General features: G+C 69.5%; 53 protein-coding genes and 2 pseudogenes (2 of these 55 only partly in view). 33 read left to right on the top strand and 22 right to left on the bottom strand.

From position 1 onward, the window contains the following. The 3 genes from ACIBJH_RS13740 to ACIBJH_RS13730 form a co-directional block, all read right to left on the bottom strand. Positions 1-771, bottom strand: partial view of a hypothetical protein gene (locus ACIBJH_RS13740; protein WP_399117046.1) — the 5' portion only. 339 nt of this gene lie to the left of the window's left edge; the window shows 771 of its 1110 coding nt (coding positions 1-771); its start codon is at positions 769-771; its stop codon lies off the left edge, out of view. A 12-nt stretch (positions 772-783) separates the two neighbouring features. Then, positions 784-2142, bottom strand: coding sequence for an FAD-dependent oxidoreductase (locus ACIBJH_RS13735; RefSeq protein ID WP_399117045.1), 1359 nt, complete (start codon positions 2140-2142; stop codon positions 784-786). Positions 2143-2588: 446 nt separating this feature from the next. Next, positions 2589-2912: a hypothetical protein gene (locus ACIBJH_RS13730; protein WP_399117044.1), complete on the bottom strand. Its 324-nt coding sequence runs from the start codon at positions 2910-2912 to the stop codon at positions 2589-2591. Positions 2913-3240: 328 nt separating this feature from the next. Between ACIBJH_RS13730 and ACIBJH_RS13725 the strand changes: the two genes are divergently transcribed. The 10 genes from ACIBJH_RS13725 to ACIBJH_RS13680 all read left to right on the top strand — a co-directional run bounded on the left by ACIBJH_RS13725 (position 3241) and on the right by ACIBJH_RS13680 (position 13455). Then, complete coding sequence (locus ACIBJH_RS13725; RefSeq protein ID WP_399117043.1) at positions 3241-3750, top strand: PhzA/PhzB family protein; 510 nt, start codon at positions 3241-3243, stop codon at positions 3748-3750. A 47-nt stretch (positions 3751-3797) separates the two neighbouring features. Continuing rightward, positions 3798-4964 (top strand): 3-deoxy-7-phosphoheptulonate synthase, encoded by a 1167-nt coding sequence (locus ACIBJH_RS13720; protein WP_399117042.1) that lies wholly within the window; start codon positions 3798-3800, stop codon positions 4962-4964. A gap of 23 nt (positions 4965-4987) precedes the next feature. Then, complete coding sequence (locus ACIBJH_RS13715) at positions 4988-5611, top strand: isochorismatase family protein (protein ID WP_399117041.1); 624 nt, start codon at positions 4988-4990, stop codon at positions 5609-5611. Then, positions 5608-7473, top strand: coding sequence for an anthranilate synthase family protein (locus tag ACIBJH_RS13710; RefSeq protein WP_399117040.1), 1866 nt, complete (start codon positions 5608-5610; stop codon positions 7471-7473). The genes ACIBJH_RS13715 and ACIBJH_RS13710 overlap by 4 nt, the downstream gene beginning before the upstream one ends. Next, on the top strand, positions 7470-7823 hold the full coding sequence (locus ACIBJH_RS13705) for a hypothetical protein (protein ID WP_399117039.1): 354 nt from the start codon (positions 7470-7472) through the stop codon (positions 7821-7823). Before ACIBJH_RS13710 ends, ACIBJH_RS13705 begins: the two co-directional genes overlap by 4 nt. Beyond that, a complete protein-coding gene (locus ACIBJH_RS13700; protein ID WP_399117038.1) occupies positions 7820-8656 on the top strand; it encodes a PhzF family phenazine biosynthesis protein in 837 nt (278 codons plus the stop codon). The genes ACIBJH_RS13705 and ACIBJH_RS13700 overlap by 4 nt, the downstream gene beginning before the upstream one ends. A gap of 14 nt (positions 8657-8670) precedes the next feature. Continuing rightward, on the top strand, positions 8671-9318 hold the full coding sequence (gene phzG, locus ACIBJH_RS13695) for a phenazine biosynthesis FMN-dependent oxidase PhzG (protein ID WP_399117037.1): 648 nt from the start codon (positions 8671-8673) through the stop codon (positions 9316-9318). Positions 9319-9428: 110 nt separating this feature from the next. Then, the gene (locus ACIBJH_RS13690) at positions 9429-10529 is read left to right on the top strand and encodes a phenazine antibiotic biosynthesis protein (RefSeq protein ID WP_399117036.1); all 1101 of its coding nucleotides are present in this window, start codon (positions 9429-9431) and stop codon (positions 10527-10529) included. After that, positions 10529-11956 (top strand): aldehyde dehydrogenase family protein, encoded by a 1428-nt coding sequence (locus tag ACIBJH_RS13685; RefSeq protein ID WP_399117035.1) that lies wholly within the window; start codon positions 10529-10531, stop codon positions 11954-11956. The genes ACIBJH_RS13690 and ACIBJH_RS13685 overlap by 1 nt, the downstream gene beginning before the upstream one ends. After that, positions 11941-13455 (top strand): GMC family oxidoreductase, encoded by a 1515-nt coding sequence (locus tag ACIBJH_RS13680; protein WP_399117034.1) that lies wholly within the window; start codon positions 11941-11943, stop codon positions 13453-13455. Before ACIBJH_RS13685 ends, ACIBJH_RS13680 begins: the two co-directional genes overlap by 16 nt. Before the next feature lie 65 nt (positions 13456-13520). Here ACIBJH_RS13680 and ACIBJH_RS13675 read toward each other — a convergent pair whose 3' ends face one another. Continuing rightward, the gene (locus ACIBJH_RS13675; protein WP_399117033.1) at positions 13521-14543 is read right to left on the bottom strand and encodes an Lrp/AsnC family transcriptional regulator; all 1023 of its coding nucleotides are present in this window, start codon (positions 14541-14543) and stop codon (positions 13521-13523) included. A gap of 631 nt (positions 14544-15174) precedes the next feature. Here ACIBJH_RS13675 and ACIBJH_RS13670 point away from each other — a divergent pair. After that, positions 15175-16335, top strand: a complete 1161-nt coding sequence (locus ACIBJH_RS13670) for a M20/M25/M40 family metallo-hydrolase (protein ID WP_399117032.1) — start codon at positions 15175-15177, stop codon at positions 16333-16335. Positions 16336-16349: 14 nt separating this feature from the next. On the opposite strand, the gene ACIBJH_RS13665 is transcribed toward ACIBJH_RS13670, so the two are convergent. Further along, complete coding sequence (locus tag ACIBJH_RS13665) at positions 16350-17081, bottom strand: TetR/AcrR family transcriptional regulator (protein ID WP_399117031.1); 732 nt, start codon at positions 17079-17081, stop codon at positions 16350-16352. A gap of 173 nt (positions 17082-17254) precedes the next feature. On the opposite strand from ACIBJH_RS13665, the gene ACIBJH_RS13660 reads away from it, so the two are divergent. The 6 genes from ACIBJH_RS13660 to ACIBJH_RS13635 are packed head-to-tail and all read left to right on the top strand — an operon-like array spanning position 17255 to position 24736. Next, positions 17255-18967, top strand: coding sequence for an ABC transporter substrate-binding protein (locus ACIBJH_RS13660; protein WP_399117030.1), 1713 nt, complete (start codon positions 17255-17257; stop codon positions 18965-18967). Between the two features lie 31 nt (positions 18968-18998). Next, complete coding sequence (locus ACIBJH_RS13655; RefSeq protein WP_399117029.1) at positions 18999-19967, top strand: ABC transporter permease; 969 nt, start codon at positions 18999-19001, stop codon at positions 19965-19967. After that, positions 19964-20863, top strand: a complete 900-nt coding sequence (locus ACIBJH_RS13650; RefSeq protein WP_399117028.1) for an ABC transporter permease — start codon at positions 19964-19966, stop codon at positions 20861-20863. Before ACIBJH_RS13655 ends, ACIBJH_RS13650 begins: the two co-directional genes overlap by 4 nt. Continuing rightward, complete coding sequence (locus ACIBJH_RS13645; protein WP_399117027.1) at positions 20863-21876, top strand: ABC transporter ATP-binding protein; 1014 nt, start codon at positions 20863-20865, stop codon at positions 21874-21876. Before ACIBJH_RS13650 ends, ACIBJH_RS13645 begins: the two co-directional genes overlap by 1 nt. Further along, entirely contained in the window at positions 21873-22886 is a 1014-nt protein-coding gene (locus tag ACIBJH_RS13640) for an ABC transporter ATP-binding protein (RefSeq protein WP_399117026.1), read from the top strand. The genes ACIBJH_RS13645 and ACIBJH_RS13640 overlap by 4 nt, the downstream gene beginning before the upstream one ends. Continuing rightward, on the top strand, positions 22883-24736 hold the full coding sequence (locus tag ACIBJH_RS13635) for an alpha/beta hydrolase family protein (RefSeq protein WP_399117025.1): 1854 nt from the start codon (positions 22883-22885) through the stop codon (positions 24734-24736). The genes ACIBJH_RS13640 and ACIBJH_RS13635 overlap by 4 nt, the downstream gene beginning before the upstream one ends. Here the strand turns inward: ACIBJH_RS13635 and ACIBJH_RS13630 are convergent. Then, positions 24721-25623: an alpha/beta fold hydrolase gene (locus tag ACIBJH_RS13630; RefSeq protein WP_399117024.1), complete on the bottom strand. Its 903-nt coding sequence runs from the start codon at positions 25621-25623 to the stop codon at positions 24721-24723. The genes ACIBJH_RS13635 and ACIBJH_RS13630 overlap by 16 nt on opposite strands. A gap of 106 nt (positions 25624-25729) precedes the next feature. Here ACIBJH_RS13630 and ACIBJH_RS13625 point away from each other — a divergent pair, with 106 nt between their 5' ends. The 6 genes from ACIBJH_RS13625 (at position 25730) to ACIBJH_RS13600 (ending at position 29952) form a co-directional block, all read left to right on the top strand. Continuing rightward, positions 25730-26650 carry a LysR family transcriptional regulator gene (locus tag ACIBJH_RS13625; RefSeq protein ID WP_399117023.1) on the top strand — a complete coding sequence of 307 codons (921 nt, stop codon included), beginning with the start codon at positions 25730-25732 and terminating at the stop codon, positions 26648-26650. Between the two features lie 79 nt (positions 26651-26729). Then, positions 26730-27785 (top strand): tartrate dehydrogenase, encoded by a 1056-nt coding sequence (locus tag ACIBJH_RS13620; protein WP_399117366.1) that lies wholly within the window; start codon positions 26730-26732, stop codon positions 27783-27785. Positions 27786-27876: 91 nt separating this feature from the next. After that, the gene (locus ACIBJH_RS13615) at positions 27877-28212 is read left to right on the top strand and encodes a hypothetical protein (protein ID WP_399117022.1); all 336 of its coding nucleotides are present in this window, start codon (positions 27877-27879) and stop codon (positions 28210-28212) included. Positions 28213-28264: 52 nt separating this feature from the next. After that, a complete protein-coding gene (locus ACIBJH_RS13610) occupies positions 28265-28750 on the top strand; it encodes a hypothetical protein (protein WP_399117021.1) in 486 nt (161 codons plus the stop codon). Further along, positions 28639-29706, top strand: coding sequence for an ABC transporter substrate-binding protein (locus ACIBJH_RS13605; RefSeq protein WP_399117365.1), 1068 nt, complete (start codon positions 28639-28641; stop codon positions 29704-29706). Before ACIBJH_RS13610 ends, ACIBJH_RS13605 begins: the two co-directional genes overlap by 112 nt. Before the next feature lie 21 nt (positions 29707-29727). Further along, positions 29728-29952, top strand: coding sequence for a hypothetical protein (locus ACIBJH_RS13600; protein ID WP_399117020.1), 225 nt, complete (start codon positions 29728-29730; stop codon positions 29950-29952). Here ACIBJH_RS13600 and ACIBJH_RS13595 read toward each other — a convergent pair. The 7 genes from ACIBJH_RS13595 to ACIBJH_RS13565 form a co-directional block, all read right to left on the bottom strand. Further along, positions 29949-30662, bottom strand: coding sequence for a hypothetical protein (locus ACIBJH_RS13595; RefSeq protein WP_399117019.1), 714 nt, complete (start codon positions 30660-30662; stop codon positions 29949-29951). The two genes, ACIBJH_RS13600 and ACIBJH_RS13595, sit on opposite strands and share 4 nt — an antisense overlap. Before the next feature lie 86 nt (positions 30663-30748). Beyond that, complete coding sequence (locus ACIBJH_RS13590; protein ID WP_399117018.1) at positions 30749-34840, bottom strand: SGNH/GDSL hydrolase family protein; 4092 nt, start codon at positions 34838-34840, stop codon at positions 30749-30751. Between the two features lie 244 nt (positions 34841-35084). Beyond that, entirely contained in the window at positions 35085-35606 is a 522-nt protein-coding gene (locus ACIBJH_RS13585; protein ID WP_399117017.1) for a hypothetical protein, read from the bottom strand. A 31-nt stretch (positions 35607-35637) separates the two neighbouring features. Further along, positions 35638-36069, bottom strand: coding sequence for a hypothetical protein (locus tag ACIBJH_RS13580; RefSeq protein ID WP_399117016.1), 432 nt, complete (start codon positions 36067-36069; stop codon positions 35638-35640). Between the two features lie 89 nt (positions 36070-36158). Continuing rightward, positions 36159-37064: a hypothetical protein gene (locus ACIBJH_RS13575; protein WP_399117015.1), complete on the bottom strand. Its 906-nt coding sequence runs from the start codon at positions 37062-37064 to the stop codon at positions 36159-36161. A gap of 23 nt (positions 37065-37087) precedes the next feature. After that, the gene (locus ACIBJH_RS13570) at positions 37088-37564 is read right to left on the bottom strand and encodes a hypothetical protein (RefSeq protein ID WP_399117014.1); all 477 of its coding nucleotides are present in this window, start codon (positions 37562-37564) and stop codon (positions 37088-37090) included. 124 nt (positions 37565-37688) lie between these two features. Continuing rightward, positions 37689-37946, bottom strand: a complete 258-nt coding sequence (locus tag ACIBJH_RS13565) for a response regulator transcription factor (protein WP_399117013.1) — start codon at positions 37944-37946, stop codon at positions 37689-37691. Positions 37947-38268: 322 nt separating this feature from the next. Between ACIBJH_RS13565 and ACIBJH_RS13560 the strand changes: the two are divergent. Then, positions 38269-38447: pseudogene (locus tag ACIBJH_RS13560) on the top strand (IS1380 family transposase); the annotation flags it as partial. 197 nt (positions 38448-38644) lie between these two features. Here ACIBJH_RS13560 and ACIBJH_RS13555 read toward each other — a convergent pair. Together ACIBJH_RS13555 and fabG are read right to left on the bottom strand one after the other, a co-directional pair. Next, positions 38645-38968: a hypothetical protein gene (locus ACIBJH_RS13555; RefSeq protein WP_399117012.1), complete on the bottom strand. Its 324-nt coding sequence runs from the start codon at positions 38966-38968 to the stop codon at positions 38645-38647. Between the two features lie 86 nt (positions 38969-39054). After that, the gene (fabG, locus tag ACIBJH_RS13550) at positions 39055-39759 is read right to left on the bottom strand and encodes a 3-oxoacyl-ACP reductase FabG (RefSeq protein WP_399117011.1); all 705 of its coding nucleotides are present in this window, start codon (positions 39757-39759) and stop codon (positions 39055-39057) included. Between the two features lie 252 nt (positions 39760-40011). On the opposite strand from fabG, the gene ACIBJH_RS13545 reads away from it, so the two are divergent. Then, complete coding sequence (locus ACIBJH_RS13545; RefSeq protein ID WP_399117010.1) at positions 40012-41190, top strand: cytochrome P450; 1179 nt, start codon at positions 40012-40014, stop codon at positions 41188-41190. A gap of 7 nt (positions 41191-41197) precedes the next feature. Here ACIBJH_RS13545 and ACIBJH_RS13540 read toward each other — a convergent pair whose 3' ends face one another. Beyond that, positions 41198-41845, bottom strand: a complete 648-nt coding sequence (locus ACIBJH_RS13540) for a LysE family translocator (RefSeq protein ID WP_399117009.1) — start codon at positions 41843-41845, stop codon at positions 41198-41200. 135 nt (positions 41846-41980) lie between these two features. Here ACIBJH_RS13540 and ACIBJH_RS13535 point away from each other — a divergent pair, with 135 nt between their 5' ends. From ACIBJH_RS13535 to ACIBJH_RS13520, 4 genes are all read left to right on the top strand, one after another. Continuing rightward, the gene (locus tag ACIBJH_RS13535) at positions 41981-43330 is read left to right on the top strand and encodes a PLP-dependent aminotransferase family protein (RefSeq protein WP_399117008.1); all 1350 of its coding nucleotides are present in this window, start codon (positions 41981-41983) and stop codon (positions 43328-43330) included. Between the two features lie 29 nt (positions 43331-43359). Beyond that, positions 43360-44295 (top strand): LysR family transcriptional regulator, encoded by a 936-nt coding sequence (locus ACIBJH_RS13530; protein WP_399117007.1) that lies wholly within the window; start codon positions 43360-43362, stop codon positions 44293-44295. 150 nt (positions 44296-44445) lie between these two features. Next, positions 44446-46494 (top strand): DUF4157 domain-containing protein, encoded by a 2049-nt coding sequence (locus ACIBJH_RS13525; protein WP_399117006.1) that lies wholly within the window; start codon positions 44446-44448, stop codon positions 46492-46494. A gap of 141 nt (positions 46495-46635) precedes the next feature. Beyond that, positions 46636-47778 (top strand): N(5)-(carboxyethyl)ornithine synthase, encoded by a 1143-nt coding sequence (locus tag ACIBJH_RS13520; protein WP_399117005.1) that lies wholly within the window; start codon positions 46636-46638, stop codon positions 47776-47778. Here ACIBJH_RS13520 and ACIBJH_RS13515 read toward each other — a convergent pair. Continuing rightward, on the bottom strand, positions 47775-48062 hold the full coding sequence (locus tag ACIBJH_RS13515; RefSeq protein WP_019074500.1) for a hypothetical protein: 288 nt from the start codon (positions 48060-48062) through the stop codon (positions 47775-47777). The two genes, ACIBJH_RS13520 and ACIBJH_RS13515, sit on opposite strands and share 4 nt — an antisense overlap. A gap of 232 nt (positions 48063-48294) precedes the next feature. Between ACIBJH_RS13515 and ACIBJH_RS13510 the strand changes: the two genes are divergently transcribed. Beyond that, a complete protein-coding gene (locus ACIBJH_RS13510) occupies positions 48295-49185 on the top strand; it encodes an aminoglycoside phosphotransferase family protein (protein ID WP_399117004.1) in 891 nt (296 codons plus the stop codon). On the opposite strand, the gene ACIBJH_RS13505 is transcribed toward ACIBJH_RS13510, so the two are convergent. Beyond that, the gene (locus ACIBJH_RS13505; RefSeq protein ID WP_399117003.1) at positions 49182-50168 is read right to left on the bottom strand and encodes an LLM class flavin-dependent oxidoreductase; all 987 of its coding nucleotides are present in this window, start codon (positions 50166-50168) and stop codon (positions 49182-49184) included. The two genes, ACIBJH_RS13510 and ACIBJH_RS13505, sit on opposite strands and share 4 nt — an antisense overlap. Before the next feature lie 176 nt (positions 50169-50344). Here ACIBJH_RS13505 and ACIBJH_RS13500 point away from each other — a divergent pair, with 176 nt between their 5' ends. Then, a complete protein-coding gene (locus tag ACIBJH_RS13500) occupies positions 50345-51385 on the top strand; it encodes a phosphatidylinositol-specific phospholipase C domain-containing protein (protein WP_399117002.1) in 1041 nt (346 codons plus the stop codon). A gap of 36 nt (positions 51386-51421) precedes the next feature. After that, positions 51422-51979: a glycoside hydrolase family 25 protein gene (locus ACIBJH_RS13495; protein WP_399117001.1), complete on the top strand. Its 558-nt coding sequence runs from the start codon at positions 51422-51424 to the stop codon at positions 51977-51979. 612 nt (positions 51980-52591) lie between these two features. On the opposite strand, the pseudogene ACIBJH_RS13490 reads toward ACIBJH_RS13495, so the two are convergent. Next, a pseudogene (locus ACIBJH_RS13490) lies at positions 52592-53134 on the bottom strand (GNAT family N-acetyltransferase); the annotation flags it as partial. 176 nt (positions 53135-53310) lie between these two features. Here ACIBJH_RS13490 and ACIBJH_RS13485 point away from each other — a divergent pair. Beyond that, entirely contained in the window at positions 53311-53871 is a 561-nt protein-coding gene (locus ACIBJH_RS13485; RefSeq protein ID WP_399117000.1) for a hypothetical protein, read from the top strand. Here ACIBJH_RS13485 and ACIBJH_RS13480 read toward each other — a convergent pair. The 3 genes from ACIBJH_RS13480 to ACIBJH_RS13470 form a co-directional block, all read right to left on the bottom strand. Beyond that, positions 53855-54931, bottom strand: coding sequence for an acyltransferase family protein (locus ACIBJH_RS13480; protein ID WP_399116999.1), 1077 nt, complete (start codon positions 54929-54931; stop codon positions 53855-53857). The genes ACIBJH_RS13485 and ACIBJH_RS13480 overlap by 17 nt on opposite strands. Positions 54932-55208: 277 nt before the next feature. Beyond that, entirely contained in the window at positions 55209-55421 is a 213-nt protein-coding gene (locus ACIBJH_RS13475) for an EF-hand domain-containing protein (protein ID WP_200715263.1), read from the bottom strand. Positions 55422-55469: 48 nt separating this feature from the next. Beyond that, on the bottom strand, positions 55470-56280 hold the 3' portion of the coding sequence (locus ACIBJH_RS13470; protein WP_399116998.1) for a MerR family transcriptional regulator. 107 nt of this gene lie beyond the right edge of the window; 811 of the gene's 918 nt are visible here — the last part of the coding sequence; the start codon falls outside the window, past its right edge; the stop codon is at positions 55470-55472.

Here is a 56280-nt window from a genome sequence, read left to right as displayed (position 1 = left end):
GTCTATCTCGCGCTGCTCCTCGGCGCGATAGTAGTCACGGATCTGGATTCCCGTGCTCTGCTCGATGACGCTTCGCGGCACCGTCAGAAACCGAAGTGTGTTGCCGAGGGGCAGCTTCGGCGAGTAAAGGCTGTTCTTGAGGACGAACATGTTCGCGCTGTCGCGGCCGAGGAAATCCGCCCTCATCCTCTCCATGAAGGGGCCGATCTTGACCGGCGGCTCAGAGCCTTCGGTGAAGGTGACGGGGAGTTCCTTGCTCGCGCCGGAGGGCGAGGTCTGGGCGGGCGGCAAGAAGGCTGCCAGCTCGTCGGCCCGGATCCCCAGCTCTTCGAGGCCTTCGGCGATCCGGAAGCCGTCCTGCCGGGTCTTCAGGGTCCTCATCAGGGCCTGGTGGAATCGGAAAACCTTGTATCCGTCCTGCAGCGGAAACGGTATGCACGTGAAGATGCCCTGCAGCTGCGGGTCGGAGCGGTATGTGACGGAAGCGAGCAGAAAGCTGTCGTAGAAGCTTTCGTACTTTTCCGCGAGGAGTGCCTGGAAGGACGAGAGGGGGAAATCCTCAGGAGTGTCGAAGGTCAGCTCCACCAGGTGGCACTTGGAGAAGAGCGGATTCCCCCGGAAGAAGTGCGTCATGGCCTTCTCGAACTCGGGGAGATCGAAGGCCCGGTCGACCTTGTACGTCGAGAGCGCCGGGAAGAACTGTGACGCATCGATGAACGGGAACGTGGTCAGGGAGAGCCGAAGGACTTTGTCGGCTATGGAGAGGGGCATTTTTTACCTCCGTTAACTGGTGTGTGCCGGGAAGCGCCGCCGGCGATTTTCCGTGAAAACGCGCCACATGATGCCCGGGGTGCACAGTGCTGTCGGCGGTTCGAGCAAGTACTGGACCTTCAGGAATTTCTCGGTCACGACCATGTCCGTCTCGGCCGCGGCGAGCACCTTGTCCATGTAGGAGTTGATGAGCCGCACGGGAAGCGGCCTCGGGCCTTCGATCTGAGGCAGGGCCAGGTCACTGCCGGTCGCCATCTTCCAGGCGACGCCGATGGGTTTGGCGGCCTTGCGGAAGAATCGTCGCCCGACCTGATCCAGGTCACCGCTCAGCGAGTCACGCAGCGCCATCGCCTGGAGCGAGGCCACCGTCATTCCCTGGGCGTAGATGGGGTTGAAGCTGGATATCGCGTCGCCCACCACCAGCAGCCTGCGCGGGAACCGGGTCAGCTTCTCGTAGCGACGGCGCACGCTCGCCGGGAACCGGTGCGCGGAAATCTCACTGAGCGGCTCGGCGTCGCGGATCGCCGCGAAGACGTGCTCGGGAACCAACGGCCTGGCGAACTCCACCCACCCGGCCGGGTCGGTCGGCGGATGGTGGTCGCGGTATCCGATCAGCGTCAGGACCCAGCGGCCGTCCTCTTCCTCCAGGAACTCCGCGCCCTTGGGGCTCCCCGGCGCGTGCCCGATGATCACGACCTTCTCACGGCCCATCGAGCCGGGGGCCGGCCGCAGATACCGGCTGGTGTACATGATGTCGACGTCGATACGCTCCTCAAGCGGCGGCTCGTATCCCATCTCGACCAGCCACTTGGTGGTCCGTCCGGACCGGCCGGTCGCGTCCACGACCAGGTCGGCGGGGATCACGTCCTCGGAGCCGCTGCCCACGTACCTGACCCGCACACCGGTGACAGCGTCATTGTCCGAGGTGGTTTCGAGGCCGGTGACCTGGCACTCGTCGATGAGCTTGATCTTCGCGAGATCCCCGATCCGGGCGCGCAGCCGGCTCTCCAGATGCGGCCGGCTCGGCTGGTAGGTGCGGGACAGATCGGCGTACTCGCCGTCCATGCACAACAGGTGCCCGCCCAACCTCATCCGCAGCTCGGCGGGTCCGTCGATGACGGGCGCGCCACCGGCGACGAAGTCGTCGAGTATCCCGGGGAACAGCTCCTCGAAGATCTTCGCGCCCTTGGAGAGCAGTCCATGAGCGTGGCGGCCCTGCGGCACACCGCGCCGCTGGGTCCGCTGCCCCTCCGGCAACTGGTCACGCTCCACCACGGTTACCCGGTCGAATGCCTCGGAGAGCACCCGGGCGGCAAGCAGACCCGAAATACTCGCTCCCAGCACCACCGCATGTTCACCGATACGCTTCACTGGAATTCCCCCTTCTGATTGGGCAAGTGTCTTGTGTGGGGTATGTCACGCAAGATATGGGTGATCGCGGCCAATGCCCGGGCGATAGCTTCCCGAATCCTTGAATACCGAAATAAACGAGATGCGGTGCGCATCGCGAACCTAAGCGCCCCATAGGTTTGGCCACCGCACGTGGCGCCGTATTGGCTTGTTCGTTCCATCGAGCGCGGCTCGCGTGGCCAAAATTCACGTCGGCTGCGAGGGTCCGACGCGCGGCGGCGGCCAGGCCGACGGCACGTGTTCGGGTACCGGTGCCGGGCCTGAGCCCCGGGCCGCCGGTAGTGGTGGTCGCGGGCATCCCTCGTACAGGGGACAGGAGTGCGGGCCGCTCACCTCGACGGGAGATGACGGGCAGGACTCGACGCCGAGTCGGTTCGCGTTGGACGTGCCGACCGTCGTCGCCCTTGTCACCGACCGGGAAGGGACTCGCGCCGCTCGCGTGGCCGCCCCGGTCGGCCGGCCGCGGGCGGGATGCCGTCGGCGAGGGCGAGTGGCCGGGTGATGTCGGGGACGTCTCCGCCGGTCGTGATCACTCTCAGCGGCGTGCCGCCGCCGGCGCGGATCAGGTGGTGCTCGCTGCCCGGCCTGCCGCGATCGGCCGGCGACGGATCAACCCCGGCACCCCATCTTTTCGCCCGCAGGTAAGAGGAGTCCACGCAGGCTCGCGTCCAGTCGATCCGCCGGGCCGCGTTCAACTCCGCGAGCAGGATCCGGTGGACCTGGTCGAACACTCCCGCTTCCGTCCACCGGCCCACCGGCCCACCGGCCCACCGCCACAAGATCGTGTTACGGCTACTCGGGCGGAGTCGGGCTCGCCATGGAGCAGATCCGTCAGACAGTGATACCGGCTGGAATTTTTCGGTCAGACAGCGGTTACCAGCTTCCCCAACCAGCCGAGGCGTGAACAAGATTTCGTCTACCCGCCGAGCGCGGGACGGGGGCTCACCAGAAATCTCTTGGACCACTGCATGACTGCGCTCTTTCGGCGTCGTCAGGCTAGTTTTGTCTGCCCTTGTGCGCGCGGCGATCCCGCTTTACTTCGGAACTGGAGGAAGAGCAATGGTCGACATCACCGGAACCGCTGAAACCACCGATACGTCGTCGAGGTCCCGCGAAGACGCGGAACTGCGAGCGAGCAACCGCGCGATCGTGCAGCAGTACATGAATACCCGCGGGGAGGATCGCCTGCGCAGGCACCTTCTGTTCACCGAGGACGGCACCGGTGGTCTCTGGACGACCGAAACCGGGCAGCCGATCGTCATAACAGGCCGGGACCGGCTGGGTGACCACGGCCAATGGTCGCTCAAGTGCTTCCCCGACTGGGTCTGGACGAATGTCGAGATCTTCGACACGCAGGACCCCAACCAGTTCTGGGTCGAATGCGACGGCGAGGGAACGATCCGCTTCCCCGATTATCCCGACGGCCACTACCGCAATCACTTCCTGCACTCCTTCCTGTTCGAGAACGGGAAGATCAAGCGCCAGCGCGAGTTCATGAACCCCTGCCAGCAGTTCAGGGCTCTGGGCATCGCCGTCCCTCAGGTCAAGCGGGCCGACATACCGACCTGAACGCCTTTCGCCGGGCGTCTTCTTTTCAATCAATGGAGAAGGTCGTTATGGGAAACATCCTTGCCGACATCGATACGGCCCAGTCGCGCCATCAGCCCGAATGGGACAGTCCCGCACAGGTCGAACTCGTACGGGCGATGCTGTCGTCCGTCACCCCGCTGGTGACCGCGGCGCAGGTGGAGAACCTCCGCTCCCGGCTGGCCCGCGTCGCCACCGGCGAGATGCAGGTGCTGCAGGCCGGGGACTGTGCGGAGGACCCGGCCGAGTGCACCGCCGGGCACATTCAGGGCAAGACCGGACTCGTCGATCTGCTCGCCCAGAACCTGGAGACCGCCACCAGCAAGCAGACACTGCGGGTCGGGCGAATCGCGGGGCAGTTCTGCAAGCCCCGCTCCAGCCGGGTCGAGAAACTCGGCGACGACGAACTGCCGTCCTTCTTCGGGCACATGATCAACGGGCCGGAGCCCACTCACGAGAGCAGGCGTCCCGATCCGCTGCGCATGCTCACGGGCTACATGGCGGCGCGGGAGATCACGACGCGGCTCGGGTGGGTCGGGTCGGCGCCTCGGCCTGCCGGGCCCGTTGTCTGGACCAGCCATGAAGCGCTGCTCCTGGACTATGAGATCTCGATGCTCAGAGAGCTCGACGGCGGTCGGCACCTGCTCGGCTCCACCCACTGGCCGTGGATCGGCGAGCGGACCCGACAGGTCGACGGCCCGCACGTCGCACTGCTCGCCCAGGTGGCCAACCCGGTCGCCTGCAAGGTCGGTCCGTCCATGACCGTCGGCGAGATCGTCGAGCTGTGCGACCGGTTGGACCCGGAGCGGGAACCGGGCCGGCTCTCACTCATCGTGCGCATGGGCGCCGACCTCGTCGCCGACCGGCTGCCGCGGCTCGTCGAGGCGGTGCGGTCGGCCGGGCACCCGGTGGTCTGGCTCAGCGACCCGATGCACGGGAACACCGATTGCGCGGCCGACGGCACCAAATACCGGCTCGTGGAAACCGTCGCCCGGGAAGTCCGCGGCTTCCGGCGGGTCCTGGACCTGGCGGGGGTTCCGGCCGGGGGGCTGCACCTTGAGGCGACCCCCGACGACGTGACCGAGTGCGTGCTGGACCCGGCCGAGCTGGGTTCGGGCCCCGTCACCAGCCTGTGCGACCCGCGGCTCAACATCCCCCAGGCCATCAAGGTGGTCTCGGCGTGGTCCGAGTACTGAGATTCGTAGAGAGGGAGTCTTTGATGACGGGAATACCGCCGATCGCGCCTTACGGACTGCCGCTGAGGGATGCGCTGCCGGAGAACACCGTGCGCTGGACCGTCGACCCTGACCGGGCGGTGCTCCTCATCCACGACATGCAGAGCTATTTCCTCAAGCCCTTCGAGGACGGCATGCGCGGCGAGTTGGTGGCCAACATCGCCGGCCTCAAGAAGCGCTGCGGAGCGCTGGGGGTGCCGGTGGCCTACACCGCCCAGCCCGGCGGGATGACGGACCTGCAGCGTGGGCTCCTGAAGGACTTCTGGGGCCCCGGCATGCGCACCGACGAGACCGAACGCGCGGTCGTTCCCGAACTCCAACCCGACGCGGACGACTGGATGAGCACGAAGTGGCGCTACAGCGCGTTCTTCGGCTCGGAGTTGCTGCAGCGCATGCGCACGGTGGGGCGTGACCAGTTGATCATCTGCGGTGTCTACGCGCATATCGGTGTGCTGTCGACCGCTTTGGACGCGTTCTCGAACGACATCCAGCCCTTCCTGGTCGCCGACGCGCTCGGCGACTTCTCCGAAGAGCGCCACACCATGACCCTCGCATACGCGGCACGGTGCTGCGCCATGGTGGTCCGCGCCGAGGACGTGCTGTCATGAGCGCCCTGCTGGAGCAGGTTCTCGCGCTGGAACTGCCCGCCTTCGCGATCATCCACCGTCCCGAAAGCGGCTCCCCCGGCAGGCTGGACGTCCTGACCGGCCGGGTGAGCGAGTTCAAGTCGCTGGACGACATCCCGTTGGCCGACGACTCCGGTCCGGGTCCCGCGCTCGACACGCTGGTGCTCGTCCCCTACCGGCAGCTGGCCGACCGCGGCTTCGCCGCGCGGGACGACGCCACGCCCCTGCTCGCGATGAGCCTCACCGCTCGCGACACGGTGCCGGTCGCCGAGGCGCTCGCCCAATTCCCGCAGGTCCCCACGGAATTGACCGACGGTCACTTCGACGTGGACGACGCCGCCTATGCGCGGATGGTGCGTCGGATCGTCGCCGAGGAGATCGGCACCGGCGAGGGCGCCAACTTCGTGATGAAGCGCTCGTTCGTCGCGGACATCGGCGACTACTCCCTGAGCAGCGCCCTGTCGTTCTTCCGGCGGCTGTTGGAGCGCGAGGAGAGGGCCTACTGGACCTTCATCATCCACACCGGCCGCAACACCCTCGTCGGTGCGACGCCGGAGCGCCATGTCTCGCTCGCCGGCGGCACGGCCGTCATGAACCCGATCAGCGGCACGTACCGGTATCCGTCCGGCGGCCCCACCTTGCAGGGGGTCATGGAGTTCCTCGCCGACACCAAGGAGACCGACGAGCTCTACATGGTCCTCGACGAGGAACTGAAGATGATGGCCCGGCTGTGCGACGACGGGGGGCGCGTGCACGGGCCGTACCTGAAGGAAATGGCGCGGCTGGCGCACACCGAATACCTCATCGAAGGCAGGACCGGCCGCGATGTGCGCGAGGTCCTGCACGAGACGATGTTCGCCCCGACCGTCACCGGGAGCCCGCTGGAGAGCGCCGCCAAGGTCATCGCGCGCTACGAGCCGAAAGGACGCGCCTACTACAGCGGGGTCGCCGCGCTGCTCGGACGGGACGCGGCCGGGCAGCAGACACTCGACTCGGCGATCCTGATCCGGACGGCCGACATCGATCCCGGCGGCCGGATGAACATTTCCGTGGGGGCCACCCTGGTGCGCCACTCCGACCCGATGGCCGAGGTCTCCGAGACCCACAGCAAGCTGGCGACCCTGCTCAACGCGCTGAAATCCGAGCACTCGTCCGGCTACGCGGCCGCCCCGGAGGTCCGCGCCGCCCTTGATCGCCGTAACGAGGGGATCGCGGGCTTCTGGTTCCGGGACAAGGACGACCGGCCGTCGGCCGGGGCCCTGCCGGCCGGCATGACGGCACTGGTCGTGGACGCGGAGGACACCTTCACCGCGATGCTCGACCAGCAGTTGCGGTCGCTGGGGTTGTCCGTGGAGGTCCGCCGCTTCGACGAGCCGTACGACGTGGCGGCCCACGATCTGACGGTCTTCGGTCCTGGTCCGGGAGATCCGCGGATGACCTCCCACCCCAAGATCGCCAAGCTGCGGCAGTCGATCGACACCGCGCTGGCGAGTGGCCGACCGATGCTCGCCGTGTGCCTGAGCCATCAGGTCCTCAGCACGAGGCTCGGCCTCGACCTGCACCGCCGCGAGGTGCCCAACCAGGGTGTACAGCGGGAGATCGAGCTGTTCGGCGTGCGCGAACGGGTGGGCTTCTACAACACGTTCGCCGCGCACAGCGCGGTGTGCAGGCGAACCGTCGAAGGGATCGGGGTGGTCGAGGTGAGCCGGGACCGGGAGACCGGCGAGGTGAACGCGCTGCGCGGGCCGGGTTTCGCCTCGGTTCAGTTCCACGCCGAGTCGGTGCTCACCGTCGACGGCCCGCGCATCATCCGAGAGGCGATACAGGGGGTGCTCGGCCGATGAGGGTGACTGTCGTCTGGTGGGACCTGGCCAGGTCCCACCAGACCGTCGAATCCCTGGAGAAGGATCTTCGTGACGGCTCGGTCGAGCCGTGGCGCGAGGTCGAGGGACTGCGCCTGAAGCTGTGGATCGCCGACCGTGAACGCGGCCGTTGGGGCGCGGTCATGTGGTGGGATCCGGACGTTCCGGCAGATCGGCCCCTGCCCCCCAACCGGGCGGCCGAGCTGATCGGCTACGCGCCCGACCACCGCGCGAGCTTCGAGGTCGCGGCGGTGGCCGAGGGGATCGACCCGCTCGGCCTCGCCTTCTCCGCCGGGTCCCCGATGTCAGCACGAGCCGGGGAGCGCCGATGATGCACCGATACACAGTCGTGGACGCATTCGCCAGCGAGCCGCTGCTGGGCAACCCGGTCGCCGTCTTCTTCGACAGCGAGGATCTGACCGGTGGGACGATGCAGCGCATCGCCAGGGAGATGAACCTCTCCGAGGTCACCTTCGTGCTGCCGGCCGAGCAGGGCGGCGACGCACGGATCAGGATCTTCACCCCGGTGAACGAACTGCCGTTCGCCGGGCACCCGATGCTCGGCACGGCCTTCGCGCTCGGCCGGACCTGGAGCCGCGACCGGCTGCGGCTGGAGACCGCGATGGGTGTCATCCCGTTCGAGCTGGGCACCCGCGACGGCGCCGCGTGGGTCCGGATGGAACAGCCGGTTCCCCATTGGAAGCCCTACGATCTCGCGACGGACCTCCTGGCCGCACTCGGGGTGGCGTCGTCGACGGCCCCGGTCGAGATCTACCGCAACGGGCCGCGGCACGTGTTCGTGGGGTTGAGCGATGTCGAGGCGCTCTCGGCTCTCCACCCGGATCACCGCGCCCTCTCGCGCTTCCCCGACATGGCCGCGAACTGCTTCGCCGAGGCGGACGGGGGTTGGCGGACGCGGATGTTCTCCCCCGCATACGGCGTGGTCGAGGACGCGGCGACCGGTTCCGCCGCCGGGCCGCTCGCGATCCACCTGGCCAGGCACGGCTTCGCCGAATACGGGCAGGAGATCACAATCACCCAGGGCGTGGAAATGGGACGGGCGTCGGTCATGAGGGCGACCGCCGAGGGGGTCGGCGAATCAATTCACTCGGTTCATGTCGGCGGGCACGCCGTCGTGGTCGCCGAGGGAACAATCAATGTCTAGCGGGGGAGCCTTTCATGGACGCAAGTGAATTCGAGTCCCTCAGCGGAAAGGTCGACCTCCCTTTCCCCGAGTACGACGAGCCGCCGTCGGAACCTCTCCACCTGGTACGGAGCTGGATTTCCGAGGCACGGGAAGTCGGAGTCCGCGAGCCCACCGCGCTGGCGCTGGCCACCGCGGACTCCCACGGCCGCGCCTCCAACCGGGTGGTCGCCATCACCGAGGTCACCGACCTCGGCCTGGTGTTCACCAGCCACAGCTGCAGCCAGAAGGGACGCGAACTCGCCGCTACGGGATGGGCGTCGGGCCTGCTGTACTGGAGGGAGACCGGTCAGCAGATCATTCTCTCCGGTCCCGTCGTGCTCCTGTCCGACGCCGAGTCGGACGCCCTGTGGTCCGCGCGGGCGATTCCGTTGCACGCCATGTCGACGGTCACCCGGCAGAGTGAGCCACTGGAGGACCTGGCGGATGTCGAGGCCCTGCGCGCCAGGGCACGCGGCCTGGAACTGACCGGGGAGCCCCAGCCCCGGCCGGAGTTCTTCGTCGGCTACCGGCTGCGGCCCGCCGTCGTCGAATTCTGGAGCGCGAGCTCGGACCGGCTGCACCGCAGACTGCGCTACGACCGCGACTCGCTTGAGTGGCGTACGAGCCGGCTGCAGCCGTAGTCCCCGGAGCTTTCGACAAATCCTTCTTCCGGCACTCACCGCCTTTCACCGCTCGGGCGGCATCGCCGTAATGCCCGAATACACCTGACCCTTTCCATGGGGGAGAGACAATGCCTTTTACCGCAGAAGAGATCCTGGATCTTCCGTTCGACGTCCAGCCCGATCCGGACGAATTCATCCGCGCCGCCATGGAGTGGCACTTCAATCCCGAGACCGGCTGCAGGTTCTGGCTGGACCGGGCCGCCACGCTCGGCTTCGATCCGCGAGCCGATGTGAAGTCGTACGAGGACCTCCGGCTCTTCCCGAACCTGGCCGCGGAGCTTCGTGACGTCCGTGGCGAGGACCTGATTCCCGGGGGATACGGAAATCGGCCCGACGTGATCGGGTTCTTCGAGAGCGGCGGCACCACCGGCGCCCCGAAGCGGGTCGTCCTGATGCGGGACTGGCTCGACCGCATGGTGAGCTGGAGCAACGCGAACCTGGACCGGCACGGTGTGCCGCGCGGCGGGAACTGGCTGGGAATCATCCCGACCGGGCCGCACGTCGTGGGAACCCTGTTCCGGCAGCACGCCGTGACGCACGGCCGCCACGGCTTCACGATCGACCTCGATCCGCGCTGGGTGAAACGGCTCATCGCCGAGGGCCAGTTCGGGCAGGTCGACGCCTACGGCCAACACCTCATCGACCAGGCCGCCGACGTCCTGCGGACACAGGACATCGGCCTGCTCACCATCACGCCCCCGCTGCTGGAACGGCTGGCCAGGGACGAGAAGCTGGTCGCCCTGGTGAACGAGCGGGTGAAGTGCATCAGGTGGGGAGGCACTCAGATGGACGCCGACTCCCGGCACCTCTTCAAGACCGAGGTGTTCCCCGAGGTCGCGCTGTGCGGCGAGTACGGAAGCACGATGATCATCGGGGTCGCGGGCGAGCGTGCCGGCATCTCCGCCGACGGGCCGTGTGTCTTCGACTCGTTCTCCCCCTACGTGACCTTCACGGTCGTCGATCCGAAGGGCCTCGATCCGGTGCCCTACGGAGAGCGGGGCCGGGTGCTGGTCAACCACGTCAGCAAGTCCTTCCTGCTGCCCAGCAACCTGGAACGTGACCTCGCCACCCGGATTCCACAGGTGAACGGCCTGGTCGGGGACTCGGTCGCCGACATCTCCACGGTCGCGGTCTTCGAGGACGAGGACGTCATCGAAGGGGTGTACTGATGATCGACCTGCCCGCACTCGGTGCGACGGGCGCCTACCGCGCCAGGAACACCCAGACGATCACCGACGTGGCAGGCACCGCCCTCGCGGAGCTGAGCCTCGTGCCGCCCTTGTACGTCAACCGCACCATGGCGGCGCTGCGCCGGAGCGGCATCATGCCGGCCGACGAACGGGCCGACGCGATGATCCGTGCGGCCACGCTCTTCGCGACCGGGACGATCGACGGCCTGACCGCCGAGGAGTACCAGCACGCTGTCAGCAGGGTCGGCGGCGTCCCGATCTCCTCCGTCGTCGCGGCGACCACGACGGTCGCCGAGCGGGTGGCGAAGGCTCATGCGAGCGTCCAGTACGCGCTCCCACGGGGGGCGGTCGACAACTGGCGCGATCCGCTGACGCGGACCGGGCGTTCGGTGTGGACGCGGCGCGGAGACGTGTTCGCCGTGCACGCCGCGGGCAACCACCCCGGCACCCACAGCATCTGGCCGGAGGCACTGGCGCTGGGCTACCGCGTCGCGGTCCGCCCGTCGAGCCGCGATCCCTTCACCCCGCACCGGCTCGTGTCGGCGCTGCGGAGCGCGGGATTCGCCGACGACCAGGTGGTGCTCCTGCCCACCGACCACGCCGGTGCCGACGCCATTCTGCGCGGCGCCGACCTGGGGATGGTGTACGGCGGCGAGGAGGTGACCCGCAAGTACGGCGAGGCCGCGACGGTGCTGCCGCAGGGGCCGGGCCGGTCGAAGATCCTCATCACGGCCGACGTGGACTGGCGCGACCACCTGGACGTGATCGTCGCCTCCGTGAGCGGCCACGGCGGGACCGGATGCGTGAACACGACAGCCGTCTTCGTCGAGGGCGACCCGGCTCCACTCGCCGAGGCGGTCGCCGCGCGATTGTCCGCCGCGACCCCCTTGCCGCCCGAGGACGACAAGGCCGTACTGCCCGTGCAGCCGGTCGCGGTCGCCAGGGCGATCGAGACGTACCTGCTGAAGAAGGCGGCGGGCGCCCGGCCCTGGCTCGGCGGCGACGGCGTCGTGGGCGAACTCGGGGACGGGAGCGCCGCGTTGCTGCCGGCCGTCTTCCAACTCGACGATCCGGCCGCTCCGCAGGCGGGTGTGGAACTGCCGTTCCCCTGTGTGTGGATCGCGCCGTGGACACCCGAGGCCGGTACGGACCCGCTGAAGAACACGCTCGTACTCAACGCGATGACCCACGACGCCCGGCTCGTCGACCGCCTGCTCGACGAACCGACCATCAGCAACCTGTACCTGGGCAGCCTGCACACCTACTGGATGGATCCCTCGGTACCGCACGACGGCTACCTCGCCGACTTCCTCATGCGGAACAAGGGCGTCATCCGGAACGGACTCCCCGTGCCGGTCCCCCACTCCGACGAGATCGAAAGGGTCCTACCGTGTCCCACTCCGTAGCACCGGCCGACGTACTGATCGTCGGCGGCGGGTCGGCCGGCGCGGTGCTCGCCGCGCGCCTGAGCGAGAACCCCGCCCGGCGCGTCGTACTGCTCGAAGCCGGGCCGGACTACGGCCCCACCCGGTTCCCCGCCGCGCTGCTCGACGCCAACCGGATAGCCGATCTCGATCACGACTGGGGATACACCGCACGGGGCGGGCGGCTGAGCCCCGAGATCGCCGCTCTGCGCGGCAAGGTGATCGGCGGGAGTTCCGCCGTCAACGCCGGTGCCGCCCTCCGCGCCCGCGCCCGCGACTTCGCCCGCTGGGCCGAGAACGGGCTCGACGACTGGAGCTTCGCCGACGTCCTGCCGTACTTCCGCGCCCTGGAGAACACCCCCACCGGCCCGGACGAGTTTCACGGGCGGAGCGGGCCGATGCCCGTGCGCCAACTGGCCGACTCCGAGCTGACCCCCGCGCATCGTGCCTTCATCGACGCCGCGGTCGCCCGTGGCCACAAGCGGATCACCGACTTCAACGGCACCGAGCAGGACGGCGTCGGAGCCTTCGCGGTCAACGTCCTCGACGGGATCCGGCAGAACACCGCACTGGTCCACCTCACCCCTGAGGTGCGCGCTCGCCCGAATCTCACCGTGCGCGGTGACGTCACCGTCGACCGGATCCTGTTCCGCGGCGGCAGCGCGACCGGAGTGGTCACCGCCGACGGGGTCCTGCACGATGCCGACGAGGTGATCCTCTCCGCCGGGACCTACGGAAGCGCGGCGATCCTGCTGCGCTCCGGCATCGGCCCCGCCGGCGAGCTGGCGTCGCTCGGCATCGAGCCCCTCGCCGACCTGCCCGTCGGACAACATCTGCAGGACCACCCCTTCTGCCCCGCGGTCTACGCACTAGCCCCGGGGCGAGGGGAGATGGCTCCGGCCCTCGGCGCACTGCTGTGGACCGCCTCCAGCGAGGCCGCGGACGGTGAACTCGACCTGAACGTCGTCGCCGTGCATCCAGGCGGGGCTCCGTTCATGCCCGCCGGCGGCGTCATCGCCCTTTCCACGGCTCTCGTACTCCCCGAGGCGCAGGGCACGGTACGCCTAACCGGCCGCGATCCGCTGGCCCAGCCCCTGATCGACCACAACTACCTCGGCACCGAGCGCGACCGCCGGCGCATGCTCGAAGGCGTACGGATCGCCCGCGATCTGGCCCGTGACCCGGCCCTCGCGCCGTCGCTCGCCGGACTCCTGATGCCGCGGGAACTGCCCGACGACGCCGAGGAGTTGACGCGGGTGATCGAATCCGGCCTCTCCGTCTACGGCCACCCCACGTCCACCGCCCCCATGGGCGCCGCCGACTCGCCTCAGGCCGTCGTCGACTCCCGCGGAGCCGTGCACGGACTCGCCGCCCTGCGGGTCGTGGACGCCTCGATCATCCCGTACGTGCCCTCCAGCGTCACCAACCTCACCACGATCATGATCGCCGAACGCATCGCCGACCTCGTCTACAACCGGTGACAGCCATCGGCTACCGATGAACCCTGGCTGAACTCGGCGGAGTTCAGCCAGGCTCAGAACCCGCGTCAGGCCGAATCGCTGCGTCGGGGGCTGCTGTGCAGGAACGGACTGCAGGACTTGAGGGTCCTCTGGACAGGACTTGTCTCGATCATGCGGATGGAGTCCAGCGCGCTGAGACTGTCGGCCAGATAGTCATGCAGTTCGCTGGGACTCTTGCACAGGACCAGGGCCACCAGGTTGGTCGGGCCGGTGGTGGAGGCCAGGAAGGCCATTTCCTTGTGCTGGATCAGGGTGTTCGCCACCTGGTTCAGGTGCGCGGGGGCGACGGACATCCACAACAGGGCCTGTGTGGTGATGCCGTACACCTCCGCACTGATCTCGACGTCGAAGGTGAGCATGCCGCTGGCCTGCAAAGCGGCGAGTCGGCGCGTGATGGTCGAGGAGGACTGACCGGTCTCGGCGGCGAGATCCGTGTAGCTGATACGGCCGTTGTTCTGCAGCGCGGCCAGCAGGTGCCAGTCCGCCTGGGTCAGGGATGAGCGCACCTTGGGCTCGTCGGCGTCGTCCGCCGGGTCGAGTGCCCGGCGCAGTTGTTCCTGCTGCTCTTTGGTGAGAGCGCTGGTGTGGCCCTGCCATGCGGTGGGACCGCCGAGATAGTTGTGCAGCAGGCGGTGCGCCGACACCTCGGCGATATTGGCCACCCGGGGAATTTCGCGGAACAGCAGCGTATGGTGCGCCGCGGAATTCATGACGAAGCATATTTCAGTTCCCCCGGACACCAGTCGCACCCAGGTGGTGTCGTCCCGCCGAGCCAGGCTGTAGGCGACACTCTGGGCGGTGTTCGGGCTCGCCGTGAGCCGCAGAATCCACTTACCGGCCGACGCCTGCCGCGGGTTCGCCACCCCGACAACGCGAAGCGACAATTCGCTGCTCAACCGCCCGTAGCGACGGGCGACTGTTTGTGTGGAGACGCCCAGAACCTCGGCGATCCGACTGAATGGCGCCCGGCCGTCGATACGCAGGGCATGAATGATACAGTGGTCCAATTCATCTATTGTGGTGACCACTGGCTCGGAAAAATCGCCCACTGGCCGCCTAGGGCCATGGACGCTCAGCACGGTTTGCTCAGCAAGGTTTGCGGCACCAGTTTCCCCCGATAGCCTGGGACAGGACCTTGTCAATGGACTTGACTGTCGGCGACAGCGTTTTTCTTCACCGGAGCCCCGGCGAATTCCGTTCCACGGTGGTGGTCAGCCAGTTCTCGTGATCGGTCATGCTCTGCCGGGCCTGGCGCGCGGACATGGAGTCCGCAATCGTGGTCTGAGGGGTATGTGCGCGGTGTCACCGGCCTGCCGGCCTCGGACGCGAGACTCGGCGACCTGACATTCCGAGCGGTCCAGACCGAACGTTTCGGCAATCTCGCGCGCAGCCGCTGCCACTACACCAGCCCCCCGACCAGCTCCTGAACCACTACGGACCACAACCATCACCACGATATGGATATGGATTAAGAGGAGTTCGCCGGGTTCCTGACATTTTGCCAGGGTTTGGTCGGCAGAATCCACTAGGTCCAGTCTTCGGACGAGTGTACACAGGTTCTAGCTCCCCGTGGGTCCGGCGCGAGCATCTGCCGGTGACGGCAGCGGCCCGGTCGGGGGACTGGGCGCCTCCCGCCGCGAAAGATAGCAACGCATATTGACTATCTCCTAGACTAGAAGCATGGTGATGCTCCCTACCGTCATCGACCGGAAGGAAGCCGCCTTGTCCCTCAGTTCCGGCTCCACTCCCCCCGAGCGCTTCACCCGGCGTCTTGGGCAACTGGTGGACATCGAGACGCCGTCGGGTTGGGACCGAGGGCTGAACGATGTCCATGACCTGCTCGCGTCCTGGGCGGGCAGCGCGCTGGGGCGGCCCGAGCGGGTCGTCTCCGACGGGGTGCCGCATCTGTACTGGCGCGGCGCCGATCCCGCCGTACCGAAGAGCCGCCGGGTCCTGCTGCTCGGGCACGCCGACACGGTGTGGCCGCTCGGCACCCTGGCGGACAACCCGTTCGAAGTGTCAGGGGCGCGGGCGACCGGGCCCGGAGTCTTCGACATGAAGGCCGGGCTCGTGCTCGCGTTCGAGGCGCTCGCGCTGGCCGGCGATGTCCCGCACGTCAGCATGGTGGTGTCCGGTGACGAGGAGCGCGGGTCGATCACCTCGCGCGCGCTCGTCGAGGAGGCCGCGGCGGCCTGCGGCGCCGTTCTGGTGCTGGAGCCCAGTGAGGGCGGCGCCCTCAAGACCGCGCGCAAGGGCGTCGGGCAGTACCGCCTCGGTGTGAGCGGCCGGGCCGCGCACGCCGGACTCGAACCCCACAAGGGTGTCAACGCGCTGATCGAGCTGGCCCACCAGGTGCTGACGATCAGCGAGTTGGCCGACCGTGAGCGCGGGACCACCGTCACGCCCACGGTGGGCAGCGCCGGCACCACCACCAACACCGTTCCGGAGCGGGCGTTCGTCGAAGTCGACGTACGGGCCTGGGAGCGCGGCGAACTGGACCGCGTGGAACGGGAGTTGCGGGGCCTGCGCGCCCGCGAGCCCGGCGCCGAACTCGCGTTCCTGAGCAGCGTCAGCCGTGGTCCGCTGGAGCGCGGGATGTCCGTCGACCTGTTTCGCTCCGCCCGCGCGGTCGCCGAACGGCTGGGACTCGCCCCGGTCACCGAGACCAGCGTCGGCGGCGGCTCGGACGGGAACATCACGGCGAGTCTCGGGGTGCCCACGCTGGACGGCCTGGGCCCGGACGGCGGTGGGGCGCACGCCCGCCACGAGTGGGTGGACCTCGCCTCCGTCCCGGACCGCGCCGCCCTCGTCGCCGGTCTCCTCGCCGATCTGGGAGCCTGAGGGCCTGGTCCCGCCTACCCCTCCGTCGCCCTGTCCCGCACCCTGGCCTCCACGGAGTCCAGCAGCATGTCGATCGCGTTGTCGAAGATCTTGGGATCGCCGATCGCCGTCAGCGGGGCCGTCAGTCCGGCGATCCTCGGGTAGGTGTCCGCCGGAAGGCGGCGGTACTCCAGTTCCCAGGCCAGGGTGTCCCGGTCGCGGGAGTCGGCGTCGAGGGCCTGGAGCCCGGCCTCCATGGCGGAGAGGGAGCGGATGACGTTGCCGAAGACCCGGACGAACGTCACCGCCTCCTCGTCGTCGAGACCGGCCCGCTGCAGACAGCCGAGGGCGAACTCCACATTGGCGAACTCGGTCGGCCGACGGGTCGTACGCGCCGCCATCTGCCAGGCGAACACGGGATACCGCATGTAGTGCTCGTGGATGTACCGGGCGTGCGTCCGCAGGTCCTCGCGCCAGGAGTCGGTGGCCTTGAGCCGGCCGCCGTAGGAGCGGGCCCGAAGGTCGTCGATCAGCTCCAGGATCAGCTCGTCCTTGTCGCGGAAGTGCCGGTAGAGCGAGGTCGGGTGGGCGTGCAGCTCCTTGGCGAGGGCCTGGAAGGTGAAGGCCTCCAGTCCGTCCCGGGTGGCGACCTTCTCGGCCGCGTCCAGGATCACCCGCCGGCTGAGCGTGTCCCGCGCCAGCCGCCGCCGGCCTCCGGTCCCGCTCGCCTGGGCACTCTTGCCGTCGCCCGTGCGCGCACCACTCATGCTCGTCCCTTCCCTCGGCTTCCGGGCCGCCGTCGCGACCCTATCGCCTGCACCAAAACGTTATTCACAGACCTGGGCAATGCGAACGCATAGTTACTAGCCTATGTCCATTGCTAAGTCTTGCGCAGCTCCCTACGATGAGCCCACGGCTTCGCCACGGAAGGTTTCCAGCCATGCCTCAACCGCTCACAGCGACCGTTCAGAGCCGGTTCCCGGCCAGACTCCCGGCGGCCGGCGCACTCCTCGCCGCACTGGCGCTGACCGCCACCGCATGCACCTCCGGGGCCCCGACCCCACAGGCCGACACCGCCACGAACCTGCCGGTCAGGCAGGGTGGCAGCCTGGTCATCGGAGCCGAGCAGGAGCCCGACTGCGCCGACTGGATCGGCACCTGCGGCGCCTCCATCTGGGGCACGTACCTGATGCAGACCCAGACCGTCCCACAGGTCTTCAACGTCCGTCTCAAGGGCGGAAACTGGACACCGGTCGCCTCGAACCTGATGGCCTCCGAACCGACCACGAAGCTGGTCGGGAACCAGCAGCAGATCACCTACAGGCTCAACCCGAAGGCCGTCTGGTCCGACGGGAAACCGATCACCTCCGCCGACCTGAAGTACACCGCTCTCCAGGTCCGCGACGGCAAGGCGATCTTCGACAAGAGCGGCTACGACCGCATCACGTCGATCGACACCCCGGACGCCACCACCGCCGTCGTGACCCTCAAGTCCCCCTACGGCAACTGGAAGCAGCTCTTCGGCGCCGGCTACGGAGTACTGCCCTCTCATCTCCTCCAGGGCAAGGACCGTGACGCCGTCATGAAGGACGGCTACTCCTTCAGCGGCGGCCCCTGGAAGATCGCGTCCTGGAAGAAGGGCGTCTCCGTCACCCTCGTCCCCAACTCCCGCTACTGGGGCCCCAAACCGCACCTGGACAAGGTCACCTTCCAGTTCGCCTCGGACACCTCGGCGGCCATCCAGGCCTTCGCCGGCGGAACCTTCGACGCCCTCTACCCCACCCCGCAGCTCACCACCGTCGACCAGATCAAGACCCTGGGCAGCGCCGCCCACATGCAGGTGCAGTCACAGACCGGCAACCTCCAGGCCCTGTGGCTCAACAACGCGAAGTTCCCCTTCGACTCGGCCGCCGTCCGCAAGGCCTTCGCCTACTCGGTCGACCGCGCGGCCATCGTCAAGCGCCTGTTCGGCTCCTACGGCCTCACCACTCCCGCGCAGAGCTTCCTGTCGCCGCTGCTCTCCCGCTACGGCGCCGACGACTTCTCCGGCTACCAGCCCGACGCGGCCAAGGCGGCAGAGTTGATGAAGGCCGACGGGTGGACGAAGAACGGCAGCGGCTACTGGGCGAAGAACGGCAAGGAGGCCGCGTTCACCGTCACCTCCCTCGCCGGCAACCAGAGCCGTGAACTGACCGAACAGATCCTCCAGGCCCAGCTCGGCAAGGCCGGGTTCCGGGTGACGATCAAGAACTCCACGCCCGCGAACATCTTCGGCAAGCTCGCCCCCGCCGGCGACTTCCAGCTGGGCCTGTGGAACCTGACCGACTCCTTCCCCAACCCCACCCTGTCCGCCACGTTCAGCAGTACGGCCATCCCGAGCGCGGCCAACGACCAGTCCGGCATCAACTTCATGCGCATCCGCGTCGCGGGCCTGGACCCGGTCCTGGAGCGGGTGGACACGGAACTGGACGAGAGCGCCCGGGTCGCCGAGTCCCACAAGGCGGAGAAACTCATCGCCGACGACGTGCCCTCCCTGCCGCTGGCCGCCGTGCCGAACATCCTGGTCACCGGCGCGCGCGTCGGCGGGCCGCTCTCCATCAACCCGGTGGAGGGCCCCTGGTGGAACCTCGCGGAATGGGGCCTGACGAAATGACACGCCTCCGCCCACCCCGCAGGGGCCTGCCATGACCCGCTACGCCCTGCGCCGTCTGCTGGCCTCCGTGCCCGTGGTGTGCGTCGCCTCGTTCATCCTCTTCTGGGCGGTGCGGGCGGCCTTCGACCCGCTGGCGAAACTGCGCCAGTCGGTCGACCCCACGGCACTGCACCGGGAGACGGTCCGCCTCGGGCTCGACCGCAGCCTGCCCGAGCAGTACCTGCTGTGGGTCAAGGGCTTCGTCCAGGGCGACTGGGGCATCAGCACCCGTACCGGCGGTGCCGTGCTGCCGATGGTCGGCGACGCCCTCGGCACCACGCTCCAGCTGATCCTGTGGGGCGTCGCCCTCGCGGTCGTGCTGGCGCTGGCGATCGGCCTGTACTCGGCGGCCCGCCAGTACACCGTGGGCGACCACGTCCTGACCGGCCTGTCCTACCTCGGTGTCGCCATGCCGGCGTTCTGGTTCGGCCTGGTCCTCATCCAGCTGCTCGCGGTCTGGCCCAAGCAGCAGTTCGGCCTGCCGGATCCGCCGCTGTACTTCGTGGGCCTGCACTCGGTCGGCCACAGCGGGCTCGACCTCGACTACCTGCGCCATCTGGTGCTGCCCGTGATCACGCTCACCGTCGGGCTCGTCGCGTCCTGGTCCCGGTTCGGCCGCGCCACCCTCCTGGAGGCGCTGTCCAGCGACTACGTCCGCACCGCCCGCGCCAAGGGCGTCCCCCGCCACCGCATCCTGCTGCGGCACGCCCTGCGCAACGCGCTCGCGCCCTTCGTCACCGTCGTCGCCATGGACGCCGCCGCCCTGGTGGGCGGGCTCGTGGTGACCGAGCAGATCTTCTCGATCCCCGGCATGGGCAAGCTGTTCCTCGCCTCGCTGGAGACCGGGGACGTCTTCGTCCTGCTGCCCTGGATGCTCGTCGTGGCCGTCGCCGTCATCCTCTTCAACCTGCTGGCCGACCTGTCCTACGCCCTCCTCGATCCCCGGGTGGCCCTGCGATGACCCAGCCCACCACCACGCTCCTGGCTCCCCCGCCGCCCGTCGTCCCCGGCGACCCGGGCACCGCCCGTGTCGTCCTGTCCCGCTTCCTGCGCCATCGCCTCGCGGTCGCCTCGCTGGTCCTGTTGCTCCTGCTGGCGGTCTGCTGCTTCGGCGCCGGCTGGATCGCGCCCTACCCGCGCAACGCCCAGGACCTCCTCGCGGCCTCCCAACCACCGTCCGGCGCCCACTGGTTGGGCACCGATTCCCTGGGCCGCGACTACCTCAGCGAGATGCTCTACGCCGGTCAGCTCTCCCTGGCGATCGGCCTCGGCGTCGCCCTGCTGGCCACCCTGGTGGGCACGGCGGCCGGCGCGGTGGCCGGATATCTCGGCGGCTGGCCCGACGAGGTGATCATGCGGGTGGCCGACCTGTTCCTGATCGTGCCCCCGGTCGCCGTCCTCGCGGTGTCCCTGCAGGGCCTCGGCCCCTCGCCGCTGACCATCGTGGTGGTGCTGAGCAGCCTGGGCTGGACCCTGATCGCCCGGGTCGTCCGGTCCCGGGTGATCCAGCTGCGCCACCAGGAGTTCGTCGAGGCGGCCCGCGTCATCGGCGCCTCCGGCCCCAGGATCGTCGTACGACACCTGCTGCCCAATCTGACCGGCCTGATCGTGGTCAACGTGTCCCTGTCGGTGGCCACGGCGATCATCCTCGAATCCACCGTCAGCTTCCTCGGCTACGGCGTCCAGCCGCCCAAGTCGAGCTGGGGCAACATGCTCACCCAGGCCACCGGGCTGATCGGCACCTCACAGGCCTATCTCCTCTACGTCCCCGGTCTGGCGATCCTCGTCACCGTGCTCGCCGTGAACTTCCTCGGCGACGGGCTGCGCGACGCGCTCGACCCCCAAGGCAGGCAGTGATGAGACCCGTCACCGAAGACATCGGCGCTACGGCGGCCCCGCTGCTGTCGGTCCGCGGTCTGAGCGTCAGCTACCGCACCGACGCCGGTCCCGTGGCCGCCCTCGACCGGCTCTCCTTCGACCTGCACGCCGGGGAGACGCTGAGCATTGTCGGCGAATCGGGCTCCGGGAAGAGCGCCGCTTCCCTGGCGGTGATGGGACTGCTGCCGCGCAACGCCACGGCCTCGGGCTCGGTGCGGTTCCGCGGCCGGGAGCTGCTGTCCCTGTCCGACCGGGAGTTGAGGACCGTACGCGGCCGGCGCATCGCCATGGTCTTCCAGGACGCGCTGGCCGCGCTGAACCCGATGATGACGGTGGGCGCCCAGCTCGCCGAGGCGGTGAGCGTGCACGATCCGTCCGTGTCCCGTGCCGCCCTGCGGGAGCGGGCCGTCGACCTGCTCGACCTGGTGGGCATCCCCGACGCCCGGACCCGGGCGGGCCAGTACCCGCACGAGCTGTCGGGCGGTATGCGCCAGCGCGTGATGATCGCCACCGGTATCGCCAACGAACCGGACGTCCTCATCGCCGACGAGCCGACCACCGCGCTCGACGTGACCGTGCAGGCGCAGGTCCTCGACGTCCTGGCGCGCGTCCAGGAGCGTACGAAGTCCGCGATCCTGCTGATCACCCACGACCTGGGCGTGGTGGCGGGCCTCGCCGACCGCGTCCTGGTCCTGTACTGCGGGCGGAAGATGGAGGAGGCCCCGGTCGAGCCCCTCTTCTACCAGCCGGCCCACCCCTACACGCGCGGGCTGCTCGCCGCGCTGCCGAGGATCGACCGCAGCACCCGGCGACTCGCCCAGATCGCCGGCCAGTTGCCCTCGCCGAACGAGCGCCCTCCGGGCTGTCCCTTCCAGAACCGCTGCCCGCACGCCGACGAACGGTGCGCCGAGAGCCCCCCGCCGGTCCCGGTCGGCGAAGGGCACACGGCCGCCTGTGTGCGGGCGCACGAGATCGCGAGCGTGACGTCATGACCGCACCGGCACTGACCGTCGAGGGGCTGGTGGCCGAGTACACCACCGGCCGGCGCGGACGGCACGCGGGGACCGTGCGGGCCGTCTCCGGGGTCGACCTCGTCATCCCGCGCGGCACCACCCTGGGCCTGGTCGGCGAGACCGGCTGCGGCAAGAGCACCCTGGGCCGCTGTCTGGTCCGGCTGACCGACCCGGCAGCCGGGCGGATCATGCTGTTCGACACGGACGTGACGGCGGCCGGGCGACGGGAGTTGGCGGCCGTACGACGTCGGATCCAGTTCGTGTTCCAGGACCCGTACGCCTCCCTCAACCCGAAGCTCACCGTGCACGCGGCGCTTGCCGAGCCGCTGCGGATCCACGGGCTGCACCGGGGCCGGGAGAGCGAACGGGTGCGGGAACTCCTGGAGTTGGTGGGTCTGGACCCCGGGCACGCGCACCGGCATCCGCACCAGTTCTCCGGCGGTCAGCGGCAGCGCATCGGCGTCGCCCGCGCGCTCGCCGTGGAACCGGAGGTGCTGGTCCTCGACGAACCGGTCAGCGCGCTGGACGTCAGTGTGCAGGCCGGGGTGATCAACCTGCTGGAGGACCTTCAGCAGGAGCTGGGCCTGACCTATCTGTTCGTGGCGCACGACCTGTCCGTGGTCCGGCAGATCAGCGACCGGGTCGCGGTCATGTACCTCGGGCGGATCGTCGAACAGGGGCCCGTGGACGCGCTGTTCACCCGCCCACGCCACCCCTACACCCAGGCCCTGCTGTCCGCCGTACCCATCCCCGATCCGCGGCTCCAGCGGGCACGGCGGCGGATCGTCCTGGACGGCGATCTGCCCAGCCCGCTGGCCCCGCCGTCCGGCTGCCGGTTCCGTACCCGCTGCTGGAAGGCGCGGGACGTGTGCGCCGAGGTCGCGCCCGCCCTCGTGGAGCAGGGCGACGATCTGCTGACCGCCTGTCACTTCCCCGACGATCCGCCCCCGGCAGCCCCGGACCGACCCAAGGAGGTCACCACACCATGAGCAGCGACTGGCAGCGGTTCTTCACCGCCGAACGACCCCATGCCGTACGGCGGGGGCGCGGTCCGGGCGACCGGTCCCTGATCGTCGTGGAGAGCGAGGACGGTCCCCGGCTGTCGCTGTGGGAGGCCGGGAGCGGTACGGTCCGGCCGCTGGGCGAGGTGACCTCCGGCGACCTCGTGCAGGCCGTTCTCACCTCGGACGGCGAGCAGATCCTCGCGCTGCACGACGACAACGGCTCCGAGGTCGGCCATGTGCACGCGACGGGCCTGGACGACGACAACAGCCGCGATCTCACCCCCGATCTGCCGCCCTACATCCTGCGCGGCATCGACGTGGCGGGGCGGGCGGACCGGGCCGTGATCACGTGCGCGGCGGAGGACGGTTTCAGCCTGTGGCTGCTGAGCACGGACGGTTCCGCCGCCCCCGAGCTGCTGTTCCGGTCCCCGCACGAGGCGTGGAACGGCCTGGTCTCGACGGACGGCACCCGTGCCTCCGTAGACACCACCGACCACAACCCCGGCGTCCGCAGATTCGCGGTCACGGTCGTCGACACCGCCACGGGAGAGGTGCTGGACTGCCTCTCCGACGGTCCGGACGCACCCGTGCGCGGAGTGCGGTACTCCCCCGTCCCGGGCGACGACCGGATCCTGGTCGCCACCGAACGCACCGGCTTCGCCCGCCCCTGCGTCTGGCATCCCGTACGCGGCACCCGGATCGACATCGACGCCCCTCAACTCCAGGGCGACCTGGTCCCGTTGGACTGGTCCGACGACGCCACCCGGATCCTGGCCGTGCATGTGGACGCTGGGATCCACAGGGTGATGGAGGCCGACCTGGAGTCGGGCACGCTCCGGCCGCTCGACCATCCGCCGGGCGCGTACTTCGAGCCGGACGTGGCGAACGCGCACCTGCACCTGTGGGCCTCGCACTACGGTCCTGGCAGCACCGTGCGCCTCCTGCACCAGCGCTCCGACTCCCCGCTCCGCGTGCTGCACGCCACCGGCCCGGACTCCCCTGCCGTCCCCGTGCTCTTCCCTCAACTCGACCTGGAAGGCGTGCCGTTCACGTCGAACCTGGTCCGCTCGACGGACGGCACGTACGTCCAACTGTGGTGGGCCAGACCGCGCCGCACCACGGGTCCCGGCCCCCTGGTCCTCCACCTGCACGGCGGCCCCAACATGGTGTCGGTCGACAGCTACGACCCCGCCGCCCAGGCCTGGCTGGACAACGGCGTGGCCTACGCCTCCCTGAACTACCGGGGTTCGGTCACCTTCGGGCGCCGCTTCCGCGAGGGCTTCATGCCGGCGATCGGCGACCGCGAACTGGAGGACATCGAGGCGGCGGTGCGATGGCTGGTCGCGGAGGGCGTGGCCGACCCGGACAAGGTGTTCGTCACGGGCGCGTCCTACGGCGGTTTCCTGACGCTCCTGTCCATGGGACGGCTGCCCGGACTCTTCGCCGGCGGGCTGGCGCACGTACCGATGGCGGACTGGCTGACGGGGTACGAGGACATGAACCCGGCGCTGCGCGCGGCATGGTCGTCGTTCTTCGGCGCGAAGCCGGAGGACGGCCTGGACCGTTTCGTACGGGCGTCGCCGATCACGTATGTGGCCGATGTACTGGGGCCGGTCTGGATCAACCAGGCCACGCACGACACGCGCACCCCGCCCAAGCAGGTCCGCCGCTACGAGGAGGCGCTGCGCGCGGCCGGCGGGGACGTGGTCGTGGACTGGTACAGCGGCGGCCACGAGACGACCGGCCGAGTCAAAGCACTGGCCGAACAGTCCAGGATGCTCGGCCTCGTCCGGGCCGCCCTGGCCCAACAGCCTTGGAGTCAGGGCACGTTGTGAGCCGTGAGGAAGGACCGGAGGTGGTCGAGGGTCGCCTCCGGGGCCTCTTCCGGGACGTAGTGGTCGCAGGGGAGGGCGGCGCCGGTGATGTTGTCGGCGTAGTCGGACCAGACGGCCGGGACGTCGTAGTGGCGGCCTACGAAGCTGTGCTCGCCCCAGAGGGTGAGCAGTGGCTGGGTGAGCCGGCGGCCGGCCGTCGCGTCCTCCTCGTCGTGGACGAGGTCGATCGAGCCGGCCGCGCGGTAGTCCTCGCAGGAGGCGTGGATCGCGGCCGGGTCGGAGAAGCAGCGCACGTACTCGGCCTGGGCGTCCGGGTCGAAGGGGGTGCCGCCGTGGTGCCGGGCGCCCATGCGGGACCGGATCCAGAACTCGGGGTCGCCGCCGATCAGGTGCTCGGGGATGCCGTTGCCCGCGGTCAGGAAGAACCAGTGGTAGTAGCCGCGCCCGAAGTCGGCGTCGGCGTGCAGATAGGCGTGCCGGGTCGGCACGATGTCCAGGACCGCGAGGGCGGAGACCGCCCGCGGATGGTCGAGTGTCAGGCGGTGGGCGACCCGGCCGCCCCGGTCGTGGCCGACCACCGCGAACCGCTCGAAGCCCAGTTCCCGCATGACCAGCAGCTGGTCGCCCGCCATCGCCCGCTTGGCGTACGGGGTGTGCGCGGCGTCGGACGGCGGTTTGTCGCTGTCGCCGTAGCCGCGCAGGTCGGTGAGGACGACCGTGTGGGTCTCGGCCAGTCGCGGGGCGATGTGGTGCCAGATGGCGTGGGTCTGGGGGTAGCCGTGCAGCAGCAGGACCGGCGGCCCCTGCCCGGCCGTACGCACGTTGATACGGACGCCGTCCGCGTCGACGGTGTGCCGGGCGAACGAGGCGAGCAGCGGACTCTTCATGGTCCGATCCCAGCAGGGCCCGGGCGGCCCGTCCAAGACCCGTGGCCGACAATGCATATAGGCACGGCCTATCGGCGGACAGGAGCGGGCACGGGAAGGCGGCACCATGGACGTCCGGCAGCTGGAGTACTTCCTCGCAGTCGTCGACCACGGCGGCTTCAACCGTGCGGCGACCGCGCTCTACCTCTCCCAGCCCTCGCTCTCCCAGGCGATCCGGACCCTGGAACGGGACCTGGGCAGTGAGCTGTTCCACCGGATCGGCCGCCGGGTCGTCCTCACGGAGGCCGGTACGGCGCTCATCGAACCGGCCCGGACCGCCGTCCGCGGCCTCGAACTCGCCCGGGCCAGCGTGGAGTCGGTGCACGGGCTGCGCACCGGCCGGGTGGAGATCGCGGCCATGCCGTCCCAGGCCGTCGCCCCGCTCACCGGGATGATCAGCCGTTTCCACCGGGCCCATCCGGAGGTGTCGGTTACCGTACGGGCCGCGTTCACGCCCCGGGACGTGACCGAGATGGTGCGCACGGGCGTGACGGAGCTGGGCCTGCTGGCCTCCCGCACCGCGCCCCCGGACACGGAGGTCCGCACCCACCCGCTCCCCGAGCAGCGGTTCGTGCTGCTCGCGCCTCCGGACGGGCCGTTCGCCCCGGGCACGACCGTGGTGGACCGGAAGGATCTCGCCGGGCAGCGGCTGATTGTCGGGCAGCAGGGCACCGGGATGCGCCGGTACGTCGACGACCTGATCGCCGAGGGTGTGAAGGTGACCCTCGCGGTCGAGACCGAGCACCGGGTGGCGATCCTGCCGCTGGTCCTGGCGGGCGCGGGCCTCGCCGTGGTCACCGACGCCTGGCGGGAGCTGGCCCGGCAGGCGGGCGTCCGGGTGCTGGACCTGGAGCCGCGTACCAGCCTGCGGGTGACGCTGGTCGCCCGGCACGGCGCGACGACCCCGGCGGCGGAGGCGTTCCTGCGCACGGCACTGACGGAGGACGACGGAACGGTCGTGGAACCGCCTGCACAGACCCCTTCATAAGCACTCCCTATAAGGCACATGGGCAGCCGGTCTTGGACGCGCCGGACGGACCGTTGCTGCAATCGCTCCCATGTCTCCCCTGAAGAAGCACCGCATCGCCCTGATCCCCGGCGACGGCATCGGCACCGAGGTCGTCCCCGCGGCCCGCCGGGTGCTGGACGCCGTCACCGCCCGCCACGGCATCGCGCTCTCCTACGACACCTTCGACTGGTCCTGCGAGCGTTTCCTCTCGGAGGGCTCGATGATGCCGTCCGACGGCCTGGACCAGATCCGCGGGCACGACGCGATCCTGCTCGGCGCGGTCGGCTACCCCGGGGTCCCGGACCATGTCTCGCTGTGGGGCCTGCTGATCCCCATCCGGCGCGGCTTCCAGCAGTATGTGAACCTGCGTCCGATCCGCGTCTTCGACGGCGTGCCCAGCCCGTTGCGCGAGGCCCGGCCGGGCGAGGTGGACTTCGTCGTCGTACGGGAGAACGTCGAGGGCGAGTACGGCGAGATCGGCGGGCGGCTGTACCGGGGTCTGCCGGAGGAGACGGCCGTGCAGGAGGCGGTGTTCACGCGCAAGGGCGTGACCCGGATCGTCGACTACGCCTTCGGGCTGGCCGTCGGCCGTTCCGGTCGGCTGACCTCGGCGACCAAGTCCAACGGGATCGTGCACACGATGCCCTTCTGGGACGAGCTCGTCGCCGAACGTGCCGCCCTGTACCCGGGGGTGGCGTGGGACCAGGAGCACATCGACGCACTGGCCGCGAAGTTCGTACTCGACCCCGGCCGCTTCGACGTCGTCGTCGCCTCGAACCTGTTCGGCGACGTCCTCAGCGACCTGGCGGCGGCGATCGCGGGCAGCATCGGCATCGCCCCGGCGGCCAACCTCAACCCCGAACGGGACTTCCCCTCCATGTTCGAGCCGGTGCACGGCTCGGCCCCGGACATCGCCGGGCGCGGCACGGCCAACCCGCTCGGCGCGATCTGGTCCGCCGCGATGATGCTGGACCACCTCGGCCACCCCGAGGCGGCCGGAACCGTCACCGACGCGATCGCCGTCCTCCTGTCCACGACCCGGCTGCGCACCCCGGACCTCGGCGGCACGGCGACCACGGCCGAGTTCACGGCGGGGCTGATCGATCTGCTGTGACGGGGACGGACTCCGCCGGGCTCGTAGTGCGCCAGTGGCATAGTCGCTACGCTCCCTGCGGGGGCAACTGGCTTGCGGATGGGGGAAGTTGATGGTGCATCAGAGACCGGTGCGATTATGGTGCGGTGTCCTGGCCACCGGGCTGTTGCCGGCCGGCTGTTCGGGAGTCGCGACCCCGCAGGCCGCCGGTTCCGAGGGCGCGACCACGAGCAGCGGCACGCGCTCCAGCCCCACCCCGACCCGCGGCGCCACCGGCCTGGACTTCACCGCCGATCCCGGCCGTACGCCGAAGACCGCCGCGGAGGCCGGACGTCTCGCCCGCGCCGTCGCCGCGGTACCCATCAACTGGGGCCCCGGTTACCTGAAACGCACCCCGTACGAGAGCACCCCCGGTGCCTGGCCCGTGCTCGACGCGATCTGCGTCTGAACTGCCCGCCGAGGACGGCAAGGGCCCGATCCGCGTCGCCGCCGTCGCCACCGTGCACCGCACCGTGAACGACGCCGACTGGGAGATGGCCGAGACCCTCGAAGAGGCCCTGCGCTGCCCCGGCCAGCAGCTCCGCCAGGGTGAGCGGATCACCGAACTGGCTTCCCAGGGCTCGGACTTCGGCGTCCTGGGCAACCTGATCGCCGAGGACATGCTCACCGAGAGCGGCAAGTACTACAGCGCCGAACTCGGCGGCCCGTACTTCTACAACTGGACGCAGAGCCGACTGGGCACAGTCACCGTCGCCGCCGTCGGCAAGGGCTCCGCGGGCCGGTCCTCGGCCGAGGTCGACGCCGCCATCCAGCAGGGTGCGGGCGCAGCGGCGGCGGCACGACGGGCGGACCGCTTCCCCGGTACGCCGTCGGGCTGCACGCCGACCTGTCGGGCACCGGCAAGGCGCTGGGCAGGGCACAGGAGCGGGGTGCGCGACTGGCCGTGGCGGACCTCAACTCCCGTGCCGACCGCGCCTTCGACCTGACGCTGACGGTGCGGGACGACGGCGGGCAGGCGAAGCGGGCGGAACAGATGGCCGCCGCATTCGTCGCGGACCGCACCGTGTACGCGGTCATCGGCCCGACCGGCGACGCCAGTTCGACCGAGGCCGTGGTCGCCCGCTACGAAACGGCGCTGCTGCCCCTCGTGACCGTCTCGTCCGGCACCGCCGCGTTCACCGCCCAGTTCGACCGGGTGTTCTTCCAGCTCAGGCCGGAAGAGGACACTCTGTCGACGGCCCTCGTCTACCACCTCACCCACCACGCGAAGAGCGTCCGGACGGCCGTGATCGACGACAGGGCGGCCGGCCGCTTCAGCTGGCAGATCGTCAAGGACCTCACCGCCTGGCCGCCGTCCGACGGCACGACCACCAGCCATCAAGTCCCGGCGGCCAGTGCGGACTTCGGCCCCGCGACCACCGCCGCAATGGCCACCGGTGCGCAGGCCGTGGTGTACGCCGGCGACTCGCCGCACCGGGGCGCCCGGTGCGCACTGGCGCTGCAACAGGCGGGTTTCAAGGGCACCCGCATGGCGACGGAACCCGTCCTGCAGAGCGGGTTCCTCACTGAGGCGGGCACGGCGGCCGAGGGCTGGCTGTTCGCCACGACCTATGTGGACCCGGCCCGACTGCCCGCCGCGGCACGGTTCGTGACGTCGTACCGGAAACGCTTCGGGATCCGCACCGTCGAACCCTTCGCCGTGGAGGCCTACGACGCCCTGCTCTTCGTCGCCCAGGGGCTGCGCGCGCTGGGCACGGCCGGGGTCGAACGGGGAGCCCTGGTGCACGGGCTCCGTGCGTCCACGTACAAGGGGCTGGCCAAGGCCATCCGCTTCGAGCCGTCGACCGACCGGTTCCACTGGGACGACGGCCTCTTCCTGTACCGCGTGGAGAACGGCGGCCCGCACTTCCTCGGCCGCTACGACAACGTCGGGCGGACCTGACCCGGCCTCGACGCGGATGCCGTGGCCGCCGGACTGCGGGCCGCGGTGCACACCTCGGGCGGGCAGGTCCTCACCAAGGAGCGGTGGGTGCGGGCGAGTTGCCCCGGGACGAACCGGACGCCGACCGGGGCCACCCGGTGGCAGGTGCTGCGGTTGGTGGGCGCCTGCGCGGTGCTCGCCGCGGTGTCGTCCGGAACCGGCGGGCGTCCGGGAGTGATCCTCCGGCCCGTGTGCGGCAGGCCCTAACTCGTATACACCTGGCCCTTTTTGGACACCTTGTAGTACTCGGGCTCCGTGAGATCGAGCTCGAACACCATGCCGTACCGCTTCCGGAGAGCGGCGACGGACTGGTCCTCGGGTTCGCGCAGGCAGCGGAGCACGGGCAGGTCGTCGGTGGGGCACGCGGCCGGTTCCTGGATCATCAGGCGAGGCTGACGGTCGTGTACCGGGTCCCACGACAGGGTGTGCCAGGGAGCGGACAACTCGGTCTCCTCGACGCCGCCGACGTGGTCGCGGTAGCGGTCGACGAAGGTCCCGTTGGCGTCGTGGGTGAACGGGATGCCGGAGCCGGTGCGATCGCCCGCGGTGAGTACGGCGTCGAGGACCGGGACGATCCGCGCGGGCTCGGCGCCGTAAAAGGCGGTGATCCGCATCGAGCAGCGGATCTTGTACGTGTCGTCACCGTTCGAGTCGAACAGCTGCTTTCCCTTTCCGCCCAGGCAGGTGTCGCGCACGACGAGCAGGCCGAGGGTGAGAGGAGTGTCGTCGGCATACGCGCGGACCACCCCCCGAAGGCGGCTCTCCGTCCTCTCTCTGGCCTGTAACGCCTGGGCGCTGCCCGCGAGTCGGCGGACTTCCTTCGGGCTCGTGGCGCGGCTCTGGGCCGAGCAGGCGGAGACGGCCAACACGGCGACGGTGGCGACTGCGCCCCACAGGGTCTTGCGCGTTCCGGTCACTCTCTCCCCTTGTTCGTGCCCCTCCCGCTGAGGCGCTCTCCACCACTGTTCAGCGGGAGGGGCAGGTCGTGCATGAGTACCCGTACCTACAGACCCATGCCCGCCGCGGTGCGCTCAAGCGCGTTGGCGTACAGGCGCGCGCCGCCGATCTTCGGGTGGAACGACTGGGCGGACAGACCGTACTTGTTGAGGAGCACCCAGTCCTTCACCGGGTCGTCGGAGGTGGTGAGAGTCTTGACGATGCCGTGAACCTGTTCGGGATCCCCGCACACCGCCTTGCCGGCGAAGTCGTTCGTCGGGTTCGAGAACCAGGCCAGAACGCCCTGTCTGTTCACGTCGTCGACGGCTGCCTGCATCGCCGTGGTCAGGGTGCCCGCGGTGTCGTTGAGCCAGTTCGCGGAGTCCGCCGAGAGTCCGAGCTGAGCGGTTCCGATCCCGACTCGCAGGCAGGATCCGCTGTTGGAGAGCAGGGGCGGGTAGCCCATGAGGACGATCTTCGCGTACTTGGCCCTGTCGTGGATCGCCAGCAATGTCTTGACGATGTCCGGGCGGACGATCTCGTTGATGATGCCCGGGACAGCCGTCTGCAGCGGCTGCCCGACGAACTTCGTGTCCCGACCGCCGACGGGGCCGTCCGTGTCCCCGCTGTCGAACGTCTTGCTGTTGCAGTTGCCGGTTCCGAAGGACAGCAGACAGGTCTGGAAGATGTTGCCGAACCGGGCGTCGTTGCCGCCGATGGAGATCGTGACCAGGGTCGTGTTGTTGTCCAGATAGCCCTGGTCGAGCTGTGGTATCTCCCCTCCGTTTCCTTGTGGAACGTTCAGCACGTTGTAGGTGCGGGCTCCGGAGCAGGCGATGAGGTGGTAGTCCATCCGCGGACTCCACGAGTTGTCGAGATCCCCCGTCGGCAGGGCCTCTCCGGGGATCGTCGCCTGCCTCGACCAGGCCTGACGGGAGCGGTGGCAGGCGTCGCGGGTGTTCTTGTCGCGGTAGTTGGTCTCCGGGTAGTAGTCCTGGTTGCCCTCCGAGGCACCTTCACCGGAGGAGTAGGAGTCGCCCATGGCGACGACACTGTGGTTCGGCCTGCCGGGCAGGGGCTGGAAGGCCACGGCGTCCCAGGCGACGTCCTCGTCGGCCGTGCCGTCGTCGGTGGCGTTGGTGAGGGTGACGCTGGGTGTGCCGGTGAAGTGGAAGGCTCCGAGGCTGACCCAGCGGTTCGCGCGCTGCTCCACGATCCGGTGCGGGGAGGTGCTGTCGGAGCCGCCGATGACATAAGCCGCCTGTCTGGTCTGTGCCCCCGTGTCGGGGAGATGGACCAGGACGCGCGCCCACGACACGTTCTGCCCCAGCGTCCAGGTGCCGTTGATGGTCATCAGGCCGCCGTCGCCGCCGAGATGGGTGGTGTTACGGGTGTGCGTGTACCAGAAGTGGCCGTTGTAGCCGCCGCCTATCTGGTGCAGATCGGCCTTCGCGTCGTACTGGCCGAGCCCGGGCCCGGTCGCGTTCGGGTCGGGATAGAAGGAGAACTGGAAGCTGCCCGCGTCGGTTCCTGTCGTACCGCAGTCGCCGTAGGTATTGATGTTGTCGGGCATGGAGTTGACGATCAGGGAGTTCGACGGCAGTCCGGTGGAGCAGACGGGCGTGCCGTTCTGGAGCCGGTAGCCGCGTCCCGGCTCGGCGCGCAGGGTCACGTACTTGAGGCTTTCGTTGCCGCAGGCGTTGGCGGGGGCGGCGCAGTTCTTCCAGGTCGCGTTGGACTCGTGCCACCAGTACTGGGTGTAGCAGGCCGCGGTCGGGCAGTCCGGCGGATTGGCCGAGTCGCAGTTGTTGTGGGTGCTGCAGAACGTGCTGAGCGGGGGCTTGAGTTCACTGCGCGCGACGTCGCTGGTCCACCACGCGGGCTGGAAGCCGGCCGTGGCGTAGCCGCTCTCGCCGGGCCAGTCCTGGCGTCCGGACGTCGCGTAGGAGAACCCGGTGTCCATCGACCACGCGGCCCAGCCCAGGACCTTCTCCTCGTAGGGCCAGTCCTGGGGGTGCGCGGGGTCCTTCGCCCAGCCGTCCGGGTCGATCTTGCTGTCCAGGAACGGCTTGCGATCGGGCTTGAAGGTCGGGTTGGCGGGGTTGTTGAACCAGCCCAGGCCCCAGTTGCCGTTCTTGTCGGCATCCGAGCGGTCGTTCATCCCGGAGTTGTAGTTCCACAGCGCGACGAACCAGTTCTCCGGCCGCAGGGCGTCGTCGTTGTTGACGGTGATCGTCTGCCCCGGCTCATGTACCTCGTTCCACTTGTCGGCGAGGATGTACATGGAGGCGGCGATGTTCACGGCGTAGTCGAGAGCGACGGCGCGCTGCTTGGCCGGTGACAGCGCGGTCTCGTGCTCCTTCTCGTGTCCGGCCAGCCGCATACCGTCGGTGACCTGCCCCACTCCGTAGCCGCAGTCCGACTCGGTCCAGTGGATCGTCCAGAAGGAGGCGGGGTCGCCCTCGATGCCCTTGTGGCCGTAGAAGCCGTTGTAGGAGGCGAGCGGATTGCCCATCTGACCGGGGATCGAACCTCCCTCGGCCTGCCACAGGTTCGACTCCTGGGCCATCACGCCCAGCAGCACGTTGGCGGGGATACGGCCGCCTCCGACGAGCGAGGGCCGGGGGAACAGCCCCTGCGGGTCGACCGTGCCCAGCCCGGCCTGGTCCCGCCAGCCGCCCTGCGTGAGCCAGTTCGCGTGCAACTCGTTCCGTACGGCCATGTCCACGGCCCACTCGACCTGGTTGGGCGTCGGCTGCAGGGCGAGGCTCTTGATGTCGTTGCGGGGGACGGAGCACCAGCGGTCGGGGTCGGTGGGGTCGTGCGACACGGTGCCGACGGTCGGGGTGCGGGGGGCCACCGCGGACGACCCTGTGCCGGTCAGCGCGGGTGAGAACACGCCGTTGCCGCTGCCCCCGGTCGGCGTCGTCGCCGTGACGGTCTGGGTGATCTTCTCCCCCGTGGCGGTGGCGGTGGACGCCACCGTGGTCGCCTCATCGGGATCCACGGTGTCCGGTGCGGACGCCGTGGAGCCTTCGCCCTCCGGGCCGACGTCGGTCCTGTCGAAGTCCCTGCCCGCGTCCTTGACCCGGGCAAGACCGTGGCGGACGCCGGGGGTGAGGACCTGGCCGACGGCGAGACGGCCGAGGGTGGAGATGTCCGTGTCGGCCGGGGCGTCGACGCGGGTGAGGCCGGTTCCCTCGGTCCTGGGGCTGCCGATCGGGTGGCCGGTGAGGAACACCCTTCCCTGGCCGCCCTGTTGGAGGTCGAGGTCGCCGAGCCTGCCCGTGGCCACGAGGGAGGGATCTCCGTGGCCGCGCCAGAGCTTCACGACGGCCTTGCTGCCGTCCGCGCGGTCGACGAACGCGACCTGCCCGCCGGCCGTGGGCCGGATGTCGAACGGCGCACCGGCCCCGGTGGCGAGGTTCTTCACCTTCCCGGAGCGGTCGATGTGGACCAGGCTGCGACCACGCGCGGCCACCGTGCCGTCCTTGACCGGAACCGCACTGGTCAGCTCACCGTCGAGCACCGTATCGGTGATCGTCCGGCCGGCCGTGTTCACGGTCACCACCCGGGTCTTCAGCTTCGCCGGGTCGTTCATGTCGCGAAAGGCGGTGAACGCGGCTGTGCCCCTGGCCGTGTTGCAGGACGGGTCGAAGTAGGCGAGCGTCGCCGTGAACGGCAGCTTCGTCACCTGCCCCGTGGCGAGGTCGACGACGGCGGCGAACGCACCGCCCTGCACCAGGTCCGGTTTGTTGGTGAACGTGCGGGGCGCGTAGACGGCGGCGACGTGGTCGTGGTCGATGGCACAGGTGTTGCCGATCCACGAGTCCGCGGGCAGACCGGGCTCGGCCAGGACGGCCGCGGTCTTCCATTCGTACGCCTTCGCCGAGTCGGCGACGAGGATCTTGAAACCGTCGGTGTCGGCGGCACCGGTGACGGCACGGTCCGTGGAGGTGCTCCAGCCCTTGCCAAGCTTGTCGCCGGGGTCCGGGACCCGGGCGGGCGGTGTGGGTGTCGGCCGGGCGGACGGCGCGGGTCCCGGTTCTGTCTTCGCCTCGGCGGCGAGCGCCGGTGCGGCGGTCTGGATGAGCCCGGTCAGGACCGCGCAGGCGGCTAGCCCGGCGAGCCCGGCGCGGGCTGGTCTGGACGCTCTCAAGAGAGTCTTCCCTTCCGTTTTCGAGCGTGCGTGAAAACGCCGCCGCAGCCCGTGCAGGGGAAACGGGGCTACGGCGGCGGTCTTGGGGGAGTGGCGGGCGGGCTCCGGCCGTGGAGGCGTGTCCGGGCCCATGTCCCCTTACGCGCAAGGGAGTTGGATCGGGCCGACGGGGAGCCCCGGGGCCGTTCGTCACACCGGCGTGAGCGGCGGACGGTCACCGGACCGGGAAAGAGGGTCCGTCAGGTCATCCGTGCACCAGCGGCGAGCCGAGGAGCTCTTGGGTGACGGGGCCCTTTCCATCGCCCTCGATGTCGTAGACGATCGTCGAGTCCGACGACCAGAACACCTCGCCGTCGTAGATCGTCGATGGGGCGGTGCAGGTGTTCACGGGCTCGTTGAGCAGCCACGTGTAGTGGTCGTCGACCAGCTGGGTCAGGTCGCACGTCCTGGAGGTCTCGACGGCATCGGGGTTGTCCTTGCCGGGGCGGGACTCCAGCCTGGCGGTGATCTTGAAGCTGCTGAAGCGCTTGCCGTTGTCGATGACCTGGTCCTCCAGGATCTCCCAGCTCACGACCGACTTCGCCGTGATCCTGCCGTTGGCCACGCTCGCGGTGTTCTCCACGTGGTAGGCGGTGGCCGGTTTGTCGCCCGGGAAGATCACGCTGAAGTCGGAGCCGGACGACGCGGCCGACGCCGGGGTGGCGAGCAGTGCGACGGCGGCGAGCAGGGCGGCACCGAGGCCCGTACCGGTCAGTGTTCTGCGCACGAGGTTCCTTTCCGTTGCGGATCCGATTTCCTCAGCAGTGGACATTGGCCCACTGGTCGCCAACTGCCTTGCTTCCGCTGGGATTTGTGACCCAGCCGCTGACGGTGACGCACTTCCCGCTCATCTTGTTCAGGCTCACCGGGCCCGCGTACTCGTAGTAGTAGTGGTTCTTGTCGGAGTCGGTCCGGTTTCCGTCGCTGATGACGACTTCGATCATGTGCCGCTGCCCGGAGTACTTTCTGGCCACGTCGACCGCGCAGTTGGTACCACCGTCGGCGCTGGAGTAGTAGAGGTGGATCGTCCCCCAGACGCTGCCGTCCGTGTCCTTGATGTTGTAGGTGTCGATCTCGGATCCGGCACATCCGTAAGCACCGGCAGGAGCGGCCGAGGCCGACGGAGCGGCCACGAGGCCGCCTGCCGCCGCGGCAGCCAGCGCGACGAGACCCACCAGAATTCTGCGCACGTCACATTTCCCTTCTTCGGTTTCCGAGCCCATGGAATTCCCCACGGAATGCCCGTGGACCGCTCATGGAACGGATGACGCCGGCTCGGCTACCGGGCCGCGGCCTCGGCCCTGGCGACGAGCCGTGCGGTGTCGGCCTTCACCTGGTCCAGCTCTGCCTGGTGCTGGGCGATGGCCGTCCGCTGGAGCGCCGACTCGGCGTCGAACCAGGTCTTTTCCACGTGGTACTTGTCGCGGCACGCGATGTCGGCCGTCGCGGTGGCGACCTCCGCAGCGGACACAGTGCCGGGGTCGTTGAAGCGCGCGTCGTCGCTCGCGTCCATCGGCTTGGCGTAGGTGTAGCCCTTGTCCTTCATACAGGACGACCACTGGGCGAACACGGCCACCACGTCCGGGGCCTGCTCGGACTGCGCGAAGGCGTCGCCACTGATCTGCTGCACCAGCGCCGCCCTGGCCGTGGTGGCCGGCACCTGTCCGTCGACCTGAGTGACGCAGCCGTCCAGCACCGCGCCGTCGGCGCCCGACGTGTCGACCGCACCGGCCTCCATGGCCGCGTCGTAGGCCGTCTGTTCCGCGGCGTAGGGGTGGTAGCCGCGCTTCGCGGCGAGGGCCGCGTCATGGATGCCGTAGCGCCAGTCGGTCAGCGTCTTGCCGCCGATCGCGGGCAGGTCGGGCGACGGCGTCCAAGCGGGATCGCCGGCTGCGGCCATGCACTTGTCGAGCAGATCGTCCCGGGTGCCGGCCACCAGGCGGGCCTGCGCCCTGGTCGGCAGGTACGCCTCGATGGGCAGCTTCCACGTGGCGGGATCCGCGGGATTCGTCGGCTGGGCCTGCGCCACCTGCCGCCCCGTCACCGGCCGCGGCTGCGCGGGCTGGTGCGCGCCGGGCCACGCGGTCGCGAAGGCCACGACTCCGACGGCCGCCGCGACCAGCGCCGGGACCGCCGCCTTGGCGGTCGATCTCCTGGACTGGGCCATGTCCGCCTCCCCCTTCATTTCCTCCTCCTTGGGCGCCCGCATCAGGACGAAGTCCACTGGAACGAGGCGTTGTTGTTGTAGACGTGCGGGAATCGATCGATGTGCTGGTACGGGGCCATCACGTCCTGGGCGCCCTTGTATCCGCTGTGGTAATAAACGCGCGCCCAGTACTTGTAGTGGTCGTTCTCCGCCGACGCCGCGTTGTTCTTGATGTGCTGTCCGGATCCCGGCCAGGGGGCGCTCGCGCCGAGCAGGCAGAAGACCAGCGGGTGGGCGTGTCCGTCGCCGGGACGCAGCGCGTCGAAGTCATAGACGGAATAGCCGACGTTCCGCCAGGAGCCGTTCTCCCCAGAGTTGTAGTAGATGTGGAACTTGAAGGTGGAACGGGAAGGCGACACGGAACAGGCCTGCATGCTCTGCAGGTTGTCCACGTCGTCGGCCGTCGCGGCGGGCGCCAGGGCGACCGACAGAGCCAGCGCCGCCGTCGCGCCGGCCAGTGTTCCTACAGCCTTACGCATACGTCTCCATTCACTCGATTTTCCGCAGCCGTGAGCGTCGGAGATCCCGACGAATGGGAAAGTCCGATTCGGGCATCACCCGTGATCGCGGAGAAAGCGTCGCGCACCCGACGCGCTCAGGACCTCACTCCGCGCAGCCGAAAGCCCCCATGGGCCCGACAGAACTCCCCGAAGCGGGCAGCAGCCCGAGTTCCTGCGCTTTCGCGCCCAGCGCCACGCGCCCTCTGACCTGGAGCAGCTCCATGAGATTCTGAACCCGGCGCTGCACTGTCCGGTGCCCCAGACCCAGCTTTCTCGCTACGGCCGCGTCGACCAGCCCCTGATAGAGCAACGCCAGGATCTGCTGGTCCGTTTCCTCAAGCTCTGGTGTCGTCGCACACAAAACTCCCCCTAAAGCAGTAGCTGGTCACGGCTACCTTGTGGAAATTCTATGAATTCACCAAGCCCAGCGACAGCCCCCCAATCCCCGCCAAAACAGACACTCGGGCCTAATGGGCCTGACGGTTTTACGCCACGCCGGATTCCAAAGGATTCCAGGCATGCGGAAGCCCGGCAGTACCGCGGATAGCGGCACACCGCTTAACCCCGCGCTTTCACGAGTGGGCCTGTCCGAGTCTTGATCAAACAAATGGAGAGTGCTACTGACCTGCAATGACGGGACTTGTCGAGGGTCCTGTCACCGCAAGGAAAGAAGCACTCTCCAGGTGAAGAAGAGCAGCGGGCCGTATCCGCGTGTCCGTGTCGAAGGCGGCGGCCGTGGAGTTGTCGCCCAGGCCGGGGCCGTGCTGCTGGACGAGACGGTCGCAAGTCCGGTCCGGACACGGCGATATCGGCGGCACTGGCGCCGTGGCGCAAGCCGCGGGCCGTGCACGATCCGGGTCGCGGGGCGGTAAAAGTGTTCCACCCTAAATAACCCCGCCCCGGCGGGAACAGCACATGCGCGGGACGGTAAACCGGGCGGTGGCCGGTAGGCTCCCCTGTTGCCGGCCGACCCCCGCCCGGGTCTCTGTCTCCCGGTGGTGTCCGGGCTTCGTGCGAGAAAGCCGGAGCACTTCTTCCGAGAGTGGTCTGTGATGTGGCTCAGGCCAGTTCGGCAGGGCCCTCGTGACTGCTGCCGGCCCGCTCGTACAGCCGCTGGCGCGCCCTGCCGCCGACCCGGCGGATACCGGAACGTGTGTCGTTGAGCGCGCGCGAGACCTCGGAGACCAGCTGCATGGACTCGGCCATCTGCTCGAAGAGACCGTCAGTGGACGGAACCCATGTTCCTTCCGGTGCGTGCCGCTGTCCTACCGACGCGCACTTGGTGAGCAACTCGCTCATCAGGCGGTGGAATTCAGCGACGTCCTCGTCGGTGAAGTCGTCAATGGTTAACTGATACATATTCGGCGCAGTCTGGCCGCGCATACGCAAAACTCCTTGGCGGTGGGTGAAGAAAGAACAGACGGAGAGCACTTGACACATGTCCGGCCCGCCCGCCGGGGAATTCGGCGCTAGTTCCCCATCCCGGCTCCCCCGTCGACCGGCACGACGGCGCCGGTGATGTAAGCGGCATCGTCGGAGGCCAGGAACGCGACGGCCGCGGCGACCTCTTCGGGCCTGGCGAGACGGCCCAGAGGGATCTGGCCGGTCAGGTGCGCGAGCTGCTCCTCCATGAGGTTCTCGCTCATCGAGGTCTCGGTGAGACCGGGTGCGACCACATTGAAGGTGACCCCGCGAGCGCCGAGTTCCCTGGCCATCGAGCGGGCGAATCCGATCAACCCCGCTTTGGAGGCCGCGTAGTTGGCCTGCCCGCCCTCACCCCTCAGGGCGACGGCGGAGGAGATGAACACGACGCGGCCCTTCCTGGCGCGGAGCATTCCCCGGGTGGCTCGCTTGACGACGCGGAAGGCACCGGTCAGGTTGGTGTCGACGACCGTGGTGAAATCCTCTTCGGACATGCGCAGCAGTAACTGGTCCTTGACGATTCCCGCGTTGGACACCAGGACCTCGACCGGACCGTGTTCCGCCTCGACGTGCTCGAAGGCGACGTCGACCTGATCGGCGTCGGTGACGTCGCACCGAACCGCGAGCAGACCCTCGGGCGGCTCTCCCGTCCGACAGGTCACCGCGACACGGTCACCGGCGGCTGCCATACGACGAGCGACAGCCAGGCCGATTCCGCGATTACCCCCGGTGATCAGGACTGAACGGGACACAGAACACCTTTCCGGTCTGTTTGCGACGAACTCCGTTTGTTGTCGCTCGAACAACAATGCTCGACTTGGGCACGCGCAGGAAGCCTCAGCATGTGCAACTGCCTAATGCTGAGGGGGATAAAGAGTGCACAACGCCGACAACCGTGCGACTCACCGCGGGCACTGTTCCTGTTTCTCCGACGCGCCCCGGCGCCACGAGATCGCGGGTAGCGTCGCCGGCGAACTGTCGCCCGCAGGAACGGACCCGCCAGCGTGACCGACCCGTTGCAGGACCCCCGGTTCTTCGCCGATCCCTATCCGACCTACGCCCGGCTGCGGAATTCGGCGCCGGTGCAGAAGGTGCTCACCGGTTCGGCAGGGCGCTTCAGTTATCTGGTCACGGGCCATGCGGAGGCGCGGGAGGCGTTCGCCGACCCCCGGCTCTCCAAGAACACCGCACGGTTCTTCGCCGGCCGGCTGTCCGACCGCGATCTCCATCCGGCGGTCGCGCGGAACATGCTGGCCACCGATCCCCCGGAGCACGCGCGGCTACGGGCCCTGGTGACCAAGGCGTTCAGCACCGGAGCCGTCGCACGGCTGCGCCCCTACATCGCCGGCCTCGTCGACGAACTGCTCGACGCCTGGCCGGACCACGGACCGGTGAACCTCGTCGCCGGGCTCGCCGTACCGCTGCCGGTCACGGTCATCTGCGAGATGCTGGCGGTGCCCGAGGCCGATCGCGAACGGGTGCACGCGTGGTCCGGCGAGCTGTTCGCCGCAGGGGATCCCCGGCGGATCGACGCCGCCTCGCACGCCGTCGGCACCTACATGACCGACCTCGTCGCCGCCCGGCGCGCCTCCCCCGGCGAGAGTCTGCTCGACGATCTCATCGCGGTACGCGACGGCCAGGACCGGCTGACCGAGGACGAACTCGTGTCGCTCGCCGTGCTGTTGCTCGTGGCCGGTCATGAGACCACCACGAACTTCATCGGCAACGCGGCCCTGGCACTGCTCCAACACCCGGAATCCCTGGCCCGGTTGAAGGCCGAGCCGGAGCTGTTCGGCACCGCGCTGGACGAGTTGCTGCGCTTCGACTCGCCGGTCGGGATCGCCACGTTCCGCTACAGCACCGAGGCGCTCACGCTCGGCGGGACCGACATCCCCGCCGGAGTTCCCGTGCTCATCGCGCCCGGTGCCGCCAACCGCGACCCCGCGCGATTCCCCGGCCCGGACCGGCTCGACCTGGGCCGCGGTGCCACCGGGCACCTCGCCTTCGGCCACGGCATCCACCGCTGTCTGGGGGCACCGCTCGCGCGGGCCGAGGGCGAACTGGCGCTCCGGGCCGTCTTCGCCCGCTTCCCCGACGTACGGCTGGCACATCCCGTGGAGCAACTGGAGTGGCGGCACACACGGTTGACGCGCGGCCTCACATCCCTGCCGGTCGTCGTGTGACGTGACGTCAACTCGCTCTGGCCGGACCCGAGTTGTCGACGGCGAGAGAGACGGCGAGGGCTCCCAGCACCGTGCCCATCGCGTAGCGCTGCGCCTTGAGCCAGGAGGGGCGGCGTTCGAGGAAGACGGCGATCGCCCCGGCCGCCAGGACGATGGCGAGGTTGACCGCGATGCTGACCACGATCTGGACCGAGCCGAGGACGAGTCCCTGGAGGAGGACGTGCCCCTTGTCCAGGTCGATGAACTGGGGGATGAGCGAGAGGTACATGATGGCGATCTTCGGGTTGAGCAGGTTCGTCATCAGACCCATCGTGAACAGCTTGCGCGGTGAGTCGTGCGGTACGTCCTGCGGGGCGAAGACGGAGATCCCGCCCGGCTTCAGGGCGTTCCAGGCCAGGTGGGCGAGGTACCCGGCACCGGCGAGTTTCACGGCGAAGTACAGCTCGGGCACGGCGACGAAGAAGACCGACAGGCCCAGGTTCGCGGCGAGCAGGTACACCATGAAGCCGAGCGCCACCCCGCCGAGGGAGACCATCCCGGCGCGCCTGCCCTGGGTGATGCTGCGGGAGACCAGATAGATCATGTTCGGGCCGGGGGTGAGCACCATGCCCAGAGCCACCGCCGTCACGCCGAGTATGCCGCTCAGTTCGACCATGCTCGGAGCGTATTCAAGACCACCATCTCGATGCAATGTTTATATTGCACTCGGTGCAATTCAATGATTGGCTCGACTCCCGATCGAAAAGGCAAGAAGGCATGAAGGCAAGAAGAGCGGGAGAGCGGGAGAGCCGTGCAGGACTACCAGACCGTCGCCGACACCGTGGCCGGGGAGATCAGGTCCGGTGCCCTACGCCCCGGTGACCGGCTCCCCCCGCAGCGCGAGTTCGCCCGGCGGCACGGCATCGCCAACTCCACCGCCACGCGCGTGTACCGGGAACTGGCCCGCCGGGGCCTGACGGTGGGCGAGGTGGGCCGCGGCACCTTCGTCCGCGCGCTGTCCGCCGACCCGGCCGGCTCCGCCCCCGCGCTCACCGAACCCGCCGACGGCCGCCGCGTCGACCTGGAGCTGAACTACCCGGTCGCACCCGAGCAGAACGCGCTCCTCGCCGAGGGCCTGGGCGGTCTCCTACGGCCCGACGCCCTCGGGGACGCCCTGCGGCCGGTCGGCACCTCCGGCTTCCCGGCCGCCCGGGAGTCCGCTGCCGACACGCTCGCGCGCGGCGGCTGGCGCCCGGACCCGGCGCGGATCCTCTTCGCGGGCAACGGACGGCAGGCGATCGCGGCCGCCGTCACCGCGCTCGTACCGCCGGGTGCCCGGCTCGGCGTGGAGGAGCTGACGTACCCCGTCATCAAGGCCGTAGCCGCCCGCCTCGGCATCACCCTCGTCCCCCTGGCCATGGACGACGCCGGACTCGTCCCGGAAGCCGTGGAAGAGGCGCACGCCACCACCCCCCTGCACGCCGTCTACGTCCAGCCGAGGCTGCACAACCCGCTCTCGCTCACGATGCCCACCGAGCGCGTCGAGCGACTGGCCGAGACACTGCTCAGCCTGGACATCCCCGCGATCGAGGACACCATCTGGGCCTTCCTCCGCGACGAACTGCCGCCCCTCGCCGCGTACGCCCCCGAGCGGACGGTCCTGATCGACAGCCTGTCCAAGCGCGTCGCCCCCGGTCTGACCCTCGGGTTCGCGGTGGCCCCCGGCGCCCTGACGGGCGGGATCGTCGCCGCCCTGCGGTCCGGCGGCTGCACCCCGGGCCGGTTCGCCCTGGAGGTGGCCCACCGCTGGCAGCAGGACGGCACGGTGCAGGCGCTGGTGGCCGCCAAACAGCGGGAAGCGGCGGTACGACAGGGGATCGCGGCCCGGCAACTCGCCGGGTTCGCCGTGCGGAGCGACCCCCGCTCCTTCCACTGCTGGTGGCAACTGCCCCGCCCGTGGCGCGCGGACACCTTCGTCGCGGCGGCCGCACGGCACGGCATCGGGGTGGTCCCGGCCGCCGCGTTCACGGTCGGCCCCCACCACTCCCCCAACGCCGTCCGCCTGGGCCTGGCCACCCCCGACCCGGAGACCCTCTCCCGGGCCCTCGACACCCTCGCCGAACTCGCCCGCTCGACACCGGAGGACCTTGTCACCGACTGATGTGGGCGTGTTCCCTAAGGTGGGTCGCCGTGGATCTCGAAGCAGTACGTACCTTCGTCGCCGTCGCGGAAGCGGGCCAGTTCCAGAAGGCCGCCGCCGACCTGTCGATCACCCAGCAGGCCGTCTCCAAACGCGTCGCCGCGCTGGAACGCGCCCTCGGCGTGCGGCTGTTCACCCGTGCCCCGCGCGGCGCCGAGCTCACCATCGACGGGCAGGCGTTCCTGCCCCACGCCCGCGAACTGCTGCGCGTCGCCGAGCGCGCGAGCGCGTCCGTGCGCCCCGGCCGCCGTCCCCTGCGCGTCGACGTGATCGCCTCGCGCGTCGCACCGTCGGCCCTGATGCGCGACTTCCACCGGGCGCACCCCGAGATCGAACTCGACGTGGTGATGCTGTCCGACGTCGCTACGGCCGTCGCCGCCATCCGGTCCGGCGCGATCGACGCGTCCTTCCGCGCCGTGGCCATGCCGGGCCGCCCCCTGCCCGAGGACATCGAGTCCGTCCGGGTGCTCGACGAGCCGCACCAGCTCCTCACCGGTCCCGCCCATGCCCTGGCGAACGCCCGCTCGGTGACCCTCGCCGACCTCACCGGGCACCGCATCTGGATGCCCGGCCTCACCCCCGGAACCGAGTGGACCGCCTACTACGACGCCCTCGTCGCCGAGTTCGGCCTCACCATCGAGGCGACCGGTCCCAACTTCGGCTCCGACGCACTCCTCGACACCGTCGCCGACACCCCCGCCCTCGCGACCCTCACGACCGCCCGAACCCGCCTCGTCTGGCCCACCGGCCACGACCTGCGCCGCATCCCGGTGACCGACCCGACCCCCGTCTACCCCCACTCACTCCTCTGGCACCGCGCCAACCCCCACCCGGCACTCCCCGCCCTCCGCACCCACCTCGCCACCACCACGAACGACCAGGACACAGCCGGGACTTGGACACCGGGCTGGGTGACTCCACACTGACCCGGGCCCACTCCACCCACGCGCACCCGCGCCCGCCCCGCCCCACCTCGCCGCCAAGTCTGCCCCCGGTTCTGCCCCTCCGGACTTCCCGTCACCCGGTCCCCGTCCGGTAAGAGGGAAGGGCACCCGTCCAGCGAAGGGGAACCGCGTATGCGTATCCAGGGAGAGCACCATTCGGGCGCCGACCGGGCCGGCGGGCGTCCCGTGCCCCGGCCGGCCGGGGCCGCCCTGCCTCCGCTCGCCGCGCTTCAACGGGCCGCCGGGAACGCCGCGGTGACCCTCGCGATCCAGCGGGCGCGGGACGAGGAGCACGCCGTAGGGCCGGACGGTACGGGGGCCGGGGCGGCCGTTCCGGTGCAGCGGCGGTCGTCCGTCACCGACGCCGTCGGCTCGCCCGGCCGGCCCCTTGAGCCCCGCATCCTTCAGCGTGCCGAGCAGGCCTACCGCATGGACTTCGGTCATGTACGGGTGCACAGCGGGCCGGTCGCCCAGCGCTCGGCCGAGGAGCTCGGCGCGCTCGCCTACACCACCGGTTCCCACATCGTGCTCGGCGGCGGCCGGGTCGACGACGAGGTGATGTACGAGGAGGTCGACCATGTCAGGCAACAGGCCTTGGGGCCCGTGCCCGGCACACTCAACGGCATGGGCGAGAAGGTCTCCCACCCGGACGACCCGTTCGAGAGGAGCGCCGGCGCCAACGGCCGGAAGCTGGCCCGGGGCGCCGCCCCCGACCTCGCCCTGCCCGGAGCCGCCGTACCGGCCGGGGCGGTGCAGCGCAGCGCGGACGGCGATGTCCCCGTGCAGCGGGCGGACCGCCCCGGCCCGTCGACCACAACCGCTCCCCCTCCCTCCGCCTCTCCCCCGGCCGTCGCCCGGCTCGCGCGGCTGATCGTCGGGGAGGACAAGGTGATCCAGAACAAGGACGTAGGGGACGTCATCCACAAGCGGGTGCGCAGTGGGCCGAGTTTCTCGGAGCAGGAGCTTCAGGCGATCCAGGCGGCGGAGGCCGAGGACCCCAAGTGGCTGAAGACCGTGGGCATTTGTACCCATGCCGAGGCGCTGGCGTACATCAAGGCGGGTGACTTCCGCGGCTGGCTCCAGCAGCCGGAGGGGAAGCGTCTGCTCGTGGCCACCCTGCGCTGGCAGCAGAGCATCGAGGAGCGCGGAGAGGGGAAGAAGCCGGACAAGCACACCCGCTCGGACTACCAGCTCGGCCGCCACATGGCCATGCACGCCGAGGGCACCCCGCAGGCCGAGAAGGACCGGCTCACCGGGGAGCGCAACGACCAGATCTTCCAGACCTTCGTCGACACCATGCTCCCGCCCGGCATCATCGACACCGTGCCGGACGCCGGCAAGCACCGGGAGCGGGTCGAGCGCGGCACCGAGGTGCTGACCAAGATCTTCCTGATCCTGAAGGAGGGGCTGAAGGTCTTCAACCCGGAGGCGGGCGTCCACGAGGACTTCGAGGACGAGGTCGCCCATGCCCTGGCCTACGGCGGACGCGTCAACATCCGCATTCCGCAGCTCGCCGACGGCCAGCACGGCTACGAGCTGCCCCAGTGGCTGCACATCACCAAGGAGAACCGGAAGCCCTGGGAGCCGAGGTCGACGCCCGAGGAGCCGGTGTACCGGCGCGGGTTCGGCACGCATCACATGGAGATCGGCGACAACAGCGCGGACGGAACGCGGGGCGAGTTCGTCGAGAAGGGCGAGATCGGCGCCACCCTGCAGAACTGGGTCGATCCGCACAGCCACCTCTACGGCCTGCCGATGGCCGTCGGCGGCATGGGAAACACCGACTACCACGGCGACACCATCCTCCCGAACGAGTCGTACGGGCACATGTTCATGGGGTACAAGCCGCCGAACCACAAGCGCGACGGGGCGCTCCAGGTCGGTATCGAGACCGCCGGGCCGGGGGGCCGTACCCCCGACGGCTACCAGCACGGGGTGACGAGCAGCGAGAAGAACAACAACCCCGTGAGCCAGTTCGGCGGGCACAAGGACGACAAGATCGGCGCCGACGCTCCCCTCCGCTCGAACCAACGGCTCGTCGATCTGCGGGAGTTCGGCGACTGGGTGCAGAAGCTGAAGGACCTGGAGAAGGACTGGAAGGCCGAACTGGCGAAGGCGAAGACCCAGAAGGAACAGGAGGACCTGTACCGGGAGCTGATCGGCAGGCGCGGCGGCGCGTAGGCGAGGGAGACCGGCCCCGCCAGGGACGGAGTACGGTTGGCGGTACCGAGCGCACCTCGCACGCCGTCACCGTTTCGGCGTCGCCCTCGGGGAACGGCAAGGCCGGAACGTCCACGTGTCCGGCCGGAAACGAGCCGCCCCATGAGTCTGTTGAGTCTCGGAGTACTCTCCTCCTCCCGCAAGGAGAACGAGTTCCGTCTGCCCCTGCACCCCAGCCATCTCGAACGGATCGCCCCCGACCTCCGGGAGCGGATCTACCTCGAAGAGGGCTACGGCGAACGGTTCGGCGTCGCCGACGACGCGCTGCGACCACTCGTGGCGGGCCTGCGGTCCCGTGAGCGACTGGTCGCCGAGTGCGACGTCATGCTGCTGCCCAAGCCCATGCACGACGACCTCGCCGAGCTGCGCGAGGGCCAGGTGCTGTGGGGCTGGCCGCACTGTGTGCAGGACGAGAAGATGACGCAGATCGGCATCGACCGACGGCTGACCCTGATCGCCTGGGAGGCCATGAACCACTGGACGTCGACGGGCGCCTTCAGCGTCCATGTGTTCCACAAGAACAACGAGCTGGCCGGCTACTGCTCGGTGCTGCACGCCCTCCAGCTCGGCGGGCTGACCGGCAGCTACGGCCGCCGGCTGCGGGCCTGTGTCATCAGCTTCGGCGCCACGGCACGCGGCGCGGTCACCGGCCTGGGCGCGATGGGCGTCTCCGACGTCACGGTCCTCACCCAGCGGGCCGCCGCCGCGGTGGCCTCGCCGATGCCGTCGGTCGTGATGGGCCACTTCCAGGAGCGGGAGGACGATCCCTCGCGCCTGGAGGCCGTCACCGGACTCGGGCCGGTGCCGCTCGCGCAGTACCTCGCCGGGTTCGACATCATCGTCAACTGCGTGCTCCAGGACACCGACGCGCCGCTGATGTTCGTCAATGACGAGGAACTCGCGCTGTTCCGGCCGGGGACCTTCTTCATCGACGTGGCCTGCGACGAGGGCATGGGCTTCGCCTGGGCCCGCCCGAGCGGCTTCGGCGACCCGATGGCCACGGTCGGGAACGGCTGCCACTACTACGCGGTGGACCACAGCCCTTCCCACCTCTGGAACTCCGCCACATGGGAGATCAGCGAGGCGCTCCTGCCGTATCTCCGCAAGGTCATGAGCGGCCCCACGGCGTGGGACGACGACGTCACGGTCCGCAAGGCCATCGAGATCCGGGACGGAGTCGTCCAGAACCCGAAGATCCTCTCCTTCCAGCACCGTTCGGCCGCGTACCCGCACGCGGGGGTCTAGTCGCGGTTGACGCCGGCGGCCACCGCGTGGCCGATGAAGAGGTAAATCAGGGCCGGCAGGCCGTAGTTGACCACCGTGCGCCAGTCGGCCGAGTGGATGGTGAACAGGTTGTGCGACCAGCCGGAGAGCCAGTTGGCCGCGTGGTGGACCCAGTCGACCGTGCTGTTCGCGGTGTTGGCGTCGAACAGGTAGAGGCCGATCCACAGGACCAGGATCAGTGCCGCGATGTCCGCGATGACGGAGATGACCGTCCCCGCGGGGCTTCCGCCGTAGCGTGTGGACATGTTCAACGGGTGGCCGGGAAAGGCGGGTTGAAACCTTCCGGCACCGAGCGGCGTCAGCGGCGGGCCAGTTGGCGTTCGCCGCCGGCGCCGGGCTGTGGGGCAGGCCGTAGTGCTTGAAGATCGCCTCGTTCAGGGGGCGAAGGCGAGCCGACCCGTCATGGCTCTCGGTTGCCACCGCCGAGTTGATCGGTAACGTGAGGCGATCAACCGGCACTTGGCATTCGGGGGAAAGATGACCATCGATTCCGCACTCGTCGGCCGGCTGCTCGCCGCCCAGTTCCCGCAGTGGGCCGAACTGCCGCTGACCCTGGTGGAGCAGGGCGGCGCGGATCACGTCATCCACCGCCTCGGCGAGACGATGTCCGTACGGCTGCCGCGCAGCGGCTGGGCGGACGGCGAGGCCGCCAAGCAGTACACCTGGCTACGGCACCTGGCCCCCCGACTGCCGCTGCCCGTCCCGGAACCGCTGGGGCTCGGCACACCCGGCTGCGGATACCCGTGGCACTGGTCCGTCACCCGCTGGCTGGACGGCACGACGGCGACCGTGGAAGGCCTTGCCGACCCCGAGTTGACGGGACGTCAACTCGCCGAATTCCTGCGGACGTTGCACGAGATCCCGCCCGCCCGGACCCTGGTCCCCGGCGCCCACCCCGAGTTGGTCCACGCCCCGCTGGCCGCCCGCGACGAGGCGACCCGTGCGGCGATCGAGGCGGTGGCCGGGGTCTTCGACGCCGCCGCGATGACCGAGGTCTGGGACAACGCGCTGCGCGCCCCCGCGTGGGAACGCGAACCGGTGTGGTGCCACGGGGACTTCCACACCGGCAACCTGCTCACCGCCGGCGGCAAGCTCTCCGCCGTCATCGACTTCGGCGGCGTGGGCATGGGCGACCCCGCGTGCGATCTCGTCATCGCCTACACCCTGTTGTCGCCCACCACCCGCCCGGTCTTCCGTTCCGCCCTCGGCCTCGACGACGCCACCTGGACCCGCGGCATGGGCTGGGCCCTGGCCACCGGCCTGAACGCGTACACACGTCACGCGGCAACCGAACCCCGCGTGGCCCGGCAGGCCGCCCGCCAGCTGACCGAGGTCCTCACCGAACACACCGCCCCCTCGGCTTCTTAGCCGAAGGCGGGCAGCACCTCCCGCTCGAACAACCGCAGACTCGACCACGCCAACTCCATCGGCATCCCCCCGCACAGCGGATGGAACTGCGTGAACGGCCTTGGCGCGGCCTTCAGTTCGCGCACGAACACCTCGGGCGTCAGCACCCGGTACTGGTCGCCGCGCCGCAACTCCGCCAGTCCCTCGGCCGTACGGAAGGGTGCCGCCACGTCGTCCTGGGCCTGCCAGACGCCGTAGGCGTTGGTCTCGTGCAGGAAGTACGGGGCCATCCGCTCCCACCCCTCGTCGGGGTCCTCGGCGAGGGCGACCACCCGGTTCGGCCCGATGGGACCGGGGCCGGGGTCGGGGCGGCCCAACCTGCCGACCTCGTCCCGGTAGTGGTCCCACACCTCGGGCACGGAGGGCACGAACCCGTCGGCGATCCGGGCCGCCCGTCGCGCCGCCGGTTCGCTGCTGCCGCCGAGCAGCACGGCGGGACCGCCCGGCCGGTACGGCGCGGGCGTGACGCGCACCGTACGGCCCCGATAGGTGAACGGCTCCCCGGTGAACGCCGACTTGAGGGTGGTCACCACCTCGGTGACCCGCCCGGCGCGCTCCTTCATCGGCACGCCGAACATGGCGAACTCCTCGCGCACATAGCCGCCCGCGACGATCAGGTCGACGCGCCCGCGGCTGATGTTGTCGAGGACCGCCAACTCCTCGGCCAGGCGCAGCGGATCGTGGAAGGGCGCGATCAACGCGGCGACGAGGAACCGGACTTGCTCCGTGCGGGCCGCCATCGCCGCGAGCATCTGGACCGGGCTGGGCAGATAGCCGTCCGGCGAACCGTGGTGCTCGGAGACGGTGATCCGCGTACAGCCGAGCCCGTCGGCCCACTCGGCCATGTCCAGGGCCGCCGCGTAACGGTCCGCCATGGACGTACCGGCCGACTCGGGGTTGCGGAAGTCGAAGCGAAGCGCGAACTCCAGGCCAGGACGATTCATCGTAGGAGAATATGATTCTCGCAGAGAAGAATGCAATATTCGGTGCGCGATACCCACCTTCCCCGCCCCAGCGGAAGCCGATGTTCCTCCAGGGGCTACCCGGGAGTAACCGCTTCGCCCTACGCTGCTGCCGCCACCCAGGCTCCAACTAGGCCACGGCGAAGGGGACTTGACCCATGAAGGCGATAAGACGGCTGGCGGCGCTGCTGGGCGCGGTCGGGCTGCTGGTGACCGGGGCCGCGGGCAACGCCCACGCGGCGGCGCCGAAATTCTCGGAGACGACGACGATCGGTACGCACAACGCGTACGAGAAGGACAAGTACACGTACTGGGCGCAGGCGCTGGACTCCGGGGCCTCGCTGCTCGAACTGGACGTCTACGTCGACAGCTTGAGCAAGCGGTGGCGGGTCAGCCACAGCGACCTGTTCGCCAACGACAACAACTGCGAGTACGCGAGCACCCCCGCCGACCTGTACAGCAAGGACCGCAACCAGGACCTCGGCAGCTGCCTGGACAACATGGCCGCCTGGAACACCCTGCACCCGGACCACGCGCCCATCATCGTCAAGGTGGAGATGAAGGTGGGCTTCAACCAGACGATCGGTCTGGGCCCGACCGCGTTCGACACCCTGGTCTCGCAGAAGCTCGGCAGCAGCGTCTACAAGCCGTCCGACCTGCTCGGCTCCTCGTACTCCACGCTCGACGCGGCGGCCAAGGCGAACGCGTGGCCCTCCCGTGACGCCCTCAAGGGCAAGTTCATCTTCGAACTGATCCCGGGCACGGTCGAGCAGGCCAATCCGTTCGACCACTACTGGACCGACCAGGAGTACGGCGACCATCTGCGGGACCTGTCCGCGGCCGGGACGATCGCGCAGGCGCAGGCCTTCCCCGCCGTACTCGGCGCGGCGAACGGCGATCCGCGGTCGACCCGTTGGACCTCGGACACCTCGATCCGCCCCTGGTTCGTGTTCTTCGACGGAGACGCGGCGACATACGTCAACAACGCCTACGACACGTCGTTCTACTCGACGAACCACTACATCCTGATCATGACGGACGCGTACGCGGTGGCTCCGGCGATCTCCTCGACGGCTCCCACGGACGCGGAAGTAGCCGCCAAATTGGCATTGTTGGCCGCCGATCACGCAAGTGTGATCACCTCTGACTGGTCGGCGAAATCGGCCTCGGTCCTGTCGTCGGTGGCCACCAGAAGCTGAGGTTCCGGATGCCGGGGACAGGGCACAAGTCCCCCTATGTTGCATGGCATCGACGTAAGCGCGTACCAGTCCACGGCATACAGCACGACCGGCTCCTCCTTCGTCTTCATCAAGGCGACGGAGGGCCGTTCGTACGTCAACCCGAGACTCACCGCCCAGACGAAGACGGGCCGGGACGCGGGACTGGTCGTCGGCTTCTACCACTTCCTCTGGCCCGGCGACATCACGGCCCAGGCGGAGTACTTCCTGAGCAAGGCCCCCGAGAAAGCAGGGGACTTGCTGGCCGTGGACTGGGAGACGACCGGCGACGGCACCCACGCCTCCAACGCGGAGAAGGACAGCTTCATCCGCAAGGTGAAGGCGCTGCGGCCGGACAACCGGGTGGTCCTCTACTGCAACCGCAACTTCTGGCTGAACATCGACAAGACCTCCTACGCGGGCGACGGCCTGTGGATCGCCGACTACACGACGGCGGGCAAGCCCCGCATCGAGGCCGACTGGAAGTTCCACCAGTACACGTCCGACCCGCACGACAAGGACGTGGCCGACTTCGCGAGCAAGGCGGCACTCCAGTCGTGGGCCAAGAGCGCCTGAGACTCACTCGGCCCGGCGGCGAATCCCGGCCAGCAGGCGGCGCACACCGGCCGCGTGGCCGCCGCTGCCGATGACGAGAAGGCGGTAGACGGCGCCGGCCGGACCCGGGAACACCGCCCGGGTCTCGGCCCGCAGCCGGGTTCGCCCCGGGGCGAGTTCATCGAGCCGGAAGACGAACGCGTAGGCCGAGAACCGGTGGGAGCCGCGCAGGACCAGCTCGCTGCCGGGAACCGCGCCGACCACCCGGAAGCCGGGAAACGCCGAGCCCACCGCCAACGGTCGCGGCCCTGCGACGGCACGGTCGGCGCACCCCACCAACCGCGCGTAACGGGCCGCCCCCGGGCGGGAGTAAGCACGGTCCAACGTCTCGGTCAGCGCGCGCCAGACCTCGTCGACTCCTGCCGCGACCACCGTCGCGTGCTCGTCGACACGGGGAAGGGCATCGACCTCCACCAGGGCCTCCCTCGTGCTCCGCGCCGCGGTCCGGCAACAACCGTAGAGGACAAGGGGAGTTGTCAGCCCCTGAAGTCGCCCGTCCGCTCCGGCGAGGCCTCCGCCAGCCCCTTCGTGATCGCGTCCACGCCCTCGCGCATCCCGTACGCCGTCCGGGTGACCGGGCAGGACAGCCGGGGACCGGATACCGAGCCACTGCTCGGCGTCCCAGGCCTCGAACCGCTCCACCTCCACGAACCCCAGCTTCGCCGCGAGCCGCATCGAGGCGAGGTTCGCGGTCTGCGTGGTGAGCATCACCGGCTCGCCCGGAAGCACGCCGGCGAGCCAGTCGAGTGCCGCCGCGCACGCCTCGGTGGCGTATCCGAAGCCCCACGCCTGCGGCAGGAACAGATAGCCGAGGTCGGCCTTCCCCACGGCGGCCGGGCGGCTGTGCTCCGTCGCTGTCGTTCGCCTGAGCAGGATGTGCCCGATCATCACCCCGTCGAGCTCGACGACAAAGGCCCCCGGCCACCGGGCGGGGATCGCGGGCAGCTCCCGCTCCAACTCGGCACGCGGCCGGGGCCCGCCGAGATAGGTGTGCGCCTCGGACGAGGCGAGCAGTTCGACGAACACCGCCCGGTCCCGCGCCTCGGACTCACGGAGCAGCAGCCGCTCGGTCCTGATCGGCTCGGGCGGCCAGGCGACGGATCCCAGATCTTCCATCGGCGCACGCCAACAGCCCGTCGCAGCAAGGAACATGCCGGCTTCGCCCCGCAGTCGAGCGAGTACCGCGAAGGTCAAGACTCCGTCATGGGACACCGGCGGCTGAGAGGGCCGGAGCCTGCCGCCGTACTGGAAAGCGCAAGTAGACGCGACTCCCGACGAAGGGCTGTTTCTTGATGCCGCGACGCATCGTCCCGAACCTGGTGGCAGGGATCGCCTCCGTGTTCCTGCTGGGAGCATGCGGCTCCTCGAACGACACCGGCACCGCCCCCGCCGTCGTGGCCCCGGCGGCGACGACCTCGTCCGCTCCCGCGCCCTCCGCGTCCGCCTCCGCTCCGGGCGACGCCGGCGGCTCCCCGGGCACGACCGCATCCGTCACCGCCACGTCGGTGAGCGGCGCGGGCATCGTGGTCACCGACGACAAGGGGCTGGCCCTCTACCGCTACGACAAGGACGAGCCGAACCCCTCGAAGTGGACGTGCAAAGGTGCGTGCGTCAAGACGTGGATCCCTGTCATCGTGCAGGATTCCGTGGGGACCTCAGGGGTCGCGCAGAGCCTTCTCGGTACGGTCCACCGGAACGGCCAGAAGCAGCTGACCCTGGCCGGCTGGCCGCTCTACCGGTACGTCGGCGACACGGCGGCCGGGCAGCTGAACGGTCAGGGGAAGGACGGCGAGTGGTACGCCGTCACTCCCTCCGGAGGGAAGTCCACCGCGACCGTCACGCCCGCCGGCTGATCAAGGACTTCCAGGACCTGTTCCGCTTGAACGGGATCTCGAAGATCTTGGAGAACAGCCAGGCCCCGCATATCGAGACGGGAAGGCCCAGGGCGAGTGTGAACGCGAACGTGGGCAGCCCGGGTGACACGAAGTGCGGGGCCACCCGGCGAATCACGGTCAGGACGACCGGAAGATGGATCAGGTAGAGGCTGTAGGAGAAGTCGCCGAGCCTGCGCACCGGGCGGGTGGTCAACAGCCGTACGAGGAACGCGGGTTGGCCGGTGGCGACCGCGGCGATCAGCATCGTCATGGCCGGTGCGACGGCGAGGTCGATCCAGAAGTAGTGGTTCACCGTCCAGACGGAGCCCTGGACCAGGCCGAGAGCCAGGACGGGCAGGGCGGCCAGGACCGCGAGCCATCCCCAGGGCAGGCGCCGGACCCGGTCCGACGCGCTGATGATGCCCGCGCCGATCACCCCGGCGGCGAACACCGGGGCGAGATGCGGGGCGAGCCAGTTGTCGCCCTCCACAGGGGACGCACCCGCCGCCATCAGCCCGCCGGCGACCACCGGAAGCGTCACGCACAGCGCCAGGATCGCGGCGCCCCACCGCCGGCGGACGAACAGCAGGAGCGGGAAGAGGAGATACAGCTCCGACTCCACTCCGATCGACCAGAACGCGCCGTTCGGTGTCGGTGCGGTGACCACGTCCTGGGCGACGAAGCCGTAGACCCATAGCGTCGCGCCGGTCGGCGGGCCGAAGTGCGAGGCCGGTACCACGTACCAGGAGACGAGCAGGCTCAGGATCAGCGCCGCCCAGTACGGGGGCAGGATGCGCCAGGCCCGCCGGCGCAGGAACTCGCCGACGCCGCCGGACCGCCAGCCGTGCCGCGCCGGGGAGATCGCCAGGGAGAACCCGGAGAGCACCAGGAAGAAGACGACGGCGAGACGTCCGAACATCAGGCCGTCGAGCCAGCGGGGCGCCGAACTGTGCGGGTAGCCCGGGAAGGTGTACAGCCAGCAGTGGAACAGCACCACATACAGCGCCGCCAGCCCGCGGAGCCCGTCCAGCCCCAGCACTTGCCGACGGTCGCCCGGTTCTCCGCTCCCGCTCCCGTTCCCCTCCCGCTCCGGCGGAGCGGTCAGGTCGAGAACGCTGCCGGCCGGACGGCTCGAATCCACTGAAATGTCCAGTCCTTCCCCCGGTCACCGATCAGTGCACAGCGGCGACTCTTCCTGACGGCGCGATTGCCGCCCCCTCAAGTGGTACGTCACATCGGGCCGAGCCGTTCAACGGACGGAAGGGGCGCCCGTCCACCGATGGACGGGCGCCCCTTCCGCTCGGGTCGTTCCCGGGTCACTTGTTCAGGTGGGCCCAGAACTCGTCGAACGACAGGACCTTGTCCCCGTTGAGGTCCCGCGTCTTGATGATGGCCTCGGCGACCGACTCGGTCACGTTCCAGTCGCCTCCCTGTGCCAGGGCGGTCTTGAACTCGGCCGCGGTGATGAAGCCGTCACCGTCCGTGTCGATCCGCTGGAAATGCTTGCGTGCTTCCTCGATGTCCGCCACCGGATCCGCCCCTTCGTAACGCTTTACTGCCTGTTGACGGAGGCCAGATTAACCGGCCGCCCGCGCACGCAGTGCGGCGACCACCCACGCGAACTCCTCCCGGTGCGCTCCCGCGGGCCCGGAGCCCTTCACCGTGGACAGCAACTCCCGGTACCGGGCGAGCCGGTGGTTGGCCGCCGACTCCATCCGCTCCAGCACGACGGCCGGATCGCCGCCGTCCCCCAGCACCTCCCGTACGATCGCCTCCGCCTCCGGCGACTCGGGGGCGATGCCCTGCTTCCTGGCCTCCGCGCCCAACTGGACCAGCCGCATGGGGAACCACGTGGACCGCCCGCGCACCGCGGCGCGCTCCTGGTCCGACGCGTTGAACTCGACGGTCGCCCGCATCTGCGCCCGGAACTCCGGGTCCTGCACCATTTCCGCCAACTCCACCCAGGCGTCGACCTGTTCGGGCGTCGGGTCGTCCGGCAGGTCCACCGCGATGGCCCGCATCCGCTCCTCGATGGACGGATCCACGGCGTCGAGGCCGTGGAACAGCTCGTCCACGAACTCCTCCATGATCCGCCTGCGTTCGGCTGCCGACAGCCGCGCAAGTTTGTTCATGAGTGTCATCTCCTCTGCGGTCGAACCGCGTCGCGCCACGGTCGACAGCACCGCCCTGGTCACCCGCAGTGAGCGGATCTGCGCGTCCAGTGCCACCACATGGGCGGCGGCCACCTCCGCGACCGTCGTCTCCCCGGCCAGCACCTTGCGTACGTCGTCCAGGCCGAGGCCCAACTCCCGCAGGGTGCGGATCAGTTCGAGGCGGGCGGCGGACTCGGCGTCGTAGAGCCGGTAGCCGCCGGCGGAACGGGTCACC

Origin of the sequence: Streptomyces sp. NPDC050548 (assembly GCF_044457385.1) — a bacterium.
GTDB lineage: Bacteria > Actinomycetota > Actinomycetes > Streptomycetales > Streptomycetaceae > Streptomyces.
Note: the sequence above shows the minus strand (reverse complement) of the source record. Positions and strands in the feature narration are given on the sequence as shown.

What these genes read in the sequence shown, in the direction of transcription:
- ACIBJH_RS13725 (WP_399117043.1), top strand. Translation starts at nt 3,241, where the DNA reads ATGGTCGACATCACCGGAACCGCTGAAACCACCGATACGTCGTCGAGG.
- ACIBJH_RS13720 (WP_399117042.1), top strand. Translation starts at nt 3,798, where the DNA reads ATGGGAAACATCCTTGCCGACATCGATACGGCCCAGTCGCGCCATCAG.
- ACIBJH_RS13715 (WP_399117041.1), top strand. Translation starts at nt 4,988, where the DNA reads ATGACGGGAATACCGCCGATCGCGCCTTACGGACTGCCGCTGAGGGAT.
- ACIBJH_RS13710 (WP_399117040.1), top strand. Translation starts at nt 5,608, where the DNA reads ATGAGCGCCCTGCTGGAGCAGGTTCTCGCGCTGGAACTGCCCGCCTTC.
- ACIBJH_RS13705 (WP_399117039.1), top strand. Translation starts at nt 7,470, where the DNA reads ATGAGGGTGACTGTCGTCTGGTGGGACCTGGCCAGGTCCCACCAGACC.
- ACIBJH_RS13700 (WP_399117038.1), top strand. Translation starts at nt 7,820, where the DNA reads ATGATGCACCGATACACAGTCGTGGACGCATTCGCCAGCGAGCCGCTG.
- phzG (WP_399117037.1), top strand. Translation starts at nt 8,671, where the DNA reads ATGGACGCAAGTGAATTCGAGTCCCTCAGCGGAAAGGTCGACCTCCCT.
- ACIBJH_RS13690 (WP_399117036.1), top strand. Translation starts at nt 9,429, where the DNA reads ATGCCTTTTACCGCAGAAGAGATCCTGGATCTTCCGTTCGACGTCCAG.
- ACIBJH_RS13685 (WP_399117035.1), top strand. Translation starts at nt 10,529, where the DNA reads ATGATCGACCTGCCCGCACTCGGTGCGACGGGCGCCTACCGCGCCAGG.
- ACIBJH_RS13670 (WP_399117032.1), top strand. Translation starts at nt 15,175, where the DNA reads ATGGTGATGCTCCCTACCGTCATCGACCGGAAGGAAGCCGCCTTGTCC.
- ACIBJH_RS13665 (WP_399117031.1), bottom strand. Translation starts at nt 17,081, where the DNA reads ATGAGTGGTGCGCGCACGGGCGACGGCAAGAGTGCCCAGGCGAGCGGG.
- ACIBJH_RS13660 (WP_399117030.1), top strand. Translation starts at nt 17,255, where the DNA reads ATGCCTCAACCGCTCACAGCGACCGTTCAGAGCCGGTTCCCGGCCAGA.
- ACIBJH_RS13655 (WP_399117029.1), top strand. Translation starts at nt 18,999, where the DNA reads ATGACCCGCTACGCCCTGCGCCGTCTGCTGGCCTCCGTGCCCGTGGTG.
- ACIBJH_RS13650 (WP_399117028.1), top strand. Translation starts at nt 19,964, where the DNA reads ATGACCCAGCCCACCACCACGCTCCTGGCTCCCCCGCCGCCCGTCGTC.
- ACIBJH_RS13645 (WP_399117027.1), top strand. Translation starts at nt 20,863, where the DNA reads ATGAGACCCGTCACCGAAGACATCGGCGCTACGGCGGCCCCGCTGCTG.
- ACIBJH_RS13640 (WP_399117026.1), top strand. Translation starts at nt 21,873, where the DNA reads ATGACCGCACCGGCACTGACCGTCGAGGGGCTGGTGGCCGAGTACACC.
- ACIBJH_RS13635 (WP_399117025.1), top strand. Translation starts at nt 22,883, where the DNA reads ATGAGCAGCGACTGGCAGCGGTTCTTCACCGCCGAACGACCCCATGCC.
- ACIBJH_RS13630 (WP_399117024.1), bottom strand. Translation starts at nt 25,623, where the DNA reads ATGAAGAGTCCGCTGCTCGCCTCGTTCGCCCGGCACACCGTCGACGCG.
- ACIBJH_RS13625 (WP_399117023.1), top strand. Translation starts at nt 25,730, where the DNA reads ATGGACGTCCGGCAGCTGGAGTACTTCCTCGCAGTCGTCGACCACGGC.
- ACIBJH_RS13615 (WP_399117022.1), top strand. Translation starts at nt 27,877, where the DNA reads ATGGTGCATCAGAGACCGGTGCGATTATGGTGCGGTGTCCTGGCCACC.
- ACIBJH_RS13575 (WP_399117015.1), bottom strand. Translation starts at nt 37,064, where the DNA reads ATGAAGGGGGAGGCGGACATGGCCCAGTCCAGGAGATCGACCGCCAAG.
- ACIBJH_RS13570 (WP_399117014.1), bottom strand. Translation starts at nt 37,564, where the DNA reads ATGCGTAAGGCTGTAGGAACACTGGCCGGCGCGACGGCGGCGCTGGCT.
- ACIBJH_RS13555 (WP_399117012.1), bottom strand. Translation starts at nt 38,968, where the DNA reads ATGCGCGGCCAGACTGCGCCGAATATGTATCAGTTAACCATTGACGAC.
- ACIBJH_RS13540 (WP_399117009.1), bottom strand. Translation starts at nt 41,845, where the DNA reads ATGGTCGAACTGAGCGGCATACTCGGCGTGACGGCGGTGGCTCTGGGC.
- ACIBJH_RS13525 (WP_399117006.1), top strand. Translation starts at nt 44,446, where the DNA reads ATGCGTATCCAGGGAGAGCACCATTCGGGCGCCGACCGGGCCGGCGGG.
- ACIBJH_RS13520 (WP_399117005.1), top strand. Translation starts at nt 46,636, where the DNA reads ATGAGTCTGTTGAGTCTCGGAGTACTCTCCTCCTCCCGCAAGGAGAAC.
- ACIBJH_RS13515 (WP_019074500.1), bottom strand. Translation starts at nt 48,062, where the DNA reads ATGTCCACACGCTACGGCGGAAGCCCCGCGGGGACGGTCATCTCCGTC.
- ACIBJH_RS13510 (WP_399117004.1), top strand. Translation starts at nt 48,295, where the DNA reads ATGACCATCGATTCCGCACTCGTCGGCCGGCTGCTCGCCGCCCAGTTC.
- ACIBJH_RS13505 (WP_399117003.1), bottom strand. Translation starts at nt 50,168, where the DNA reads ATGAATCGTCCTGGCCTGGAGTTCGCGCTTCGCTTCGACTTCCGCAAC.
- ACIBJH_RS13500 (WP_399117002.1), top strand. Translation starts at nt 50,345, where the DNA reads ATGAAGGCGATAAGACGGCTGGCGGCGCTGCTGGGCGCGGTCGGGCTG.
- ACIBJH_RS13495 (WP_399117001.1), top strand. Translation starts at nt 51,422, where the DNA reads ATGTTGCATGGCATCGACGTAAGCGCGTACCAGTCCACGGCATACAGC.
- ACIBJH_RS13485 (WP_399117000.1), top strand. Translation starts at nt 53,311, where the DNA reads ATGCCGCGACGCATCGTCCCGAACCTGGTGGCAGGGATCGCCTCCGTG.